Raw genomic sequence first — 55,461 nt, forward strand, 5'->3', positions numbered from 1 at the left:
CCACGGTCGCGACTTACGTCGCTCCTACGGGGAAGGAACGCCTTGATTGAAAGATGGATCACTTGCCAGCCATCGCCTTTGTCCGCTCCACTCAAGCCAACCTGCCATTGTGGGAGCGACGTCAGTCGCGAGCTTTTCCGCAGATGCCACGAGTCCCGCTTTCGCAACCAGCGTCGTTCCCGCAAGCGGGCGCGATCACGGTTGTAGGAGCGACGTAAGTCGCGACCGCTTCCCGGGCGGCATTGAACCCCACGGTCGCGACTTACGTCGCTCCCACAAGGAAGTGTCGGGCGTGCCGGTCAATGCGCGGACGCTTCCATCCACCATGCCGGCGACCAGCTGTAGTCGTACAGCGGGCGCGCCTCGCGCGGCTGGTAGCCGGCCTGTTCGAACTCCCGCTGCCAGTCCACAACCGGCTGTTCCCAGTTCGAGGGCGCGACGCCACGGCGCAACTGGCCAGCCAGCATCGGCGCGAGGAAGCCATGTGCGATCAGCGCCGCATCCTCGCCATATTGCGCCAGGCAACGTTCGTAGCGGCCGGCGACCGAATGGAAGTACGCGGGCGTGCCGTGCGCCAGCGCGGGTACGTCGAATTCCACCACCACCAGCGTGTCCAGGTGCGGCCGCAACGCGCGCAGCGCGTCCACCCGTTCGGGGGGCGGCAGCGATTGCAGCGCGAAACTGGACTGCGCCAGATCCCAATGGTCGCCCTGCGACAGCCCCTGTACGAAGGCCTGCAAGGTGACGCCGTGCAGCTGCAGCCGTCCTTGCGCGTGGGCGCCGGCGAACTGTTCGGCGAACAGCGCCGCCAGCGCATCGCGCAGGCCGTCCTGCGGCTCTATCACGTCGATGCGGTCAGGCAGCCGCGCGCCGGCACGCAGCGCCGGCAATAGCGCCATGCCATCACCGGCGCCGATATCGAGCAGCCGATGCACCACCGGCCGCGCATGGCGTTCGGCCATCGCCTGGCTGACCGCCGCGTACAACGGCACGTTGTCGCCACCCCGGATGAAGGCCTGGAACGCGGCGTGCGTCGCGTAGGCGTGGTCCGGGCCTTCGCCGGCCAGATGCCGCAGCAGCGCGGCGGCCATGCGCGATCCCCGCGCGTCCGCTTGTCGAAGCAAGGGCAGGGCGGTGGCGGGACGCTCGTCGGCGATGGCGGCAAAGGCATCGGCCAGTCGCGTAACGGCTTCGTCATCGACATCGGACTTCAGCGCGCCGGAGAGGTCGTGGCGTGGTTCGGCGGGGTTCGACATGCGTGCGAAGAAGGCGGAAGGCCACGCGATTATGCCGAGCCACGCGTGGTTGGTCAGTCTTCCTCCAACGCCAGGAAACGCTGCGCGAGATGGTCGATCAAGTGGCGCACCGACGGTACCAGCCCACGCCGCGACGGGAATACCGCGTGGATGATGCCCTGCTTGGGCTGCCAGTCCGGCAGCAGCCGGATCAGGCGTCCGTCGGCGAGTTCGTCGCACATCACCATGGTCGGCAGCAGCATGATGCCGACCCCGGCGACCGCCGCCATGCGAATCGCGGTCATGTCGTCGGTGACCAGGCGGGGTTCGTGATGGACGGTGGCGAGGGTGCCTTCGCGATCGCTGAATTGCCAACTGTGATCGCGGTGGAACGGCCCGAGATCCAGGGTGGGATACCGCGCCAGGTCCGCCGGCGTGGCCGGTATCGGGCTGTTCTCGAAAAGACGCGGATTGGCGGCCACGTTCCAGCAGCGCTGCGCCAGCACGCGGATCACCAGATCGCTGTCCTCCAGCGGCGGCGGGCGCACGCGGATCGCCACGTCCACGCCTTCACCGACCACATCGACGCGACGGTTGGTCGCGTCCAGCAACACCGTGATCTTGGGATTCTCCGCCATGAAGTCGGCCAGCATCGTCCCGACCCGCGCATGCAGCAACGCCACCGGACAGGCGACCCGCACCACGCCGCGCGGCTCGGAGCGGGTGAGTTCGATCGCCTCCTGCGCGGCCTCGGCCTCCACGATCATCGCCTTGCAGTGGCGGTAGTAGTCCTGGCCAATCTCGGTCACCGAAAAACGGCGGGTGGAGCGCTGGATCAGGCGCACACCGAGGCGCTCCTCCAGCAGCGCGATGCGCCGGCTGAGCTTGGACTTGGGCACGCCGAGTGCGCGCCCGGCGGGGGCGAACCCGCCGTGGTCCACCACCTGGGCGAAGTAGAACAGGTCGTTGAGGTCGGTCGGAACCATGCCAGTCATCGTTCACCTGATAGGACTCTGAGGATAAATCCTGCCGACTACCGGGTCCATCGTTCCGGGACTAACGTGGCACCCATCGCAAATCAAGCCCGGTCCGCCCGGGCGGGAGCCCACCAATGAAGAAAGTCCTCGGCGTCTACGGCGCCCCGCGTCCCCACTGGGTCGGGGACGGTTTTCCGGCCCGTTCGCTGTTCTCCTACCAGACCCACGGCAGCCACCTGAGCCCGTTCCTGCTGCTGGACTATGCCGGCCCGTACCGGTTCGAACCGACCGAGCATCGGCGCGGCGTCGGCCAGCATCCGCATCGCGGTTTCGAGACGGTGACCATCGTCTACGAGGGCGAACTGGAGCACCGCGATTCCTCCGGCGCCGGCGGCCGCATCGGTCCGGGCGACGTGCAGTGGATGACCGCCGCTTCCGGGATCCTCCACGAGGAATACCACTCGCCGGATTTCGCCCGTACTGGCGGCACCCTGGACATGGTGCAGCTGTGGGTGAACCTGCCGGCCGGCGCCAAGATGTCCGCGCCGGGTTACCAGACCCTGCTGGATCGCGACATTCCGTCGATTGCGTTGCCGGAAGACGCGGGGCGGTTGCGGGTGATCGCCGGACACCATGGCGATCACCATGGCCCGGCGCGCACTTTCACGCCGATGGATGTGTGGGATGTACGCCTGCAGCAGGGCCACGGCACCACCTTTGAAGTCGCCGAGGGGCGCACGCTCGCGCTGGTCGTCCTGAAGGGCGCGTTGCGCGTGAACGGCAAGCAGGCCGCGCACGACGCCCAACTGGTCGTGCTGGATCGCGATGGCGCCGACGTTTTTGTCGAGGCCGAGGCCGATACGACCTTCCTGCTGCTCAGCGGCGAACCCATCGAAGAACCGATCGTCGGCTATGGCCCGTTCGTGATGAACACCCAGGACGAGATCGTCCAGGCCATCGACGACTTCAATCGCGGCCGTTTCGGCCGGATCGCGCAGTAGTCCCGAGGGGCGCCCGCAGCGCGGGCGCCTCTTCCTTCCCGAGGGCGGCGACGCTCGTCCTCCCCCAACCGGAGTGTTTCCCATGAGCCTTCCCGCCAACTTCAACGGCAGCAAGCCGATTCTCGATCCCGCCAATACCGCGATGCTGCTGATCGACCACCAGAGCGGCTTGTTCCAGACCATCGGCGACATGCCGTTCACCCGCGTGCGGGCGCACGCCACCGCGCTGGCGCGGATGGCCACCCTGGCCGGTCTGCCGGTGATCACCACCGCCTCGGTGCCGCAGGGCCCGAACGGCCCGCTGATTCCGGAAATCCATGCCGCCGCGCCGCACGCGCAGTACGTGGCCCGTCGTGGCGAGATCAATGCCTGGGACAACCCCGACTTCGTCGCGGCGGTGAAGGCGACCGGCCGCAAGCAGCTGATCATCGCCGGCACCATCACCAGCGTGTGCATGGCGTTCCCGTCGATCGCCGCGGTGGCAGACGGCTATCAGGTTTTCGCCGTGATCGACGCTTCCGGCACCTATTCGAAGATGGCCGAGGAAATCACCCTCGCGCGCGTGGTCCAGGCCGGCGTGGTACCGATGGACACCGCCGCGGTCGCCTCCGAACTGCAGAAGACCTGGCACCGCGACGACGCGCAGCAATGGGCCGAGATCTATACCCAGATCTTTCCGAACTACCAGTTGCTGATCGAAAGCTACATGAAGGCCCAGGACGTGCAGAAGAACCACGAAGCCCTGGATTCGCAGCGCGCCTGAGCGCCTGCGACCCGGCCGATCCGGCGATGGCCGGTTCCGCGCTTCCGCATCGCGATGCCGTCCTCCTCCCCGCGGCGTCGCGGTGCATCCCACGGCGGTGCCGGACCCTCCACAGGAGCCACCAGCCGGTGCAGGTAAATTCCATCGCTTCGATGGATCGCCAGTTGCTGGTCAACAACATCGTCGGTGCGTCCCCGGCATCCAATTCTCCTACGACCGCAGCGAGTAGGCGGTTCCGGGGTGGGCGGGACGGGCGGGTGGCCCGTTCCGCTCATTCACGGTCCAGGCCCTCGACGTAGGCCTTGAGCACGTGCAGGGTGCCAGCCCAGTAGAACGTGGTGTGGTGGAAGATGGCATCCGTGGGAAATCCGTGCGCGGCCAGGGTCAGGCGGGTGCCGCCGTTTTCTTCCGCCAGATCGAAATGCAGGTGCGTCTGGTTGGCCGGTTCGTCCGCCAGTCCCGACAGCGAGCTGAGATAGCGATAGCCCAGCGCGTGCGGTGGATCGAAAGCCAGCACCACGCCGCGATTCTCGAACGGCACGTGATGGAAGCCCCGGATGGTGATGGGAGCGCCGATCCGCCAGTCCGTCGCCACCGAAATCCGCAGTTCGGGTTCGCCCATCCAGCGCGGCAGGTGCGCGGGGTCGGTGAGCGCGAGCCAGACCCGCGCATTGGAGGCGTTGACGTAGACGTGATCGGTCCATTCACCGGGCACCGCGTCGTCGGACCGTGCCGTGTCATCCATGTGCGAGGCTCGCGGCAATCAGCGCCACCGACACGATCGCCAGCCCGATGCCCAGCCAGTTGATCCGGCTGAGCCTTTCGCCGAAGGCGAACGTGCCGACCAGCGTGCCCAGCACGACCACGCCCAGGTTCATCGTCGCGAAAACCACCGCCGGATGGCCGGGCAATGCCTGGTGGGCCTTGATGTAGAACAGGATGTTGGCGAAGTTGCAGGCACCGACCAGCAGGCCGGCGAGCAGCGCGCCGGCTTCCATCCGCGCCTGTCCGCGCAGCACGCGCGCGCTGTGCACCGCGATCATCAGCAACAGCGCACCGGCAAAGGCCACCGCGAGCGAAGCGGCGAACGGGGTTCCGGCCATCGCGATGCGCTTGAGCAGGATGTCGACCGCGGCGTAGCCCAGCAACACGGTCAGCGGCAGCAGCCAGCGCGCCCGCGCCACGGCGGTGCCGCCATCATCGCCCGCGCGGGGGCGCGAGACGATGCCGGCGATCGCGATCAGGCCCAGCAACAGCCCGGCCAGCTTGCCGGCATCGGCGGTTTCGCCGAAGAACAGGAAGGCCGCACCCAGTGAGACCACCAGCGACAGCCGCTGGGCCACGTCGGTGCGGGCGATGCCGGCCACGCGCACCGACGCGGCCATCGCGAGGAAGATGCCCGGCAGCAGGATCACCAGCAATCCCAGCGCCAGCCAGGGCGTGCCCGGCTCCCGCAGGCGGGCTAGAGGCGGGTCCAGGGTGGCCAGGCACAGCGCCAACGCCGCCACGTAGTTGCCCAGGATCACCGGCACCATGCCCAGTCCGCGCCGTTGGGCCAGTTTCAGCAGCACCCCGACCAGTACGCTGAACAGGACGCTGACGATCAAGAAGGACATGCGCGGGCCGATAGGGAGGGGCGGCGATTATCTCCCGGTGGCCGGGCGTGCGCCGGATTCGCGTTTCAGGACCATGATCCCGGTACCAATGGGTCATGGAAGAAGGTCTGCATTCGCTTATCATCGCGGCTTCCGCGAGCTGCCATTCGGATGGTTGCGGCGGAACTCAGGGGAGGGGCCCGACGGCCCCGCAATGTTTCAACCAAACAGGGATTGATTTTTCATGTTGAAGATTTCTTTGAAGCAGGCCGCGCTGGCGGCCTCCATGCTGCTGATCGCCGTGCCCGCCTTCGCCGCCAAGAGCGCCCAGGACACGCGCAAGGAAAAAGTCGCGCAGATTCCGACCTGCACCAAGCCGCTGGGCACCATCTCGGTGATCGAGCCGGAAGACGTGGTGAACTGGTGGACCGGCCAGCAGCTGCCGGCGCCGTCGCGCCTGATCAAGGTCTTCGTCAACAAGTCGCGCTGCTTCACCCTGGTGGATCGCGGCGTCGGCCTGAATGCCGCGATGAGCGAGCGCGCGCTGGCCGCCGACGGTGAGCTGCGCAACCGCTCCAACATCGGCAAGGGCCAGATCAAGGCGGCCGACTACGTGCTGGTGCCCGACCTGATCTCGCAGAACTCCAACGCCAGCGGCAACGCCATCACCGGCCTGCTGGGCGGCCTGATCGGCGGCACCGCCGGTGCCGTGGTCGGCGGCCTGAACTTCAAGAGCAAGACCGCCGACGTGGTCCTGACCCTGACCGACGTGCGTTCGTCCGAGCAGGTCGCGATGGCCGAAGGCAACGCCAAGAAGACCGACATGGGTTGGGGCGCCGGCGGCGGCCTGTTCGGCGGCAGCGGCGTGGGCGCGGCCGGCGTGGGCGGTTACGCCAACACCGAGATCGGCCAGGTCATCACCCTGGCCTACCTGCAGGCCTACACCGATCTGGTCACCCAACTGGGTGGCGTGGCCGAGAACGCTTCGGCCGCCAGCGCCCAGCAGGCGGTCGAAATGACCAAGCCGGGCCGCCTGTTCGCCAACGCCAAGGGCACCGGCAAGGCCGTGCGCGATCTGGAGCCGGGCATGATGCTGTACCCCACCGGCACCAAGGAAGGCGTGATGTGGGAAGTCGAGGACGAACTCGGCAACAAGGGCTGGGTCTCCTCCACCCTGGTGCAGCTGGCCCGCTGAGGCCCGCGCCGCACCTGACGCACCGGAGGCCGCGGGAAACCGCGGCCTTCGCGTTTTCCGGGGCCGGCGGGGCCCGCGCTTGGTTTTCACCCGGACCGGCCCAATAATTCCCGCCATGGAAATCAAGTCCGACAACCCCGAACACGGCTTCCAGTTCCCCGGCACCTTCGAACTGAGCGCCATGGGCACCGCCAACGCGGGCCTGGAAACCGAACTCCCGAAACTGCTGACCCAGGCCGGCGTGGAAGTGATCCACGAGGACATCACCTGGAAGCACTCCGCCAACGGCAAGTACGTGTCCGTGCGCATCGCCTTCCAGGCCGCCAGCCGCGAACAGTTCGACGCCGCGCACGAAGCCCTGCGTTCGCATCCGGAAGTGAAGTGGACGCTGTGAGCCGTCCGTGCGTGGTGCGTGAACTGGGACGCCAGCCCTACGAGCCGGTGTGGCGGGCGATGCAGCGCTTCACCGACGCGCGCGACGAACAGACTCCCGACGAGCTGTGGCTGGTCGAGCACGATCCGGTATTCACCCTGGGCCAGGCCGGCAAGCCGGAGCACGTGCTGGCGCCCGGCGACATCCCGGTGGTGCAGGTGGATCGCGGCGGCCAGGTGACCTATCATGGTCCGGGCCAGATCGTGGCCTATCCGCTGTTCGACCTGCCACGGATGAAGGTCGGCGTACGCGATTACGTCTGCAAGATCGAGCAGGCGATGATCGACACCGCCGGAGAATGGAACATCCACGCCGAACGCAAGTCCGGCGCGCCTGGGGTGTACGTGGCAGGCGCCAAGATCGGCGCCCTCGGCATCCGCGTGCGCCACGGCCGCACCTTCCACGGCCTGGCCTTCAACGTCGCCATGGACCTGTCGCCCTGGCACCGCATCAATCCCTGCGGCTACGAAGGCCTGCAGGTCGCGACCCTGTCCGATCTCGGCGGCCCCTCGGGGCTGGAGCAGGTCAAGCCCGTCCTGCTGGAAAAACTGGCCGCGCAGTTCGGCCTGGACCTGCAACCCGAAACCACCCTGCCGGATCTCTCGCTGGCCGCCTGACAAAGCGAAGGCTCCCTGTAGGAGCGACGTCAGTCGCGACCGCTAACCGTGCCTTCCCGCTTCTTCCCATGACGCGCATGCCCTTGGGGGAAAGCACGGGTTTGCTTGCGCATCAGTTTTCCGGTCGCGACTGACGTCGCTCCTGCAAACAAAGCCGGGACGGCATGCCACAATCCGGCGATATGGATGACAACGCCCCGGTTTCCGACACCGATCTCGAAGCGCTGATCGAACGCGGCCTGGCCCGCCTGCGCGAATCCTCGCCCGCCTCGGCCGAACTGCTGGCCGATGCCGTCCGCGCCGCGCGCGTCGGCAGGGTGATCCTGGCCAGCGACTTCGCCCTGGAAACCCTGCGCCGCCAGCCGGATCGGCTGGAAGCCCTGTTGCGCGACGATGGCGCCGCGCCGACCCCCGCGCCGATCCTGGCCGCCGATGAATCCGGACGCTGGCAGGAACAACTGCGGCGCTACCGCGCCGCCGAATCGACCCGCCTGATCTGGCGCGACGTGCTGGGCCTGGACGACGTCGACGCCATCCTCGCCGGCAGCACGCGGCTGGCGGAGAACTGCCTGCGCATCGGCCTGGAAGCGCTGGAAGCCGAATTCGCCCAGCGCCATGGTGTCGTGCGTGCCGCCGATGGCAGCGTGCAGCGGCTGGTGGTGTTCGGTCTCGGCAAGCTGGGCGGCGGCGAGCTGAATTTTTCCTCCGACGTGGATCTGGTCTACGCGTTCCCGCACAACGGCGAATCCGACGGCGCGCGTTCGCTGGCGGCGGAAGACTACTTCGCCCGGCTCGGCCAGCGCCTGGCCAAGCTGCTGGACGAACCCACGGTCGATGGTTTCTGCCATCGGGTGGATTTGCGCCTGCGCCCGTTCGGCAATGCCGGACGGGTGGCGCTGTCGTTCGCCGGCATGGACCAGTATTTCCAGCGCGAGGGCCGCGACTGGGAACGCTACGCCTGGCTGAAGGCGCGCGCGGTGGCCGGCGACATCGAAGCCGGCGAGCGCTGGCTGGAGAGCCTGCGCCCGTTCGTCTACCGCCGATATCTGGACTACACCGCGCTGGACGGCCTGCGCGAGATGAAGGCCGCGATCGCCGCGGAGGTGGCGCGCCGCGAACTGGCCGACGACATCAAGCGCGGCCCGGGCGGCATCCGCGAAATCGAATTCCTGGTGCAGGCGCTGCAGTTGATCCGGGGTGGCCGCGAACCGTCGCTGCGCGAGCGCCGGCTGATGCCGGCGTTGCGCGCGCTGGTCGCGACCCGCCAGGTGGTCGAAGGCGATGGCGCCGCGCTGGGCCAGGCCTACCGCTACCTGCGCCGGCTGGAAAACCGCCTGCAGATGCTGCGCGACGCGCAGACCCACGCCTTGCCGGACAACCCGCTGGATCGCGAACGCATCGCGCGCGGGCTGGACTACCCGGACTGGCCGGCGCTGCAGGCCGCCCTGCAGCGCCAGCGTGATCGGGTGGCGCAGGAATTCGCCGAACTGCTCGCGCCGCGCCGCGGCCAGGCCGAGCCGGGCGCGCTGGAACACTATTGGCGCGCATTGCCGGAAGGCGGTGACGAATCCGCGCTGGCCGACGCCGGCTTCGCAGACGCCGCCACCGCGGACGGCGCGCTGCGCGATTTCGCCCGTTTCTCCGGGGTGCGGGCACTGTCGGACACTTCGCGCGCGCGACTGGATCGGGTGGTGCCCGCATTGCTCGGCGCGGCGGCGCGATCGGCGCAGCCGGATGCCGCGCTCAAGCGGGCGCTGGCGCTGCTGCAGGCGATCCTGCGTCGGGCCAGCTATCTGGCACTGCTGGACGAACAGCCCAGCGCGCTGGCGCGCCTGGTCGACGTGCTGGCGCGCAGCGCGCTGCTGGCCGAACGGCTGGCGCTGTACCCGCTGCTGCTGGACGAACTGCTGGACGCACGCGTGTCCGGACCGCTGCCGGACAAGCAGGGCCTGCACGTCGAATGCAACCGCGCGCTGGAGGGCGGCGATGCCGAGTCGACCCTGCGCGAATTGAACGAACGCCGGCTGGCGCTGAGCTTCCGCATCGCCATGGCCGCGCTGGACCGTCGCCAACCCGCCCGCGAAAGCACCCGCCAGCTGGCCTGGCTGGCCGACGAAGTCGTGCGGGTGGTGCTGCGCACCGCCGAGGACGAGGTCGCGGCCGCGCACGGCCGCGTTCCGCAGGGACGCTTCGCGGTGATCGGCTATGGCAGCCTGGGTGGCGAGGAACTGGGCTTCGGCTCGGATCTGGATCTGGTGTTCCTCTACGACGCGCCCGCCGACGCGCAGTCCGACGGTGCGCGTCCCCTGGAAGCCGGACGCTGGTACGCGCGGCTGGCGCAGAAGATCGTCGCCCTGCTGGGTGCGGAGACCGGCGCCGGCCGGCTCTACGACGTGGACGTGCGCCTGCGGCCGGACGGCGCCAAGGGCCTGCTGGTGTCGTCACTGGCCAGCTACCGCGAATACCAGCGCGAACGTGCCTGGACCTGGGAACACCAGGCGCTGGTGCGCGCGCGCGGCGTTGCCGGCGACGAGGTGCTGCAGCAGGATTTCGAGGACATCCGCGACACCACCCTGTCGCGGATGCGCGATCCGGCGCAGTTGCGCGACGACGTGGTGAAGATGCGCCAGCGCATGCGTGCGGAACTGGACCGCAGCGACGCCGCCCGCTTCGATCTCAAGCAGGGCGAAGGCGGCCTGGTCGATCTGGAGTTCCTGCTGCAGTACCGGGTGCTGCGTGAATCCGACGCCGCCCCCGCGCTGCTGACGCCGCGCAACACCGCCTCGCTGATCGCCGCGCTGCTGGCAACCGGCCGCATCGACGAACCGACCGCGCAGGCACTGACCCAGGCGCATACCGTGTTCCTCGCCGAAGGCCTGGCCTGCACGCTGGACCGGCGCCCGCGGCTGGTGCCGGAGACCGCCGCCATCGCCACCGCCCGCGCCGCCGTGCGCCACGTGCTGGCGGCCCACGATCTCGATTTCGGCGGGTAACCCTGTGGTGTGGTGNACCGCCGGTATCTCCGGTCGCGACTGACGTCGCTCCTACAAAAACAGCTCATTCCCCCGCATAAAACCCCGACCGTTCCAGGAACGCCTCCACTTTCGCGCCATCGCGGTAGTCGAGCTCGATGATCTCGGCCAGCGCGCGTGACTGGTCGGGTGCGCGCCGGTAGTAATCGCGCATGATCGCGTAGCCGATGTAGTAACCCAGATCGCCCGTGCCGTAGGCATTGCCCGGGCCGTTGTAGAGCCAGCCGCTCCAGTCCGTGGCATGCATCTGCGCCCTGAAATCACGCTTCAGCGTGGCTTCGTTGCGTGGTCCGTAACGCATGTACGGCTGCGCGGGTACCTGGCCGGTATAGCGCTCCGCGACGAAGTCCGCCGCGCCTTCGTACATCGCCTGCGCCAGCAGGTTGGCGCCGGGTCCCTTCTGCTGGGTGTGCACGTACTCGTGCACGTTGAGCAGCACCAGCTGCGTGCCCGGCTCGCTGCGGAAATAGACGCCCAGCGCCCTGGACATGCGCTCCGGCAGTTCGGACACATCGGTCCGCGGATCGCCGCCGGCGATTTCCGCGCCAATCAGCACCTTGTCGCCGAGCGTGGTGCCGCTGGATCGCAGGCAGCCGATGGCGAAATAGATCCGGGCTGGCCGCAATGCCGGATACAGCTCGCGGAAGCGGGCGATACCGGGCGCGAACTCGCCGCCGCGCGCCGCCAGCGCCAGCGATCCGGCGCGCACCGAGCCCCAGAACTTCGGATAGCGCCGGATCGCATCCAGATAGCAATCCGCGTCATAGCCCTTGGCCTGCATGAATGCCTTCAGGCCCGCGCTGCCGGGATCGAGGAAATCCCGCTGCAGGATCCGGCGCCGGTCCGCGTCGTCCGGTGTGGCGACGATGCGGTCATAGGCGGTCCAGAAGCGCTCGACATCGGCCGATTCGACTGCGTCGTCCCCGCCGTCGCTCCGCCCCAGCCCCGGCAGGGCCAGGATCATCAGGCCCAGCAGCAGGGCGCCCAAGACGTGTACGTAGCGCATGCCGTCACCCTCGCCGCTGGAAAACAGGAACCGGTTGGATGCGTCGGGCGGGCAGGGCGTTTAAAGCGGCCGTCGATGGCAATCCTGGCCATCGGTGGAGGCACTCAACTGAAATCGGCCAGATGATTGATGCGATCACCGGCGAAGCCGAACTCCGACCGTCCCTGCAACGCCAGTTCTGTGCCCGCGGACGGACCGTCGGGAATGTTCTGGGCGAGGGTGCCGCGATAGTCGATCTCCACGATCGTCCGCTCGGGATCGAAACGCCATGATGTCACCCGCTGCTCGCGGACGGAGAACAACCACCGCGATTGCTCGGCGAGCGCGCGAAAGGCGTCGCTCCCGTCGGTGGCCGTGGTGAGCGCGCCGCCGGCATGGTTCTCGAAGCGCACGTCGTCGGACAGCAATGCGACCATGCCATCGATATCGAAGGCGTTGTAGGCGGTGATGTAACGTTGGATCAGGGCCTGCTTGTCGGCATCGTTCATGGAAACACCGCGCGGGGGAGGAAGGCCCACCTTATCCGCCACCGCCGTGATCGCGCTGTTTCCTTGATGCGGGCCGTTTCCCGTCAGCCGACGGAACCGCCCAGCCGTTCCCGCAGCAGGCCGGCCACGCGCGCGGTTTCGCGCAACGGCTCGACCGCAAACGGCGCCAGCTTCCCGTCCATGGCGCGGATCCGGCCGCTGGCCAGCAGCGCGTCGAGGAACCGGCGCGGCCGTCCGCTCACGCGCGGCGGATCGAACACGAATACCGGCACGCGGGTGGCGCAGGCTTCGGAGATCATGTTGACCGAATCCGGCGAGCACACGATGCGGTCGGCCCAGGCGAGCAGTCCCGGATAGGGATTGGCGCCGTCGGCGTCGTCGATCCAGGTCAGTCCAGGCGTCTCGACGAAGCGGTGGCGCAGCGCGTCGCGGACCTGCGCGTCGGTCCGCCGCGAAGCGGTGATCAGCAGGCTGCCGCCGTCGCGGGCGAGCATCGCCTCCAGCCGGCCGGCCAGCACTTCGAAGGCATTGCGGTCGAAGCGGGCATGCGCGCTTCGACCGCCCAGCAATACGGCGGTGCGCGGTCCGGGCAGATCCGCGAACGCGGCGAATCCGTTGCGCGCCCGCGCCAGCCAGGCGTCGTCGATGGGATTCAGGCTGCCCTGCACGGTGAGAACGTTGGCGCCAGACAGGCCGTCATGCGCCGGCGCGACGACCCAGTTCCACAGCGAGGGATCCAGCCGGGGATCCAGGATCTGCACGACCTGGCTGCCCACCGAGCGCAGCAAGCGGGTGGCGAGCGCGGCCTGCCGGCCGCAGCCGATGGCCAGTCGCGGCGGGGCGGCCAGCGCGGTCCGGAACGCGGACCCGAACGCCCCCGTGTCCCCGGGCAGCCGGCGGGGCGCCCACCAGCGCCAGGGCGCGCTCGGTCGCAGGACCAGTGCCTCGCGCGGTGCCGCCTCCAACGCGTCGGCCAGGGCCGACGCCTGGCGGACGTTGCCCGCATGGCCGTCAGTGAGGGTCCAGAGGCGGTCGGAAAGCAGGGTGGGGCGGTCTGTTTGTTCCACCTGTCAAAACAATCCGTTCCGGAGCAGCCGGATGATCGCCAAAGTCGGGACACTCTACACTGGCCGGGTTGTGATTCGCGCGGTCGGGCGAATCCGACGTGCCCGATCCCGCCTCCTTTCGGATGAACCTTTTTCCCGGGTCTTCCGCCGGCCGTCGGTCATGTCGCCCGCCTCGACCCCGCCTTGACGAAGCCTGACGTATTCGACTGACCACCACCCCCGGAGATTCCACCATGCGCAAGACCCTGTTGATTGCCGCCCTGTTCGCGTTCGCCGGTTCAGCGTTCGCCGCCCCGGTCACCTACAAGATCGATCCCAACCACACCGACGTGATCGCCCAGTGGAGCCACTTCGGCTTCTCCAACCCGAGCGCGCACTTCGGCAAGGCCGACGGCACCATCGTTTATGACGCCGAGAACGTGTCCGCGTCCAAGGTCGAGGTGACCCTGCCGCTGTCGGGCCTGAACAGCTTCGTCGCCGATTTCGACGAGCACCTGCGCAGCGCCGATTTCTTCGATGCCGCCAAGTTCCCGGCCGCCACCTTCAAGAGCACCAAGGTGGAAGCCGCCGGTGAAGGCAAGCTCAAGGTCACCGGCAACCTGACCATCAAGGACATCACCAAGCCGGTGGTGCTGGACGTGACCCTGAACAAGGCCGGCGAGCACGCCATGGCCAAGCGCGCGGCGATCGGCTTCGATGCCACCACCACCGTCAGCCGCACCGAATTCGGCGTGGGCAAGTACGCGCCGGCGGTCAGCGATGAAGTGAAGCTGCGCATCACCACCGAAGCGATGGTGCCGAAGGAGTAAGTCTCCCCGGGGCCGGTGCCCCTCCCTCCCCCGACCGGCCTACCCGCGCCGCCCGGTTTCCGCCGGGCGGCGTTTCTTTTTTCGCCGGTCTTGTCCGCGGCGCGCGCATGGGCCCGGTTTCCCCACCGGTGGTAAACTTCCCCGGTTCCCCCGAATCGCATCGCCGCCATGAGCCAGACCGCCACCGCGCCCGCCAACGCCGAGAAGCGCTACACCGTGCATCGCGCCGACCTGCCGTTGAGCTGCCCGCTGCCGTCGATGGCGCTGTGGAACTCGCATCCACGCGTGTACCTGCCGATCGAGGATGCGCCGGGCGGCGAAGTCCAGTGCCCGTACTGCGGTTCCCACTTCGTCCTCGCCGACTGATTCCGGCCGGGCCGCGATGCCCCGCCTGACCGTGGTGCAACTGCTGCCGGCGCTGGAGTCCGGCGGCGTGGAGCGATCCACCCTGGAGATCGCCGAAGCGCTGGTCCGGGCCGGCCATCGTGCCATCGTCGTCTCCGCCGGCGGCCGGCTGGTACCCGCGCTGGAAAAGTCCGGCGCCGAACACATCACCCTCGACATCGGCCGCAAGTCGTTGCTGACCCTGCGGCACGTCCGCACCCTGCGCGATCTGTTCCTGCGCGAGCGCCCGGATCTGGTGCACGCCCGTTCGCGCCTGCCGGCGTGGCTGGGATGGAAGGCGCTGGGCGCGGTGCCCGCCGCGCGGCGCCCGCGCTTCGTCACCACCGTGCACGGCCTCAACTCGCCCGGTCGCTACAGCGCGATCATGACCCGTGGCGAACGGGTGATCTGCGTATCGGAAACCGTGCGCGACTACGTGCTGGCGCACTACCCGCGCACCGATCCCGGCAAGCTGCGGGTCATCCCGCGCGGGATCGATCCGACACGCTTCCCACATCGGGCATGGCCTGATCGGGCGATGCGCGCCGAGTTCGCCAGCGAATACCCGGGCCTGGAGGGCGACGGCCCGCTGCTGTTGCTGCCCGGCCGCGGGACGCGGCTGAAGGGGCATGGCGATGCGGTTTCGCTGCTTGGCCGGCTGCGCGCGCAGGGACTGGACGCGCGATTGTGGATGCCCGGCGCGCGCGAAGCCGGTCGCGAGCAGTACATCGGCGAACTGGAACGGCAGGCCGGGCAGGGCGGCTTCGGCGACGCGCTCGTGATCACGCCACCGACCGCACGCATCGCCGATGCCTATGCGGCGTCGGATCTGGTGCTGCAACTGTCGCGCAAGCCCGAGGCGTTCGGCCGCACCGTCATCGAAGCGCTGTCGGTGGGACGTCCGGTGGCGGGCTGGGCCCATGGCGGCGTGGGCGAACTGCTGGCGGAACTGCAACCGCAGGGCGCGGTGCCGCCGTTCGACGAAGCCGCGCTGCTGCGGACGGCACAATCCCTGCTGGCGTCGCATCTGCCGCCTTCAGCGGCTACGATGCCGGCCTACACCCTGCGTGCGATGCAGGACGCCACGCTCGCCACCTATCTTGAACTCGCCCATGACCGCCAGCTCGCCGATCACTGAGAACGCGCAGCACGCGCCACACGGCTGGCGCTGGGCGCCGGCGTGGGTGCTGACGTTCGTCGCGTTGTGGCCGATGCCCGGATTCGCCGAGGGCGTGATGGTGCTCGGCGCATTGGCGGCCATCGTCCGCTTGCTGCTGGCGCGCTTCCGCGGCAGTGCCAGCCTGCTCAGCAACCCGGCCTGGGCGCTGACCAGCGTGATGTTCCTGGCCTACTGGCTGCCCGAATTGATTTCGGCCGTCGAGGCGGTCGACTCCGCGCGCGCGCTGCGCGAGGCGGTGGTGGATCTGCGCTACCTGCCTTTCCTGTGGCTGGTCGCCGCCGCGGTGGCCAACGAACGCGGCCGGCGGACCACGTTCGGCGGCCTCGCCGTCATCGTGGCGGTATGGACCTGCGATGCGCTGCTGCAGGCGGTATCGGGCACCAGCCCCTTGTTCTGGAGCCTGGATCAGCTCAAGCAGCTGACCAGTGGCCATTCCATGTGCACGGCCGAGGATGTCGCGGTGCTGGATCGCCTCAGCGGCTTCCTGGGGCCCTGCAATCTCAAGCTGGGCGTGGTGCTGGCCAGCCTGTCCCCGTTCGTGCTGTTCGGCGCGGGCAGGAAGCTGGGAACCTTCGGGTGGGTCGNCTGGCCGGCGCGCGCGCCGCCTGGATCACCTATGCGCTGGTGCTGGTGTTCTCCGGCCTGCCGCTGCTGGGCTGGAAGCGCCTGTTGGCGGTATTCGCCTTCGGCGCGCTGGCGCTGGTCGCACTCGGCGTGTCCTCGCCGCAGCTGCGCGAACGCCTGGACCGCACCAGCCAGGCCCTGGCCGCCGACGAGGACGGCGTCGACATGGCGCTGTCCGGACGTACCCAGATCTGGGGCGCGGCCTGGTGCATGGTCAAGGAACAACCGATCAACGGCGTCGGCGTGAGGGGATTCCGCAAGGCGTTCCCCGACTGCGATCCGTTGCACGGCGGCCGCCCGGCGTGGGGCCACGGTCCCGCGCTGCATGCCCACCAACTGGTGCTGGAAGTGCTGAGCGAAACCGGCGGCATCGGCCTGCTGCTCTGGCTGGCCGGCGCCGCGCTGGCCTGGCGCGCCTGGCGCTATGCAACCCCGCAGGCCAAGGAGCGCGCGCGCCCGGCGATGCTGGCGCTGGCGGTGACGGTGTTCCCGTTCAATACCCACCTGGCGTTCTATTCGACATTCTGGGGCGGGCTGACCCTGATGCTGGCCGCGCTCTACACCGGTAGCCTGCTGGCCCGCGAGGCCGCGCCGGAATCCGGGCCGGCGGCGTGATCCGGTTGGCGGACCCGGCGGCCTGAGCCGAAGCGCGCCCGGTCCGGAGGATGCGGATTACGGGTCGTACCGCTTACTGCGGCCTTCGGGCTGGCGCTTGAAGCGGCGGTGGATCCACAGGTACTGCGCGGGCGCTTCCCGCACCATCGCTTCTATCTGCGCGTTGACGCGCGCGCTGTCGGCGACCGCGTCCTGCGACGGGAAATCCTCCAGCGGCGGCGCCACCCGCAGGATGTAGCGGCCGCCTTCCCGGCGATGGAAGAACGGCACCACCGCGCATCCGGTCAGGCGCGCGAGCTGGTGGGTGGCGGTGATGGTGGCGGCCGGCACGCCGAAAAACGGTGCGAACACCGTGTCCTTGCCGCGCATGTCCTGGTCGGGCGCGTACCAGAGGAAACCACCCTGCTTGAGATGACGGACCGCGCCGCGGATCTCGTCGTTGGTGAACATGTGGGTGGCATAGCGCAGGCGGCCGCGCTTGACCGCCCATTCGAACACCGGATTGCGGTGGCGCCGGTACATGCCGGCCAGTTCGATGTGGTCGCAGATGAGCCGGCCGCACATCTCCAGGGTCATGAAATGCCCGGACACCATCAGCACGCCGCGTCCCTGCGCACGCAGCGCCTGCAGGTGTTCCAGTCCTTCGACGACCACGTCGCGCCGCATCGGCGTGATCGAACCCCACCAGGCGCGCGCGAACTCGAACAGGCCGACGCCCAACGCCTGGAAGCTGTCCTTCAGCAGTGCCTGCCGCTCCGTCTCGTCCATGCCCGGGAAGCACAGCGCGAGGTTGACCTCCGCCGCGCGCCGGCGCGAAGGCGCCAGGTATGGCGCCAGCCAGCCGATGCACGCACCCAGCGCGCGCTGCACCGGCCAGGGCAACTGCGCCCCGGCGACCATGACACCCAGGCCAAGCCACTTCAGCCACAGGCGTGGGGAAAACGGGGGGCGTGCGGGCATCTGCGGGGCGGCCATGGCTTAATTCTAGCGTCTTACCTATCCTTTCCCGATGCGGAAGGACTTCACCGAGCGTTTGTTGCGTGGCCTGTACTCGGGCGCGCTGTACCTGTTGACGCCCGTCACCGTGTACCACCTGATCTGGCGCGGTTTCCGCTTCGCCGAGTACTTCCAGCGCTGGAACGAGCGCTTTGGCAGTTATGAGCGCAAGCCGGAGCCGGCGGACATCTGGCTGCATGCGGTGTCGGTGGGCGAAGTCAACGCCGCCGCGCCGGTGGTGGAAGCCTTGCGCCGCGCGCGTCCGGACCTGCGTTGGGTGGTCACCACCATCACCCCGACCGGCTCGGAGCGGGTCGCCGCCCTATGGGGCGACAGCGTCGAACACGTCTACGCGCCCTACGACCTGCCCGGCGCCGTCGGGCGCTTCCTGGACCACTACCGCCCGGCGATCGGCCTGGTGATGGAAACCGAGCTCTGGCCCAACCTGCTGTTCGGTTGCCAGGACCGCCACATACCGACCTACATCCTCAACGGTCGCCTGTCGGCGCGTTCACTGCGTGGCTACAGCGTGTTGCGGCCGTTGATCGCGCGCACCCTGCGCACCCTGCGCCGGGTCGCCGCGCAATCCGATGCGGATGCGCGCCGGTTCGTGGTGCTCGGTGCGGATCCGGAACAGGTGCGCGATATCGGCAACCTCAAGTTCGATGTGCGTGTTCCCGAGGGACTGGATGCGTTCGTGGCGGGATTCCGCGAGAACGCCGGCCGCCGTCCGGTCTGGATCGCGGCCAGCACCCACGAGGACGAGGAATCGGCGGTGCTGGCGATCCATCGCCATCTGCGCGCGCGCTGGCCGGATCTGCTGTTGTTGTGGGCGCCACGCCATCCCGAGCGCTTCCCGCGCGTGCAGGAAGCGGCCGAAGCCGCGCATCTGCGCACGGCCTCCCGTCGCGGGAAGCGTTGGCCGGCCGCGGATACCGACGTGTTCGTCATCGATACGCTGGGCGAACTGGCCTCGTTCTACGCCTGCGCGGACGTGGCTTTCGTCGGCGGCAGCCTGCAGCCGATCGGCGGCCACAACCTGCTGGAGCCGGCCGCGGTGGGTACCCCGGCGGTGACCGGTCCGCATCTGCACAACTTCGTCGAGATCGCCAAGCGGCTGAGGGAAGCCGATGCGCTGATCGTCGGCCAGGACGCGCAGGCGGTGGCGACCGGCGTGCAGCGGCTACTCGAGGATCCGGTCGAATGCCAGCGCATGGCCGACAACGGACGCGCGCTGGTCGAGCACGGACGTGGCGCGCTGGCGCGCACACTGGCGATGATCCAGCCGGATCTGCCGCCCTCGGTGGACTGATTGCGCCGATGAGCATGCCCGTCATTCCTCCGCAGGCGCTGTCCGGCGTGCGGGTGCTGGATCTGTCGCGCGTGCTGGCGGGACCGTGGTGCACGCAGACGCTGGCGGACCTGGGCGCCGACGTGATCAAGATCGAGCGACCCGGCAGCGGTGACGACACCCGTGGCTGGGGGCCGCCGTTCCTGCGCGATCGCGACGGCCAGGAGACCGGCGAATCGGCGTACTACCTGTGCGCCAACCGCAACAAGCGCTCGCTGGCGGTGGATATCGCGACCGCCGACGGGCAGGCGCTGATCCGCCGGCTGGCGCGGGGTTGCGACGTGGTGGTGGAGAATTTCAAGGTCGGCGACATGGCGCGCTACGGACTGGATGCCGCCCGCCTGCGCGCCGATGACCCGCGCCTGATCTATTGCTCGATCACCGGTTACGGACAGACCGGGCCCTATGCGCGCCGCCCCGGTTACGACTTCGCCGTGCAGGGATTGGGCGGACTGATGAGCGTGACCGGCGAACGCGACGGTTTGCCCGGTGCGGGGCCGCAGAAGGTGGGCGTCGCCGTCGCCGACCTGTTCACCGGTATGTACGCCACGGTCGCCATCCTGGCGGCGTTGCGGCATCGCGATATGACTGGAGAAGGACAGGTCATCGACATGGCGCTGCTCGATGCGCAGGTGGCGATGCTGGCCAATCTCGGCAGCCAGTATCTGGTAGGCGGCGTCGTGCCGCACAGGATGGGCAACGGCCATCCGAGCATCGTGCCATACCAGGCGTTCGAGGCCGCCGATGGCCACGTCATTCTCGCGGTCGGCAACGATGCGCAGTTCGCGCGCTTCTGCGCCATCGCCGGACATCCGGAATGGGCCGGTGATCCGCGTTTCGTCCGCAACGCCGATCGCGTGCGCAACCGCGACGCGCTGGTTCCGTTGATCACGGACGCGATGCGCATGCGCAGCCGCGAGGATTGGCTGGCCGTGCTGGAAGCCGGCGGCATTCCCTGCAGCCCGGTCAACGACATCGACGAAGTGTTCGCGGACCCGCAGGTGCGTGCCCGTGGTCTGCGGGTGAGCGTGGACCATCCCGCGCGGGATGCGCTGCCGTTGGTGGCCAGCCCGCTGAGACTGTCGGCCACGCCGGTGCGCTATCGAAGCGCGCCGCCCACGCTAGGGCAACATACGGAGGAAATCTTGCGCGAATTCGGCTTCAGTGGAGAAGAGATTGCGGCTTTATGGGCGGCCGAAGCTATATCCTCTTAGTTCAAACGGAGCAACAGTCTCCATTGCTGTTGCTCCGTACCTCGGACGACTCAAGGGACGGTACAGGCCATCGTTACCCTCACAATCCAAGGTCCGAACTTTCCGACCTGTTGTTGGCTTATCACGTTAACTCTGGTGAACCTTGAGTCACCACCCATGAATGCACATTGTCGTTTGACTTCCATTGTGGCGAAGTTCATGGCGCTGGCCTGTGTTGAACCGGAACCGCTTCCATAAACCGTTCTTGTCCAAGCGGCTTGAGCCCCTTGCGTTGCCAGGCACAGGATCGCAGCAGTGCCAAATGCAACTACACACTTTTTCATTGCTAGCTCCTTCTTAGCGGATGGGAGCGTTGAAGCTATGAACGTTTCTACATGTAGTTGTTATCTATCGGTTAGTTCGAAGAGAAAATCCTTCAAAATTAGATTAGTCATATTCTTGGAGCAACTAAAAAAGGCGGGCCGAAGCCCGCCTTTTTGGTTGTTGCCCGGAAGATAGTTTTAGTTCGTACCGGTGGCCGCCGGCGCCAGACGCGCCTCGGCGTTGACCGTCAGCAGGCGGTTCACGTCCTCGACATCGGCGCGCTCCAACGTGCCGGCGGCCTGCTCCAGCAACAGCCGGTTCTGCAGGTACTGGTACTTGGAGCGGGCGTACTCGACCTGCGCCTGGAACAGCGTGCGCTGGTTCTGCAGCACGTCCAGCACGGTGCGGGTACCGACTTCCAGGCCAACCTCGGAAGCGTCATAGGCGCTCTGCGCCGAGACCACCGCCAGGCGACGGGCCTCGACTTCGCTCACGCCCGCGACCAGCGCCTGGTAGACGTTGCTGGTGTTGCGGACCAGGGCGCGCTTGGTCTGCTCGACGGTGTCGTCGGCGATATCGCGTTGGGCCAGGGCCTGGCGCACGCGCGACTGGGTGGCGCCACCGGCGAACAGCGGCACGTTCAGGGTGATACCCCACCGGTGGCCTTCGGAATCGCTCGAAATGCCGGGGCTGCCGGGGCCGTGCACGGAGTCCCAATTGGCACCGTTGCTGTAGCTGCCCTGGAAGCTGAGAGTCGGGTAGTGGCCGGCGCGCGCACTGGACACGCCGAAGTCGGCGGCCTGCTTCTGGAACTCGGCGGCTTTCAGCGCCGGATTCTGCTCGACCGCGCGATCCACCCAGCCCTGCGCCGATTGGTCGGCCGGCAGTTCGGGACGGAAATCGTCCGGCAGGCCCTGCAGGTTGCTGATCGGCTGGCCGGTCAGTTCGGTCAGGGCGCGGTAGGTGTCGTCCAGGGTGTTGCGGCTCAGGATGGTGCTGGCGCGGGCGCTGTCGTACTGCGCACGGGCTTCATGCACGTCGGTGATCGGCGCCAGGCCGACTTCGAGGCGCTTCTGGGTGTAGTCGAACTGCTTCTTGGCGGCGGCTTCGTTGGTCTGGGCCGCGGCCAGCGACTCGATCGCGATCAGCACGTCGAAGTAGGCCGCCGACGTGCGGGTGATCAGCTCCTGGTTCGACGAATTGAGGTTGTAGTCGGCCGCGGTGCTGTTGGCGCGCTCGGCACGCAGGTTGGCGATGCGGCTCCAGTCGAAGATCGACTGGCTCAGCGTCGCACCGTAGGTGCGGCCCTTGGTGTCGCCGACCGCGACGACGTTGCCGAATTCATCCTGCTGGAAATTGCCGGGTCGGCTGCTGTGCGAACGCTCATAGCCCACCGAGCCACTGAGCTGCGGCAGCAGCGCGGCTCGCGCCTGCACCTTGCCTTCCTTGGTGCTCAGCGTGTTGGACTCGGCGATCGACAGCTGGGTATCACCGGTCCGCGCCAGATCGAAGGTCTGGAGCAGGTCGGTGGCGCTGGCGCCGACGGGCAGGGCAAGGGCGAGCGCGAGTACGAGGGGGCGACGGCTCATGCGGTTTCCTTATTGATCCTTTAGAAGACGAACTTCGGCGCCGGGGCGGCGCCGACAAGGTAGGCGAGATCAGTCTCGAACAACGATTCGATGCGGCCGCCGTTGACATCGGCGTGGTGCAGGACCGCTTCCATCACCGGCGACTGTCCGCGCACGACGAACAGGCGGCCGCCGGGGCGCAGCCATTCCAGGAAACGCGCCGGGATGCTGTCCACCGCCGCGGTCACGCAGATCGCATCGAAGCGGCGCTCGGTCGTGTAGTGCAGCGCATCCGCGGTTTCGATGCGTACGTTGTTGCCCAGGCCGGTGCGATCCAGGCGCTCGCGCGCGGCGGCGGCCAGCTCGGGCTGGATTTCCAGGCTCACCACGTCGCGCGCCAGCGCGCCCAGGCAGGCCGCCATATAGCCGCTGCCGGTGCCGATCTCCAGCACTTCCTCATCGGACTGGATGTTGAGGGCCTGCAGGGCACGACCCTCGAGCACCGGCTTCATCATCTTCTGGCCGTGGCCCAGCGGAATCTCCAGATCCGCGTACGCCAGCGCGCGGTGAATCTCCGGTACGAACGCCTCGCGCGGCAGCGTGGCCAGCACGTCCAGCACGCGGACTTCCAGCACGTCCCAGGGACGTACCTGCTGTTCGACCATGTTTTCGCGGGCGAGGGAGTAATCGATCGTCATGGGGGAAATCATCCGGCGCGTGGGACTGGGTCGAGCATTTTACCGGGACGGCCCCGGTCGCGCTCGGGAAGGATCGCGGCTGGCCCCCGCAGGGCGCAGTGCCGGAAGTCACCGCGACCTCCGTCGGGCATCCTCGGCGGCATGAGCCTAGCGCTTTCCGTAGGCCCGCAGGAACAGGTCCACGCTGGCATCCAGGTGGCTGTCCACGTCGCCCCGGCCGGGCCGCTCGCACAAGCCGCACATCATGCGTCCATGGAGATCGCCCTTGATCAGGGTGAAGAACTGCTCGGCGGCCCGGGGCACGTCGGGGATCTCCAACTCGCCGGCATCCACGCGCGCCTGCAGCAGGGCGGCGAAGGCGTCGTGGGTGCGCTGTGGCCCGGCCTGCCAGAACACCTGCTTCAGGTTGTCGTCGATATTGCCGGGGACCAGCATCATCCGGTGGGTGCTGATGGCCTCGTCGCTGCTGATCAGGGCGAAAAACGCCTGGGCGATGACCCGCAACTGGTCGCGTAGCGGTCCCTTGAGTTCGATCTGGAACAGGTCGTCGGGCAGCATTTCCTCGCATTTGGCCCGCACGGCCTCGGTGAACAAGGCTTCCTTGTCACCGAAATGGCTGTATACGGTCAGCTTGGAGACGCCGGCCTCGGCGGCGATCTGATCCATCGAGGTTCCTCCGAAGCCCTCGCGGGCGAACAGCCGCTTGGCGGCGTCGAGGATGGCGGCGCGCTTGCCGAGATCCTTGGGACGCCCGGGCCCGGTGGCGGGCTTGGCGGCAGGACGGCGGCTGGCGGGGGGAACGGGGCTGGCCATTCGGCAATACTAGACTACTCGGTTCGATATTTATACTATACCGGCAAGTCCATTAATTACTGAATGACAACGGAGTCGCCATGCACAGGCAGGGCTTGCGCGGGATCGGAATGGGTCTGTTCCTCGGATTGGCGCTGTCGGCCTGCGGAGGAAGCGATGAAACCGCGGAAACCCCGCGGCCGGCCATGGTGGTGCATCCTGTCGGCGGGGTCGAGGCGGCGCTGACGGCTTATGCCGGCGAGGTGCGGGCCCGCGAGGAGAGCCCGTTGTCGTTCCGGGTCGGCGGCAATCTGACCCGTCGAAACGTCGATGCCGGTGCGCGGGTGCGGCGCGGAGAAATCCTGGCGCTGCTGGATCCGGGCGATTTCAGCCTGCAGGAGCAGGCCGCACGCGCCGAACTGGCCGCCGCCGAGGCCGAACTGGCCCGCACCCGCGGCGACCGGGATCGTTACGCCAAGCTGGTCGAGCAGTCGGTGGTCAGCCGCTCCGCCTACGACGCGCAGGTCGCGGCCTGGAAGGCCGCCGACGGCCGCGTCCGCGCCGCCCGCGCGCAGATGGAAGTGATGCGCAACCAGGCGGGCTATTCGCAGCTGCGCGCGCCGCGCGACGGCGTGATTGCCAGCCGCCAGGCCGAAGCGGGCCAGGTGGTCGCCGCCGGGCAGACCATCTATACGCTGGCTGCCGATGGCGGACGCGAGGTCGCCATCGGCCTGCCGGAAAACCGCATCCGCGAGTTCAGCGTCGACCAGCCGGTGCTGGTGGAACTGTGGAATGCGCCGGGCGAGCGGTTGCCGGGCGCCATCCGCGAAATCGCACCCGCGGCCGATCCGCAGACCCGCACCTACGCCGCGCGGGTCAGCTTGGTCGGGGAAGCGGTCAACGCGGTCGAACTGGGCCAGAGCGCGCGCGTCTACGTGCAGGAACACGGCGCCAAGGCGGCGCTGAAGCTGCCGCTGTCGGCGGTGCAGCGTGGCGCCAAGGGTGGCACCGCGGTCTGGGTGGTGGACCCGAAGACCGCCAAGGTGTCGCTGCGTCCGGTCCGGCTCGGCGCCTACGGCGATACTGAAGTACCCGTGCTGTCCGGTGTCGCCGCAACCGACTGGGTCGTGGCCGGCGGCGGCCATCTGCTGCGCGAAGGCGTGGCGGTGACGCCCGTGGATCGGGACAACCGCCCCGTGCTGGCGGTGCCCGCCAAGGAAGCACGCTGATGAAAGCGACGATCAGGATGGGGCTCGCGTCCGCTGAAGGGAGCCGCTGACCATGCGCCGCTTCAATGTTTCCGAGTGGGCGCTGACCAACCGCTCGCTGGTGCTGTTCGCGATGATCGTGCTTGCGCTGATCGGTACCTGGTCATACCGGCACCTGGGCCAATCCGAGGATCCGCCGTTCACCTTCAAGGCGATGGTCGTGCGCACGGTATGGCCCGGCGCGACCGCGGACGAAGTGTCCAAGCAGGTCACCGAGCGCATCGAGAAGGCGCTGATGACCACCGGCAAGTACGAGTTCATCCGCTCGTATTCGCGCGCCGGCGAGTCGCAGGTCATCTTCATGGCCCGGGATTCGCTCAAGTCCAAGGACATTCCCGAACTCTGGTACCAGATCCGCAAGAAGGTCGGCGACGTCCGCTACACCCTGCCCGAAGGCGTGGTGGGGCCGTTCTTCAACGACGAGTTCGGTGACACCTTCGGCAATATCTATGCGCTGACCGGACCGGGCTTCGACTATGCGGTGATGAAGGACTACGCGGACCGCATCCAGTTGGAACTGCAACGCGTATCCGACGTGGGCAAGGTGGAACTGGTCGGACTGCAGGACGAGAAGGTCTGGATTGAACTCTCCAACACCAAGCTGGCGACGCTGGGCATTCCGCTGACGGCGGTGCAACAGGCGGTGGATGAGCAGAACGCGATGACCTCGGCCGGTTTCTTCGAGACGCCAAGCGACCGGGTGCAACTGCGGGTCAGCGGGGAATTCAGCTCGGTCGAGGAGATCCGCGAATTCCCGATCCATGCCGGCGGCCGCACGGTCCGGCTGGGTGACATCGCCGAGGTGCGCCGCGGCTTCGCGGATCCGTCCGCGCCGAAGATGCGCTTCATGGGCGAGGACGCCATCGGCATCGCGGTGGCGATGAAGGACGGTGGCGACATCCTCAAGCTGGGCGACACCCTGGAGCACGAATTCCAGCGCCTGCAGAAATCCCTCCCGGTTGGCATGCAGTTGCGCAAGGTATCCGACCAGCCGCATGCGGTGGAGGAATCGGTCGGCGAGTTCGTGCGGGTGCTGACCGAGGCGGTGATCATCGTGCTGGTGGTCAGCTTCTTCTCGTTGGGCCTGCGTACCGGCCTGGTGGTGGCGGTCTCGATTCCGCTGGTGCTGGCGATGACCTTCGCGGTGATGCATTACTTCGGCATCGGCCTGCACAAGATCTCGCTGGGCGCGCTGGTGCTGGCGCTGGGCCTGCTGGTGGACGACGCGATCATCGCGGTGGAGATGATGGCCATCAAGATGGAGCAGGGTTACGACCGCTTGAAGGCCGCGAGTTTCGCCTACGAGTCGACCGCATTCCCGATGCTGACGGGTACGCTGGTCACCGCCGCCGGCTTCCTGCCGATTGCCACCGCCGCGTCGAGCACCGGCGAATACACACGCTCGCTGTTCCAGGTGGTGACGATCGCCCTGGTGGTGTCGTGGATCGCGGCGGTGCTGTTCATTCCCTATCTTGGCGACAAGATGCTGCCGGACCTGGATCAGCCGCGGCCGCCGAAGCCGGGGTCGCTGGCCGCGCGCTGGCATGGCCTGCGCGCGCGCCTGGCCGATCGCCATCCGGCACTGGCCGGCTGGCTGGAACCCGCGCCGCATGACGCCCACGATCACGATCCCTACCAGCGGCCGTTCTACCAGAAGTTCCGCAAGCTGCTGGATGCCTGCCTGCGCCATCGCTGGCTGGTGATTGGCGTGACCGTGCTGGCATTCGTACTGTCGATCGTGATGTTCCGTTTCATTCCGCAACAGTTCTTCCCCGATTCGGTGCGTCCGGAACTGATGGTGGATCTGGAGCTGGCTGAAGGCAGCTCGCTCAAGTCCACCGACGCGCAGGCGCGCCAGCTGGAGAAGCTGCTGGCCAGGCGCGAAGGCATCCAGAACTACGTGGCCTACATCGGCACCGGCTCGCCGCGTTTCTACCTGCCGCTGGACCAGCAACTGCCGCAGGCCAATTTCTCGCAGTTCGTGGTACTGGCCGACGACACCGAGGCGCGCGAGTCCACCCGCAAGTGGCTGATCGAGGAGGTCGCGCCGAAGTTCCCGCAATTGCAGTTCCGGGTGACCCGGCTGGAGAACGGACCGCCGGTGGGCTATCCGATCCAGTTCCGCGTGTCGGGCGAGCACATCGACCGGGTGCAGGCGCTCGCGCGCCAGGTGGCCGAAAAGGTGCGCGCGAATCCCAATGTCGCCAACGTCAACCTCGACTGGGATGAACCCAGCAAGATCGTGCGCCTGGTGATCGACCAGGATCGCGCCCGCGCGCTCGGCGTCAGTACCGCGCAGGTATCGCATTTCCTGACCAGTTCGCTGTCGGGCCTGCACGTGAGCACCTATCGCGAGGGCAACGAGCTGATCGAGATCCTGCTGCGCGGGCCGGAGCAGGAACGCGCGCGCATGGATCTCGTGGGCAGCCTGGCGGTGCCGACCAGCAACGGCGGCAGCGTGCCGCTTTCGCAGATCGCCAACCTGGAATACGCGTTCGAGGACGGCATCATCTGGCATCGTAATCGGTTGCCGACGGTGACCGTGCGTGCGGATCTCAATACCGACGACCTGACGCCGCCGACCGTGGTGGGGCAGATCCAGCCGACCCTGGAAGACATCCGCAAGGCATTGCCGGAAGGCTACCTGCTGGAAACCGGCGGCACCGTCGAGGATTCCGCGCGCGGGCAGAACTCGATCAACGCCGGCATGCCGCTGTTCCTGCTGGTGGTGGCGACCTTGCTGATGCTGCAACTACGCAGCTTCCCGCGGATGGCATTGGTGGCGCTGACCGCGCCGCTGGGACTGATCGGCGTGACCCTCGCGCTGCTGATCTTCCGGGTGCCGTTCGGTTTCGTCGCCATGCTCGGCACGATTGCCCTGGCTGGCATGATCATGCGCAACTCGGTGATCCTGGTGGATCAGATCCAGCAGGACATCGATGCCGGACACGATCGCTGGCACGCGATCATCGATGCCACCGTGCGCCGGTTCCGGCCCATCGTGCTGACCGCGCTGGCGGCGGTGCTGGCGATGATCCCGCTGTCGCGCAGTGCGTTCTTCGGGCCGATGGCGGTGGCGATCATGGGTGGCCTGACCGTGGCGACCCTATTGACCTTGCTGTTCCTGCCGGCGCTGTATGCGGCGTGGTTCAAGGTGAAGCCGGAGGAAGGCAACGCGGGCTGACACGTGACGGGCCCGGCCCATCCCGCACTGGCGTGACCGGAGCGCGCATCGCGGAGGCCAGTCGAAGCCCCACCTTATGGAAGGTGGGGCGGGACCTTCATGCGCAGCAGGCGGATCAGCATTGGATCCATGTAGTCGTACTCATCCGGGATGTCGAGGCAGACGATACGTTGCCGGCTCAGGTGGGCGCGGAAGCGTGACGACAGCTTGTTGCGGTGCGCACGCTCCATGACGAACACCAGGTCGGCCCACTTCAGAAGCTCGGGTGTAAGTGGATTTTCCGCATCGTTGTTCAGCCCGGCGGAAGCGGCCTCCACACCGGGCCAATCCGCAAAGACCTGTTCCGCCGTGGGGCTGCGCAGCCGGTTCTGGCTGCAGATGAAGAGCACCTTGCGCATCACTGACCCCAGCCTTCGAGCGCGTGGTCGGCCGCGGCACGGGCATGCAGCGTGGTGGTGTCGAACAGTGGCACCCGTGAATCCCCTGGCCCCACCAGCAGCGAGATTTCCGTGCAACCCAGGATCACCGCTTCCGCGCCACGGGTGATCAGGCGATCGATAACGCCGCGATAGATCCCGCGTGATCCTTCGTCGACGATGCCCTGGCAGAGTTCCTCGTAGATGATGCGATGGACCTCGAGGCGGTCTCCGGCGTCGGGGATAAGCACGTCCAGGCCATGATCGCCTTGCAGGCGTTCGCGATAGAAATCCTCTTCCATGGTGAACCGCGTGCCCAGCAGGCCGACGCGCCTGAATCCCGCCGCCGTGACGGCGATCGCGGTGGGATCGGCGATGTGCAGCAGCGGCAGCCCGGTCGCGGCTTCCATCACCAGCGCGACTTTGTGCATCGTGTTGGTGCAGATCACGAGGAAATCGGCGCCGGCCAATTGCAGGCGCCGTGCGGCATCGGCCAGCAACGCGCCCGCGCGATCCCACTCGCCGGCGTGCTGGAGCCGTTCGATGTCGTGGAAGTCCACGCTGTAAAGCAGGATGCGCGCCGAATGCAGGCCGCCGAGGCGTTCCTGCACGCGCTGGTTGATAAGGCGGTAATAGGGCACGGTGGATTCCCAGCTCATGCCGCCCAGCATTCCGATGGTCTTCATGTCGGCATTGTAGGAGCAAGGACAGGTGGATGAGGCGTGCGGGAGACAGGTGGGGACGGACGCCAGTCAGGCGTCCGATGGAGAAGTTTCGTCGCGAGCCCGTGCTTCGCCGGCCGGTTCCGGATCGGACTGTAGAACCAGTTGTGCCAGCAATGCCATCCAGACCGGGATTACGAACCAGCCCCGCCAGACATCTTCGAGCCCGCTCTTCGGGAATCCATGCTTTGCCACCAGGTAGAACCCGCCGAAGAACAGCAGGACGAAGATCGGAACCAGGCGCGGTTGCATGAGGCCCATGAGCCCGGACTCGTTGGGGTCGGCCGTTTCCGCGGACGAGTTGAGCAGGAAGACCAGGGCCAGCGGAAGGAAGCCCTCCAGCACCGGCCATCCCGCCAGCGAGCCGACGCCCCACAGCGTGATCAGCGAGGCGGAGATCACCAGTCTCAATCGATACTTCGTGCCGGGCGTCATGTCCCCCTCCTCTGCATGCCGAGGAGGACTATGGCCGGATCAGGTCTCAACGACAAGCAGTTGGGGACGGCTGGCAAGACAGACAAAAAAAAGGCGGGCCGAAGCCCGCCTGTCAGAGAGAGCAGACTCAGTCCCTGAGTTCGGCGACGTAGCAGTGCTCGTTCAACTGTTCGACCACCGCCTGGGCGGCGGCTTGGGTGGAGACACCGCGACCGCCCGCGGCCAGATCGTTGGTGAACACCTGCGCGTTGAGAGCGCCATCGACCGCACGCTCGATGCAATCGGCTTCTTCGTCCAGGCCCAATGAGTGGCGCAGCAGCATCGCGCAGCTCAGGATGGTGGCGTACGGGTTGGCGATGCCCTTGCCGGCGATGTCCGGTGCGGAACCGTGGATGGGCTCGTACAGGCCGACCCGGCCGTCGCCCAGCGAGGCCGACGGCAACAGGCCCAGCGATCCGGCCAGCATCGAGGCTTCGTCGGTCAGGATGTCGCCGAACATGTTCTCGGTGACAATTACGTCGTACTCGCGCGGCCGCGACAGCAGATGCATGGCCATGGCATCGACCAGCACGTGCTCCAGTTTCACGTCGGCGAATTCCTCGCGGCCGATGCGCGCGGTAACGTCGCGCCACAGGCGCGAGGTCTCCAGCACGTTGGCCTTGTCTACCGACACCAGGTAGCCGCGACGCTGGCGCGCCAGGCGGAACGCGCTGCGCACCACCCGCTCGATCTCGGTGACGCTGTAGCTGCACAGATCGCTGGCGCCGCGTTCGTCGCGGGTCTTGTCGCCGAAGTAGATGCCGCCGGTCAGTTCGCGCACCACCATGATGTCCACGCCGGTCAGCAGGTGCGGCTTGATCGGCGAGGCGTTCAGCGCAGCCGGGTGCGGACGGACGGGTCGCAGGTTGGCGAACAGGCCCAGTCCACGGCGCAGCGCCAGCAGGCCCTGCTCGGGACGGATCTTCGCGTTCGGGTCGGACCATTTCGGTCCGCCCACCGCGCCCAGCAGCACCGCGTCGGCCTGCTGGCAGGCGCGCAGCGTGGCGGCCGGCAGCGGATCGCCATGACGATCGATGGCGATGCCGCCGATGTCGTGTTCGGTGAAGGTGAAGTCGTGGCCGTGGCGACGGGCCACGGTACGCAGGACGGAGACGGCGGCGGCGGTGACTTCCGGACCGATGCCGTCGCCGGGCAGGACGGCGATTTCAGCGCGCATGGCGGGTTTCCTCGTAGTGTTCGATATCGGCCTGGCGGGCCAGCAGATAGCCCATTTCGTCGACGCCCTCCAGCAGGCAGGTCTGGGCAAAGGCATCCAGCGGGAAGGGATAGACCCGGCCGTCGGGCGTGCGCAGCTCGCGCGCGGCCACGTCGATGACCAGTTCGTCATCGGGGCGTTCCATCAGCGCCTGCACGTCGTCCTCGGCCAGCACCACCGGCAACAGGCCGTTCTTCAGGCTGTTGTTGCGGAAGATGTCGGCGATCTCGCTGCTGACGATCGCGCGCAGGCCCAGGTCGGTCAGCGCCCACGGCGCGTGTTCGCGCGAGGAGCCGCAGCCGAAGTTCCGGCCGGCCAGCAGTACGGCACGGCCGGCGTTTTCCGGCTGGTTGAACGGGAATTCCGGATTGGGCGTGCCGTCGGCCTGCCAGCGCCAGTCGTTGAACGCATTGCGGCCCAGACCGGCGCGTTCGGTGGTGGACAGGAACCGGGCCGGGATGATCTGGTCGGTGTCGATGTTGGTCTGGCGCAGCACGACGCTCTGCGAACGCAGTTCACGGAAACCGCTCATCACGCCACCTCCTTGCGCGCACCGAACAGTTCGCGGGGATCGCTGACCCTTCCGTTCACCGCCGCCCACGCAGCCGTCAGCGGCGAGGCCAGCAGGGTGCGCGAGCCGGGGCCCTGGCGTCCCTCGAAATTGCGGTTGCTGGTGCTGACGGCCAACTGGCCGGGGGCGACCAGATCACCGTTCATGGCGATGCACATCGAGCAGCCCGGTTCGCGCCATTCCGCGCCGGCGGCACGCACGACGGCGTCGATGCCCTCGGCCTCGGCCTGGCGCTTGACCTGCTCCGAGCCCGGCACCACCAGCATGCGCACGCGCGCATCGATCTGGCGGCCGCGCAGCACGGAAGCGACTTCGCGCATGTCGCTCAGGCGGCCATTGGTGCAGGAGCCGACGAACACCACGTCCACCGCGGTGCCGGCCAGCGCGTGGCCCGTCTCCAGCGCCATGTAGTCCAGTGCCTTGCGCGCGGCGGCGTCGTTGGCGGCGGGAATCGGGACATCCACGCCGATGGCGGTGCCCGGATGGGTGCCCCAGGTCAGGGTCGGGCGAATATCCGCGGCGTCGATGCGCACTTCCACGTCGTGGCGGGCACCCTCATCGCTGCGCAGCGCCGACCACTCGCGCCTGGCATGCTCGAAGTCGGCGCCCTTGGGCGCGCGCGGCGCCTGCGCCAGCCAGGCGAAGGTGGTCTCGTCCGGGGCGACCATGCCGGCGCGCGCACCGGCTTCGATCGACATGTTGCACAGGGTCATGCGCTGCTCCATGTCCATCGCGCGGATGGTGGAACCGCGATACTCGATGACGTGGCCGGTGCCGCCGTTGACGCCGATCACGCCGATGATGTGCAGGATGACGTCCTTGGCGCCGACGCCCGGCGCCAGTTCGCCCTCCACCGTGATCGCCATGGACTTCGGCTTGCGCTGCAGCAGGCACTGGGTCGCCAGCACGTGGCCGACCTCGCTGGTGCCGATGCCGAACGCCAGCGCGCCGAACGCGCCGTGGGTGGAGGTGTGGCTGTCGCCGCACACGATGGTCATGCCGGGCTGGGTGAAACCCAGTTCCGGCGCGATGACGTGGACGATGCCGCGCTGGTCCGAACCCATGTCGAACAACTCGATGCCATGCTCGGCGCAGTTGCGCGCCAGCGTCTGGACCTGGGTTTCGGCGGCGGCCGTGTAGTAGGGCAGCCTGCCGTCCGCGCCGGCGGGCAGGGTGGGGGTGGAGTGATCCATGGTCGCCTTGGTGCGATCCGGGCGGCGCGGCTTCAGGTCGCGCGATTTCAGCTCGGTGAAGGCCTGTGGCGAGGTGACTTCGTGGATCAGGTGCAGATCGATGTACAGCACGGCGGGCGCGGCGTCGCTTTCGGGGCTGACGACGTGCGCGTCCCAGAGTTTGTCGAACAGGGTGCGGGGTGGTGGGGTGGTCATGGTCTGAGTGTCGGGTGAATTCATGTCGCGATCGGCCTTATGCGGCTGCCACTTCCTGGTTGGCAACGCGGCGATGGCGCAGCAGGCGGTTGGCCACGTCCAGCCACGCCAGCGCGGAGGCCTCGATGATGTCCTTGCTGGTGCCGGTGCCTTCGTATTCCTCGCCTTCGCAGCGCACCGACAGGCTGGCCTCGCCGCGCGCGTCGGCGCCGATGCCGACGCTGTGCACCTGGTAGCTCTCCAGTTGCAGCTGCACGCCGGTGGCGGCCGACAGCGCGCCGAACAGGGCGTCCACCGGACCATTGCCCTGTGCGGTCTCGGCGACGCGGTTGCCGTCCGGATCCGACAGCTCGACCAGGGCGTTGGCGCGGCTGCCGACATCGCTGATGGTCATCGAGGCCAGGCGATAGCCATCGCTGACCGCGGCGTCCTGCATGAGCGCCTGCAGGTCGGCGTCGCCGACCACGCGCTGCTTTTCGCACAGCGCCTTGAACTGTTCGAACACCAGCTTCAGCTCGTCCTCGTCCAGCCAGTAGCCCAGTGCGCGCAGGCGCTGTTCGACCGCGGCGCGGCCGCTGTGGCGGCCCAGCACCATCTGCGAGGACGGCCAGCCCACATCCTGCGGTTGCATGATTTCGTAGGTGCCGCGATGGCGCAGCATGCCGTGCTGGTGGATGCCGGACTCGTGGGCGAAGGCGTTGGCGCCGACGATCGCCTTGTTGCGCTGGACCGGCATGCCGACCAGTCGCGACAGCAGCTGCGAGGTCGGCACGATGCGGCGGGTGTCCACGCCGGTGTCCAGGTTGTAGAAAGCATTGCGGACCTTCAGCGCCATCACGATTTCCTCGATGGCGCAGTTGCCGGCACGCTCGCCGATGCCATTGATGGAACCCTCCACCTGGCGCGCGCCGCCCTCGATGGCGGCCAGCGAGTTGGCCACGGCCAGGCCCAGGTCGTTGTGGCAGTGGGTGCTGAACACCACCTTGTCCGCGCCGGGCACCTGCGCGATCACGCGCTGGAACATGCCGCGGATTTCCTCCGGGGTGGTGAAGCCGACCGTATCGGGCAGGTTGATGGTGCGGGCGCCGGCGGCAATCGCGGCGGCGACTACCTCGTGGAGGAAATCCTCCTCGGTGCGGGTGGCATCCTCGGCGGAGAACTCGACGTCGTCGATATGCGCGCGCGCCATGCTGACGTGCTTGTGGACCGACTCCAGGACCTGCTCGCGGCTCATGCGCAGCTTGTGCTCGCGGTGCAGCGGGCTGGTCGACAGGAACAGGTGCAGGCGCGGCCGGGCGGCGGCGGTGACCGTGCGCAGCGAGGTTTCGATGTCGGCGGGCAGGCAGCGCGACAGCACCGCCAGGGTGGTGTCGCGCAGTTCGCGCGCGATCAGCGCGTGCGCCTCGCGATCCGATTGCGAGCTGGCGGGGAAGCCGGTTTCGATGATGTCCACGCCCAGATCGGCCAGTCCGCGCGCCATCACCAGCTTCTGCTGCGGGGTCATGCTGCAGCCGGGCGACTGCTCGCCGTCGCGCAGGGTGGTATCGAAGATGCGGACGTGGTCGGACGGATTGGATTCGGAAGTGTTCGTGTTCACCAGCTGGATTCCTCTGCGACGGCGGCAGTGCGGCGCGAACGGGATGCGGGCGGCACTGCGATGGAACGGGGTATGGTCGGGTTGCGGGGCGGGGTGCCGGCAAGCGAAGGGTCGCCTTCACGGTTGCGCCGGCGCGGTTTGCGTGGCGGGCGCGGACGTACCTCGGAGAGCAGCCGGGCCAGGACCGTGGCATCGATGTTCCCGCCGGACACCACCGCGCATTTGCGCTTGCCGGCCACGCGCCGGCCGGCGGCCAGCGCCAGCGCGCCGGCGCCTTCGGCGATGACGTGTTCCTCCAGTGCCAGCCGGACCAGGGTTTCGCGCAGTTCGGCCTCGCGCACGATGACCACGTCGTCCAGCAGGTTCGCGCACAGGCGACGGGTGATGAAACCGGGAATCTTGACCCGTACGCCGTCGGCCAGCGAAGCGGCCGGATCGCGCGCGGCGGTGTCGCCGCGGATGGCACGCGCCATCGAGTCCACGCCTTCCACCTGCGCGCCGATCACGCGGATGCCCTGGGACTTCAGCGCCAGGGCGACGCCCGAGGCCAGACCGCCGCCGCCGATCGGGACAATGACCACGTCCGGCGTGTGCGGTGCGATCTCTATGCCGACCGTGCCCTGGCCGGCGATCACGTCCGGATCGTCGAACGCGGACAGGAATCGGTAGCCGTTCTGTTCGGCCAGTTCGCGGGCGAAGGCAAAGGCTTCGTCGTAGCTGGCGCCGTGCTGGCGCACGGTCGCGCCCCAGTGGGCGACACCGGCGATCTTGGTTTCCGGCGCACCATGCGGCATCACCGTGATGGCCTGTACGCCCAGCCGGTAGGCGGCCCAGGCCACGCCCTGCGCGTGGTTGCCGGCGGAAGCGCAGATGACCGGGCGGCCGTCGCCGCGCTCGCGCGCGGCCAGCAGGGCGTTCAATGCGCCACGCACCTTGTAGGAACCGGTGCGCTGCAGGTTCTCCAGTTTCAGCATCACGCCGAAGCGTTCGGCATGGTGCAACGGCGTCGGCGGCAGATAGCGGCGCAGGCGCGCCTGCGCGGCCAGCACGTCGGCCACGCTGACCCGGACGTCGCCGACGTCCGGGTCTTCGCTGCTGGCGGCGCGGCCGGCATCAGGCATCGCGGCACGCGAACGGCTGATGTTGAAGAAGACGCCTCCGGACGTGGGTGCCGACGGCGTGGACGGACAACGTGTTCATCACGCGGCCTCCCCGGAATCGACGACGGTGATCTCGACCGATTCGCAGTCGTAGATCTTCTGCATCTGCAGGCGCAGGGTTTCGGGCGGGCGCTGGCCGTCGACCACCAGCTGCACGCGCCAGCGCCCGTCGGAGGGCGCGGGTTCGCCGCTGATGGCGCGCGGCGCGAAGCCGCGCCGCTCGGCCATGCCGATCACGCGCGTCAGCGCGCCCTCGGCGGGTTTCAGCACCAGGTCAAGCCGGTATCGCATGGGAGGAGGGCTCCGGGCTCTGCTTGGCGGGATTGCCGTCCAGCATCGAGCTGTTGGCATGGTTGGGCGGCACCAGCGGCCATACGTTGGCCTTGATGTCGATGGCGACGTGCAGCAGCGCGGGACCGGGCTGGGCCAGCAGTTCGGCCAGCGCGTCATCGACCTGGTTGCGCAATTCGATGCGGCGGGCGGGAATGCCGAACACCTGCGCCAGCGCGGCGAAGTCCGGGTTGTCGGACAGATCGATTTCGCTGTAGCGCTCGGCGAAGAAAAGTTCCTGCCATTGCCGGACCATGCCCAGCGCGCTGTTGTCCAGCAGCACGATCTTCACCGGCAGTCTGCAGCGGGCGATGGTGGCCAGCTCCTGCACGTTCATCATGAAGCTGCCGTCGCCGCTGACCAGCACCACCGTGCGATCCGGGCAGGCGAACTGCGCGCCCATCGCCGCCGGCAGGCCGAAACCCATCGTGCCCAGCGCCCCGCTGGTCAGGTGGTTGCGGGGATGCCCGAACTTGCAGTGCTGTGCCACCCACATCTGGTGCTGGCCAACATCGCAGGCGACGATCGTGTCGGCGGGCGCCACTTCGGTCAGCCGCTTCAGCAGGCCCGGCGCATAGATGTCGCTGCCTGGCGCGTCGTAGCGGAAGCCGTGCCGTTCGCGGTTGCCGGCGCAGCGCTTGCGCCATTCCTCGCAGGTGCTGCGCGCCGCGCTCAGGGTCCGCAGGCCGGCGGCGACGTCCCCCGGAATCGCGATGTCGGCGCCGCGCAGCTTGGAAATCTCGTAGGCGTCGGCATCCAGGTGCACGACCCGCGCGAACGGCGCGAACTCGGCCAGCTTGCCGGTGGCCCGATCGTCGAAGCGCGCGCCGACGACCACCAGCAGATCCGCTTCCTGCACCGCCATGTTGGCGGCGCGGGTCCCGTGCATGCCCAACATGCCCAGGAACTGCGGGTGGTTGCCGGGCAGTGCGCCCAATGCGCGCAGGGTCAGCACGGTCGGGATGCGGGTGGCCTCGACGAACTGGCGGAACGCATCCACGGCGTCCGCCAGGGCGATGCCGCCGCCGCCGTAGATCACCGGCTTCTCGGCGCCGGCGATCGCCGCCAGCGCCTCGGCCAGCCGCGCGTCCTCCGGCGCCGGCACCGGATCGACCGCGGCCGGCACGTGGTCCGGCAGATGCGAGGCATCGGCCATCTGCACGTCCTTGGGCAGATCGATCAGCACCGGTCCCGGACGGCCTTCGCGCGCGATGCGGAACGCTTCGCGCACCATCTTCGGCAGATCCTCGACGCGCCGCGCCAGGAAGCTGTGCTTGACGATCGGCATGGTCAGGCCGAACACGTCCAGTTCCTGGAACGCGTCCGTACCCATCAGCGGCGTGGCGACCTGTCCGGTCAGGCAGACCATCGGCACCGAATCCAGCATCGCGTCGGCGATGCCGGTGACCAGGTTGGACGCACCGGGACCTGACGTGGCCACGCATACGCCGACCTTGCCGCTGGCGCGGGCGTAGCCGTTGGCGGCCAGCGCCGCGCCCTGCTCATGGCGCACCAGGATGTGCTTCAGCGACGAATCCACCAGCGCGTCGTAGAACGGCATGATGGTGCCGCCCGGATAGCCGAACAGCGTATCCACGCCTTCGGCTTCCAGGGCCTGGGTCAACCAGCGGGCGCCATTGCGGGAAGCAGCGGCAGCGTCGGCGTTCATGCGGCGGCGGCCTGTTCTGTATCGGGTTGGGAGGCGTTGGCCTGCAGCCACACCATCTTGGCGCGCAGTTGCTTGCCGACGACTTCGATCGGATGTTCCAGGTCGGCCTGCTTGTACTTCTTGTAGTTCGGCAGGCCGGCTTCGTACTCGGCGATCCAGTTCTTGGTGAAGGTGCCGTCCTGGATGTCCTTCAGGACTTCCTTCATGCGTGCCTTGGTGCCGGCGTCGATCACGCGCGGGCCGCTGACGTAGTCGCCGTACTGGGCGGTCTCGGACACGAATTCCAGCATGCGGGTGATGCCGCCCTCGTAGAACAGGTCGACGATCAGCTTCAGCTCGTGCAGGACTTCGTAATAGGCGATTTCCGGCTGGTAACCGGCTTCCACCAGGGTCTCGAAGCCGGCCTGCACAAGCGAGGAAGCACCGCCGCACAGCACGGCCTGCTCGCCGAACAGATCGGTTTCGGTCTCTTCCTTGAAGCTGGTCTTGATGATGTTGGCGCGGGCGCCGCCCAGGCCGGCGGCATAGGCCAGCGCCAGCGCCTCGGCCTGGCCGCTCTTGTCCTGGTAGACCGCATAGATGCAGGGCACGCCGCGGCCGATTTCGTACTCGCGGCGGACCAGCGCGCCCGGGCCCTTGGGCGCGACCAGCACCACGTCCAGATCCTCGCGCGGGCTGATCAGGCCGTAGTGGACGTTGAGGCCGTGGGCGAACAGCAGGCAGGCGCCTTGCTTCATGTTTGGCGCCAGCACGTCGTTGTAGAGCTGTTTCTGGACCATGTCCGGGGTCAGCACGGCGACCAGGTCGGCATCCTTCACGGCTTCGGCCGGCGACTTGACCAGGAAACCGTCGGCCTGGGCCTTGGCCTCGGTGGGACCGCCCGGGCGCAGGCCCACGGTGACGTCGAAACCGGATTCGCGCAGGTTCAGCGCGTGCGCGCGGCCCTGGCTGCCGTAGCCGACGACGGCGATCTTGGGTTGCGGGGCGGAGGAGGCGGCGGTGGTCATTTGCGGAATTCCTGAGTTGGGAAGGGCGGGTGGGTCGGAAAAAATCGGCGGCAATAAAAAACCCCGCACTTCTCAGTGCGGGGTTTTGCGAATCTGGCGTTGTTTTCTGCTTACACGCCCGTTCGTCCCGCACCTGTTGGCGAGGTAATAAGGACGACGACGAGAATGGAGGCCGCGCTGGGCGCGGTCCGCAGGTCGTGGGTCAGGGGCGTGTGGCGATGCAACATGAGGCCAAGGGAAACATGCCCGTTCGAGCCTTGTCAAGCGCGCCGGGGAAATTTTCGGTAATGTCCCGATGAGAGGCCGGTTTGCGTGGCGATGGTTGCAACTGCAACCATGAAAAGCCCGCAGAATCGCCGCCTTCCGCGCAATACGACTCCCCCGCAGACCATGCCTGAATACCGATCCAAGACCTCCACCCATGGGCGCAACATGGCCGGTGCCCGTGCGCTCTGGCGCGCCACCGGCATGAAGGACGGCGACTTCAAGAAGCCGATCATCGCCATCGCCAACTCCTTCACCCAGTTCGTGCCGGGACACGTCCACCTGAAGGATCTCGGCCAACTGGTCGCCCGCGAGATCGAACGCGTCGGCGGTGTCGCCAAGGAATTCGACACCATCGCGGTCGACGACGGCATCGCGATGGGTCATGACGGCATGCTGTATTCGCTGCCCAGCCGCGAAGTCATCGCCGACTCGGTGGAGTACATGGTCAACGCGCACTGCGCCGACGCGCTGGTGTGCATTTCCAACTGCGACAAGATCACTCCGGGCATGCTGATGGCCGCGCTGCGGCTGAACATCCCGACCGTGTTCGTTTCCGGTGGTCCGATGGAGGCGGGCAAGACGCGGCTGGCCGATCACAAGCTGGATCTGATCGACGCGATGGTGATGGCGGCGGATCCGAACGCCAGCGACGAAGCGGTGGCGGCGGTCGAGCGCAGCGCGTGTCCGACCTGCGGTTCCTGCTCGGGCATGTTCACCGCCAACTCGATGAACTGCCTGACCGAGGCATTGGGCCTGTCGTTGCCGGGCAACGGCACGGTGGTCGCCACCCATGCCGACCGCGAGCAGTTGTTCCTGCGCGCCGGCCGCCTGGCCGTCGAGCTGTGCCATCGCTGGTACGGCGCGGAGGATCCGACCGCATTGCCGCGCGGCATCGCCACCTTCGAGGCCTTCGAGAACGCGATGACCCTGGACATCGCGATGGGCGGTTCGACCAACACCATCCTGCACCTGCTGGCGGCCGCGCAGGAGGGCGAGGTGGCGTTCGACATGCGCGACATCGACCGGCTGTCGCGACGCGTGCCGCAGTTGTGCAAGGTCGCGCCCAACACCCAGAAGTACCACATCGAGGATGTGCACCGCGCCGGCGGCATCATGGCGATCCTGGGGGAACTGGCGCGCGGCGGGCTGCTGCACACGCAGGTGGCGACCGTGCACGCGAAGACGCTGGGCGACGCGATCGCGCAATGGGACGTGGGCGTGGTGGAGGACGAGAAGGTCCAAACCTTCTACAAGGCCGGGCCGGCGGGCATTCCGACCCAGGTCGCCTTCAGCCAGGACACCCGCTGGCCGTCGCTGGATACCGATCGCGCCGAGGGTTGCATCCGCGATGTCGAGCACGCCTTCTCGCAGGAAGGGGGCCTGGCGGTGCTGTACGGCAACATCGCCCGCGATGGCTGCGTGGTGAAGACCGCCGGTGTCGACGAATCCATCCACGTGTTCGAAGGCAACGCACGCGTCTACGAAAGCCAGGACGCGGCGGTGAAGGGCATCCTGGGCGACGAGGTGAAGGCCGGCGACGTGGTCGTAATCCGCTACGAGGGACCGAAGGGCGGGCCGGGCATGCAGGAAATGCTGTATCCGACCAGCTATCTGAAATCCAAGGGCCTGGGCAAGCAGTGCGCGCTGCTGACCGATGGGCGCTTCTCGGGCGGCACCTCCGGATTGTCGATTGGCCATGCCTCGCCGGAAGCGGCGGCGGGCGGCGCGATCGGCCTGGTCCGCGACGGCGATCGCATCCGCATCGACATTCCCGCCCGCGGCATCAACCTGCTGGTGGACGAGGCGGAACTGGCCGCGCGCCGCGCCGAACAGGATGCGCGCGGATGGAAACCCGCGCAGCCGCGCGCGCGCCGGGTGACCACCGCGCTCAAGGCATACGCGCTCCTCGCCACCAGCGCCGACAAGGGCGCGGTGCGCGACAAGGCATTGCTGGACAACGCATGAGGCTGCGCCGGTTGCGTTTGGGCGCGTTTCTCGCGGGCGGTATCGCGCTCGTGTCACTGGTTGCGCCCGCCCTGGCAGCGGATCCCGAGCCACTGGTGGTGGCCACCTACGCCTATCCGCAGCGGGATCGGGCGGCGGCGATCCGGCCGCTGGCCGACTATCTCGGCCGCCGGCTGCAGCGCCCCGTCGAAGTGCGCGTGCTGCTGTCGCCCAGCGCGTTGATCGCGGGCATGGCGGCGGGAGAAGTCGATCTCGCGGTGCCCAACCTGCACGGTTACCTGCAGGCGCTGCGATTGCCGCCAGGCAGCGTGGCCACGTTGCCGGTGCCGGACGTGCCCGCCGCGCAGGCGCAGCGCTACCGCGCGGTGATCGTCGCGAAACGGCCGTTGTCACGCATCGCGCTCGCCGCCGGGGCGGCCACGCTGAGGCTGGCGCTGGTCGGCCGCGATTCGGCGTCGGGCGGATTCGTGCCGCGTGGCGGACTGGCGGAAATGGGCATCGCGAATCCTGAAGCCGCATTCGCGCGGGTCGACTATGCCGGTTCGCATGCCGCGTCGCTGGCCTGGCTGAAGGACGGCCGCGCCGACGTGGCCGCACTGGCGGCCGATGTCTACGACGCGGAACCGCAGCCGGACCTGCATGAACTCTGGCGCTCGCCGGTCATTCCGCCCGGGCCGCTGCTGTGCCGGCCGGCAGCCGATCGGGATTGCGCCGCGATCGGTGGTGAACTGCTGGTTGCCGACCAGCAGGATCCCGCGGTGATGGCGGGACTGCGCGCCGGCTGGCCGGAGTTCGGCGACGCGGTGCGGCTGGTGCCCGCCGACGAGGCGATGCTGGCGGAAATGGCCGGCCGGATCGACTGACGCGAGGCCGTCAGCGTTCCTCCGACTGCGCGGCGTCCTCGCGCGCGATCCAGTCCATGATCAGCCGGCGCGCGCGCTGCTCGCGCCGGCGCCCGAGCCGATATTCCTGGTTCAGCGCGCGGTACAGGCCCAGCATCACCAGCAACAGCAGCAGCGCGAATGGCAGCGCGGTGATGGTGATGACGCCTTGCAGGGCATCCAGGCCGCCTGCCAGCAGCAGGGTCGCCGCGACCAGCGCCACGCCCACGCCCCAGACCAGGCGTCGGCGCAGCGGCGGATCGCCGGCTGTGTCGGTGGACATGCTCGCCAGTACCAATACCGCCGAATCGGCCGAGGTCACGAAGAAGATCATCAACAGCAGCACCGCGATGCCGGCCAGCAGCGTCGACAGCGGCAGATGATCGAACAGGGTGAACAGCACGGTTTCATAGCCGCGCGCCAGTGGCGCGCCCATGTCCACGCCGCCGAGAATCTGCATCCACAACGCCGTACCGCCGAACACCGAGAACCACACGAAGCCCAGCAGGCTGGGGATGACCACCACGCCGAACACGAACTCGCGGATGGTCCGGCCGCACGAGATGCGGGCGATGAACGATCCGACGAACGGTGCCCACGCGATCCACCAGGCCCAATAGAAGATCGTCCAGTCGGCCACCCACGTGCTGCCGGAGAACGGCGACATCCGCAGGCTCATGTTGACCAACTGGTTGAGATAGGTGCCCAGCGTGGTGGTGAAGGTGTCGAAGATGAAACCGGTGGGACCCAGGACCAGCACCATCGCCAGCAACAGCGCGGCCAATCCGAGATTGAAGTTCGACAACCATTTGATGCCGCGATCCACGCCGCTGATGGTGGAAGCCATGTACAGCACGAACGCCACGCCGATGATCGCCAGCTCGGTGCCGATGGAATCGGGAATGCCGGTGACCCGCGCCACGCCGGCGGCGATCTGGATGGTGCCGAACCCCAGCGTGGTGGCCACGCCGACCGCGGTGGCCACCACCGCGGCGATGTTCACCGCATGGCCGATCCAGCCGCGATGATGATGGCCGATGACCGGTTGCAGCAGATCGCTGATCAGGCCGCGCCCGCCACGATTGAACTGGAACCAGGCCATCGCCAGTCCGATCAGCGCGTAGATCGCCCAGGGGTGCAGGCCCCAGTGGAAGAACACGTAGCGCATCGATGCGCGCGCGGCATCCAGGCTGCCCGGCACCAGCCCTTCCGGCGGCTTGAAGTAGTGCGACACCGGCTCGGCGGCGCCCCAGAACACCAGGCCGATGCCCATGCCGGTGGCGAACAGCATCGCCAGCCAGCTGGCATTGGAGAATTCCGGCTCGGCATCCTCGCCACCGATGCGCAGGTTGGCGAAGCGCCCCACCGCCAGATACAGCAGGAAGACCAGCGCGGCGAACACGATCAGCAGGTACAGCCAACCGGCGCTGGAAATGATCCCGGCCAGCTGCTGCTGGATCCAGGCGTTGAAAGGACCGGGCGCAAGACCGGCGGCGGCGACCAGGAGGGCCACCAACAGGATGGAGATACGGAAAACCACGCAGGCCTCCTTGTCTGAACGGGAGGGGCCGGGCAGGGCGCGAATCGTCGGGCGGAAAAATGCGGACGGGCGGTACCCCGGCGGGCACGCATCATAGCAAGCTCCGCCTGAAGCGCTCCCACGCCGCCGATATGGTGTAATAGCGCCCGAAGCGGGGGTATCGCCGGCCCGGTGGGCGGCGGTTGAGACAGACCCTTCGAACCTGATCCGGTTAAGACCGGCGTAGGGAAGCTTCGCAGGACGCGACCGATCGCCAGCGATCCGCCCGCGTTCCATGCGCCGCCGCTTCGTCCCGCTTTCCAACCAGGACGATGCCGATGAACGCCGTGCCCTCCCGCCTGCTGCAGGATACCCAGCAGCTCTCCGAATCCGTCACCCGTCCGATTCCCGGTTCGCGCAAGGTCTTCGTGACCGGTTCGCGTCCGGACCTGCGCGTGCCGATGCGCGAGATCGCGCTGACCCGCACGCCCACCCTGTTCGGCGGCGAGGAGAATGCGCCGGTCACGGTCTACGACACTTCCGGCCCGTACACCGATCCGGACGCGCGCATCGATCTGGCGGCGGGCCTGCCGGCATTGCGCGCACGCTGGATCGAGGAGCGCGGTGATACCGAGGCGCTGTCCGCGCTGAGCTCGGAATTCGGCCGTTCGCGCGAGACCAATCCGAAACTGGATGCGGTCCGTTTCCCCGGACGCATGCTGCCGCGCCGCGCCAAGGCAGGCGCCAACGTCAGCCAGATGCACTATGCGCGCAAGGGCATCGTGACGCCGGAGATGGAGTACGTCGCCATCCGCGAGAACCAGAGGCTGGAGGCGGTGCGCGAAGCGCTGCTGCTGGCACAGCATCCGGGCGAGAGCTTCGGCGCGAGCATCCAGAAGATCATCACGCCGGAGTTCGTGCGCGACGAGATCGCCCGCGGCCGCGCGATCCTGCCGAACAACATCAACCACCCGGAGAGCGAGCCGATGATCATCGGCCGCAACTTCCTGACCAAGATCAACGCCAACATCGGCAACAGCGCGGTCTCCTCCGGCATCGCCGAGGAAGTGGAGAAGCTGGTCTGGTCGATCCGCTGGGGCGGCGACACGGTGATGGATCTGTCCACCGGCAAGCACATCCACGAGACCCGCGAGTGGATCATCCGCAATTCGCCGGTGCCGATCGGCACCGTGCCGATCTACCAGGCGCTGGAGAAGGTCGACGGCCGCGCCGAGGAACTGACCTGGGAGATCTTCCGCGACACCCTGATCGAACAGGCCGAGCAGGGCGTGGACTACTTCACCATCCATGCCGGCGTGCTGCTGCGCTACGTGCCGCTGACCGCCAAGCGGGTCACCGGCATCGTCTCGCGCGGTGGTTCGATCCTGGCCAAGTGGTGCCTGGCGCACCACAAGGAGAATTTCCTCTACACCCACTTCGAGGAAATCTGCGAGATCATGAAGGCCTACGACGTGGCCTTCAGCCTGGGCGACGGCCTGCGCCCGGGTTGCATCGCCGACGCCAACGACGCCGCCCAGTTCGGCGAGCTGGAAACGCTGGGCGAGCTGACCAAGATCGCCTGGAAGCATGACGTCCAGACCATGATCGAAGGCCCCGGCCACGTGCCGATGCAGCTGATCAAGGAGAACATGGACAAGCAGCTGCGCGAGTGCGGCGAGGCGCCGTTCTACACGCTCGGACCGCTGACCACCGATATCGCGCCGGGCTACGACCACATCACCAGCGCCATCGGCGCGGCGATGATCGGCTGGTACGGGACCGCCATGCTCTGCTACGTGACGCCCAAGGAGCATCTGGGCCTGCCCAACCGCCAGGACGTGCGCGACGGCATCATGGCCTACAAGATCGCCGCCCATGCCGCGGATCTGGCCAAGGGCCATCCGGGCGCGCAGGTGCGTGACAACGCGCTGAGCAAGGCGCGCTTCGAGTTCCGCTGGGAGGATCAGTTCCACCTCGGCCTGGATCCGGAGAAGGCCAAGGAATTCCACGACGAGACCCTGCCCAAGGACGCGCACAAGCTGGCCCACTTCTGTTCGATGTGCGGCCCGCACTTCTGCTCGATGAAGATCACCCAGGACGTGCGCGATTACGCGGCCGAGCATGGCGTGGATGAACAGCAGGCGATCGAGGCCGGCATGGCCGAGAAATCGGCCGAGTTCCTCGCCCAGGGCGCGAAGGTCTATCACCAGGGCTGAACCATGCGGCGGGCGGATGCGTCCGTTCGCCGCCTTTCCGGGCCGGCGGGGCTTGTGCCGCCGCCGCGCCCGCGCGACGCTTGGCGTCCCGGACAGGAGAATGCCGAACATGCGCAATGCCATCCCATTCCTCACCCGCGGCCTGCTGCTGGCCGGGGTCCTGCTGCTGGCGGCCTGCGCCACCGGCCCGCGCATCAGCAGCGAGGCCGACCCGTCGGCCGATTTCGCGCGCTACCGGAGCTTCGCGTTCTACTCGCCGCTGGCGGTGGAGAGCGAAGGCTACGCCACCATCACCAGCGCCCGGCTCAAGGCCGCCGCCCGCGCGCAGATGGAATCGCGGGGTTACGCCTACGACGAGAAGTCTCCGGACCTGTGGTTGAACATCAACGCCTACATGCAGGAAAAGACCGACGTGGTCAGCATGCCGGACGTGGACTACAACTATTACTACAGCTACCGCGCCCGCCGGTATGTCGCCGTTCCCTACTGGTATGACCGCACCAACGTCTACCAGTACACCGAGGGCACGCTGAACTTCGATCTGGTCGACGCCAAGCGCAACCAGCTGGTATGGGAGGGCATCGCGGTCGGCCGCGTCGCCAACGCCAAGCCGGCCGAACGCGCCGCGCGCCTGGACCAGGCGGTTGCCGACATCTTTGCGCGTTATCCCTACCGGGCCGGCAGCGGTACCCCGGTCGTTCCCGCGGCGCCGCGCAAATGAGCGGCGCGGCGAGTGCGGCCCGGGCGGGCATCGGCTTCGGCACGGCGTTGGCGATCACCATTTCCTGGAGCGCCAACAAGTCGCTGCTGTGGGCCATCATCCACGGCCTGCTGTCGTGGATCTACGTGATCTATTACGCGCTGGTCTACCACTTCAAGGGTTGAGATGGGCATGACCTGGCTCCGCTGGCTGGTTACCGCGCGCCGGCACCCGTCGGCGTGGTTGCTGCTGGTGCAGCTCGGCGGGGTGCTGCTGTACCCGGTGATGGAAAGCACCGCCGGCGGCCGCGCGCTGTTCGGGGCTTTCGGGATCCTGGTGCTCGCGCTGGCGCTGTGGGTGGTCAACCGCAGCCCGCTGCGGCTGTGGTTCGCGCTGGCGCTGGGCGTGCCGTCGGTCGTGCTGTCGCTGCTGGCCGCGATCACCGACAACAACGTGCTGTACACCCTCGCGCACCTGCTGGAGAGCGCGCTGTACTTCTATACGGCAGGCAGCCTGATGGCCTACATGCTGCAGGACCATGAGGTCTCCAGCGACGAACTGTTCGCCGCCGGCGCGACCTTCACCCTGCTGGCGTGGGCGTTCGCGTTCGCCTTCTCGGTCTGCCAGCAGTGGTATCCGGGCAGCTTCATCGCGGCGGTGAATCCGGAGCAGCCGCGCACCTGGATGGAACTGCTGTTCCTCAGTTTCAGCCTGCTCTCGGGCGTGGGCCTGAGCGACATCGTGCCGGTGCAGGCGCAGGCGCGCGCGCTGGTGATGCTGGAGCAGTTCGCGGGGGTCATGTACATCGCCCTGGTGGTGTCGCGGCTGATCGGCCTGACCACGCTGAAGATGGGGATACGCAAGAGCGGTTGAACCGGCGTCGTAACCGCCGCCTCATGCGAACAACCATGCAAACAAAAAGCCCGCCGATGGCGGGCTTTCTGCTGTGCGATGCGGGGCCGGCTTACTTCTTCAGTTCGGCGTAGCGCTGCATCGCGTCGACCAGCACCTGCTTGGCGTCGGCGGCGTTGCCCCAGCCGTCCAGCTTCACCCACTTGCCCTTCTCCAGATCCTTGTAATGCTCGAAGAAGTGGCCGATGCGCTCCAGCCAGTGCGGGCTGACCTGGTCGATGTCGGTGATGTGCTTGTAGCCGGAGAACACCTTCTCCACCGGCACTGCGAGCAGCTTCTCGTCGCTGCCGGCCTCGTCGCTCATGCGCAGCACGCCGACCGGGCGGCAGCGGATGACCGAGCCGGGGATCAGCGGCAGCGGCAGCACCACCAGCACGTCGGCCGGATCACCGTCGCCGCACTGGGTGTTGGGCACGTAGCCGTAGTTGCAGGGATAGCGCATCGGGGTGGAGAGGATGCGATCGACGAAGATCGCCCCGCTTTCCTTGTCCACTTCGTACTTCACCGGTTCCGAATCCTTCGGGATTTCGATGATGACGTTGATTTCTTCCGGCGGGTTCTTGCCGGTGGAAACGTGGTCCAGACCCATGATGCGTGTGCTCCAGAGCGTGCGGAATGACAGGGCCGGCAATTCTACGCGCTTGCCTGCTGCGGCGCAGCAGGGGCGGGCCGGAGGACTTCCCGGGAGGGGGCCGGAATCCCGGCGTGGCCGGACTGCCGGGCCAGCCGTCGCCGGTTCGCCATGGGGGTTGCGGCTCAGCTTGCCGGCCCTAGAATCCGCCCCGTATGCGCGGCCCCTCCGTCCTGCTGGTCTGTCTGCTGGCCTTCCTGGCCGGCTCCGGCGTGCCCGACGCCCAGGCGCGGACGGTCTACCGCTGCGTGCGCGACGGCACCGTCAGCCTGGCCACCGCGCCGGAGCCGGGCTCGCGCTGCCAGGCCAGGGAAATCGACGACAATGCCGTGCAGACCCCGAACCTGTGGGGACGGATGGGCATCTTCAGCGGTACCCTGTACGAGCGCGAGCAGGACGGCCAGCTGGTGTACAGCACCCGCAACCTGCCCGGGTCGCGGGTCTACCTGAAGTTCACCGTGGCCACCCCGCCGGGCGAGCCGGCCCATCCGGGTCTGGGCAAGGTCGGCAAGCCGCGCCTGAACATGTATCCCGTGGATTTCCGCACGGCGGCGAAGAAGACCGGCGTGGACGATGCCTGGCTGCGCGCGATTGCCCATGCGGAAAGCGATTTCGACGCCAAGGCGGTGTCCTCCAAGGGTGCCAAGGGCGTGATGCAACTGATGCCGGAGGTGGCGACCGAGTACGGGGTGACCGATCCGTTCTCCTCCACCCAGTCCATCGATGCCGGCGCGCGCCATCTCAGGCAATTGATGCGGCGCTACAAGGGTGACCTGACCCTGGTGGCGGCGGCCTACAACGCCGGCATCGGCACCGTCGCCCGGTACGGCGGGGTGCCGCCCTATGCGGAAACCCAGGAATACGTGGCCAAGGTCACCGCCCTGTACGACCTGTACCTGCGCGCGCTCGGCCGCAAGAGCGCCCCCGAACGCCCGGCGCAGTGACCGGCCGATGATGCGCATCCGCGCGTCGTTCCGGCCCGCGCGGCATTTCTTCACTTCCACATCTCCTGCGCGGGCCTATGGTCTTCACAGGCTGGAAGACAGCCGCCCACGGGAGAACGCCATGAAACGACGTGTTTTCAGCGCTCCGGACCTGGGCACCGCGGAACAGGCCATGGGTGCCGCGCTCCGACTCGGCATCCGTCCCGGCCACGCCGCGGTCCTGGCCCAGTCCGACATCGAGATGACCCAGGTCCCCGATGCCGAGAAGGAAGCCTCGCCGACCGATTTCATCCCCGCCGCCTGGCGCGGAATCGTCGGCGGTGGCGTCATCGGCCTGGTCGGTGGCCTGATCGGCATGTGGCTGCCGCAGGCCGGGTTCCATGCGCTTGGGGTGATCATCACCACGCTGGTGGGCGCGACGGTCGGTGGCTGGTCCGCCGCGCTGGCCGGATCCACCGTGCCCAGCGAGGTCCGCCGGGACTACGAGCGCGAAATCGAAGCTGGCCGCCTGCTGGTGGTCATCGATGGCGAGGACGATGCGTTGCTGGACCGCGCCAGCCAGGCGATTGCCGCCACCGACGGCATGCAGCCGCTGCGGCAGGTGCCGCACGGACTGCTGCGCTGAGTTTCCCCCGCAACTGATGACAACCGTCACTGGTCCCGGCGCCCTGCCGGGACCTAAGGTGGGCGCCAACCAATCCCTGGACGCCCGCCATGCCTGCCGCCGCCCTGCCAGCCCTGACTCCCTATCTCGTCACCGCGGGGATCGGCTGGATCATGTATCGCCGCATCCGCCGCAGCTTCGGCCGCCAGCCCTGGCAGCCCAAGCGCACCGTGTTCCGCCTGGTCCTGATGGTGTTGCTGCTGGGCATGCTGCTGTTCGGCGCCGCGTTCCTGCCGGGGGTGGCGGCGGGTGTGGCCACCGGGCTGGCGGGTGGCTTGCTGCTGGGCGGATTCGCGCTGCGGCACACGCGGGTCGAATGGCACGAAGGACTGCCGACCTACGTGCCGAACCCCTGGTTCGGCGGCATCCTGACCCTGCTGCTGGTCGGCCGCCTGGCGTGGCGCTGGTCGCAGGGCGCGTTCGCCGACGGTGCGGCGGCCTCCGCGCAACAGGCCAGTCCGCTGACGATGGGATTCGCGGCGGCGCTGGTCGGCTATTTCCTGCTGCTCAACGCCGGCCTGTGGTGGCGCATGCGACGCCTGCACGCCACGGTTGGCTAACCGGATATCGGCCGAGAATCAGCGGGCAATCGCTTCGGACTCGATGATCCGCGTGCCGGGCGTCGCCGCATGGGCAGCCTCCAGCAGCGCGGCGGNCCCGGTAGCGTGCGGGCACCAGCGGTGCGAGCGTGGTCAGCAGGCGCAGCGCGAGGTGTTCGCCGGCGCGCCGGCGCGGGCGTTCGCCGCCCAGCAGGGAAGGGCGGATGAAGGTGAGCGAATCGAAGCCGCAGGCGGACAGGGCCTGTTCCAGTTCTCCCTTCGTGCGCGAGTAGAAGATCCGCGAATCCGCGCGAGCGCCGGCGGCCGAGGTGACCGCCAGCGTGCGTGCGCCATGCTGGTGCAGCAGGCGGGCGAGCGCGAGCGGATAGTCGAAGTCGACCCGGCGAAAGGCATCGCGCGAGCCGGCGTCGCGCAGGGTGGTGCCCAGGGCGCAGATCATGGCGTCCGCGCGCCAATGGTCGGCCGTCGGATCCAGGCGCTCGAAATCGATGATCGGGTTCGACAATCGCGGATGCGGGGCCAAGGGCCGACGGGTCGGTGCGATGACCCTGCCGATGCGGGTATCGGCCATCGCGAGTGCCAGCACTGCCTGGCCCACCAGCCCCGTGCTCCCCGCCACCAACAGACGTTCCATCCCGTTCCTCCCGTGGCCGTTTTCCGCCGTGGCACGAGCCGACATCCCGCCACGCCTCCGGCCACGGCCCGGCGCGCGCATCACGTATCCTATGCCATCGCCGTCGAACGCCGCCGGCACCTGCACGATCCGCGTTGCCGGATCCCTCGCGTGACGGGAGCACGCAAGAACGCATGAACCTGCCCCTGCACTTCGGATTCCTCGGCGCGCTGGAAGCCTGCCTGATCGCTTTCGCCATCGGCCTGCTGGTCTACGCCGGCTGGCAGGCGATCTGCCGGGCACTGGGCTGGTCGATCGGGCATGCGATCGGATGGTCGTGCGTGATTGCGGTAATCATTGGCGCCGGCATCGATATCTGGAACCTGTTCTACCTGGGCATGGTGAAGCTGGAGTCGCCGCTGTACGCGCGCATTGCGCTGAAAGCCATCCACGATCCGGACGCGCTGGGCACCCGCGTGGTCCTGGAGATCATCGGCGCATTGACCGGCGTGGTGATGGGTTGGCAATGGTTCAGCCGAGCCTGGCGTGAAGGGTCCGTTCGCCGGGAAGAAAAAAACACGCGGATTGAACACTGATCTGACGTGTGCATCACGCTGCGATACGCCTTGCACATAGCCATCACGTATCGCTAACGAACGATGTAATCGAAAAAAAATCGTGGGTGGTTAAGCCTGCGTGCACATTCATTTCGCGCCGCAGGATTGATTCAGAAGCACAACGGCATCGTCGGCATCGTGCGCTACAGGACGCACTTCCTAATTCCATAACGGAGCAAACGACGATGACCAAGAACAACACCCGCAAGCCGCTGATTGCCCTGATCGCCCTGGGTGCCGCCGTCGCCATGCCGATGGCGTTCGCGCAGGATACGCAGGCCCAGCAGCAGCCGCAGCAGACCCAGCAGGCCGAGCCGACGCAGCAGGCGCAGCCGACCACGGATCAGGCGGCGGGCGGTGCGGAGCAGTCCGCCCAGCAGTCGACCCAGTCGGGCAGCCAGCAGGGTTGGGCCGATATCGACAAGGACGGCGACGGCAACATCACCAAGGAAGAGGCCGCCGCCAACGCCGGCCTGTCCCAGGTGTTCGACAAGGCCGATGGTGATGCCGATGGCAAGCTGACCGCCGACGAGTACAAGGCGTTCGTCGAAAAGAACTACAGCGAGCCGCAGAAGTAAGTCGCGCAACGCGGTCGTCATGACCGCAGGGTGACGGCGCAGCGCACCGTCATCGCGCCCGCGGAGGGCGGCACCGCCGCCCTCCGTCTCCAGGCGAGCCGTTGTTCCCCGTGTCCGGATGCACGCATCGGCGGGAGTACGAACGCAGCAACAGGAGGAGCGCATGAAATCATCATCTCCCCGGTTCCATCTTCCGCTGGCCCTGCTGGTCACCGCATTGGCGGCATCCGCGCCGGGCATGGCACAGGACCGCGACGCCCAGGAGCAACGCCAGGAGACGCCTCCGCGGCAGACCGACGCACCGCCGGCCAATGACGCGGCCACGCCCGCGCCCCGGCCGTTCGAAGAGCTTGACGCCAATGGCGATGGCAGCATCGCCAAGGACGAAGCCGCGGTCGATCCCGCATTGACCCAGGCTTTTGGAACCCTCGACCAGGACGCCGACGGCAAACTCGCACCCGCCGAGTACGCCGCCTACAAGCCGGCCGGCAACGGCCGCTGATCTTTTCACCCGCCGCGGCACGATCCGCGATCGGCGCGGCCAGAGGAGGACATGAATGAATTCCTTTTTCCACAGCAACACGCAGGACCGCCCGCGTCCCACCTGGTGGTTGGTGGCGATGCTCGGTGGCGCGCTTGCGTTGACGGCATGCAGCAAGACGCAGGACGAAACGACGATGCCGCCGTCCGACACCGCACCGCCGGCGGAAACCACGCCGCCACCGTCGGAACCGGCGACCACGCCGCCACCCGCCGATCCGAGCGCACCGCCGACCACGGATCCGAATGCACCGCCGACGACCACGCCGCCGCCGGCAGACGGCACCACGCCGCCGGCCAGCGATCAGACGCCGCCGCCTCCGGGTGATTCCGGCAGCGGCAGCAGCACGCCGCCGGCAAAGTAACGGCGCGCGGCGCGCTTCCCGTTCCAGTGGCACCGGAACGGAAGTTCGCGCGACACGGTTCACGACCAAGGAAGAGGGCGGCCTTCGGGCCGCCCTCGGCATGTCCGGCGGCTGCTATGCTGCGCGCCCCCACGGTCAGGAGGCGGCACGCATGGGCATACGCTGGGTCGGTTTCGACGGCGACGACACCCTCTGGAAGAGCGAGGACTATTACCGGCAGGCCGAGCAGGATTTCGAGGCGATCCTGGCCGGTTACATCGATCTGGCCGATCGCCGCATGCAGCAGCACCTGCTGGATACTGAGCGACGCAACCTCAAGGTATTCGGCTATGGGGTGAAGGGCATGACCCTGTCGATGCTGGAAACCGCGATCCAGCTGACCGACGAGCGCATCAGCGCGCGCGATCTGCATCGCGTTCTGGAGATTGGCCGCGCCACCCTGCAGCATCCGGTCGATCTGTTGCCGGGCATCCGCGAGGCGGTCGAAGCGATCGCGCGCGATCACGAAATCGTCCTGATCACCAAGGGCGACCTGTTCCACCAGGAAGCCAAGATCGCGCAATCCGGACTGGCCGATCTGTTCCACCGCATCGAAGTGGTGTCGGAAAAGGATGTGTCCACCTACACGCGCGTGCTGCAGGAACTGGAAGTGGCGCCCGCGCAGTTCGCGATGATCGGCAACTCGCTGCGCTCGGACATCGAGCCGGTGATCCAGCTCGGCGGCTGGGGCATCCACATGCCTTACCACGTCACCTGGGCGCTGGAGGCCGAGCATGGCCTGGGCGCGGAGGTGCCGAACCTGGTGACGGTGGCCGCCGCGGTCGAACTGCCGGCCGCGCTGGCGGGCATCGAGGCCCGTACCGGCTGAGGGCGTCCCGGCGTTCTCCCGGGAATCGGGGCCGGAAAGGTGCCTGGTTGAACGGAAGGTATCCGCCTCCAGCGGGCGCCGGGGAAGGCCCGCCGGGTTAAATCCGGGTTCACGCGTCAGGCGACATCTTTCACACACAGGTCCGCAGGACAGGACCTTTCACCTATGGGCCCGGCGAGACGGGCCACCGGAGGATGTCATGGCAAGCTTCTCACTCACGCGTCTGCTGGCTCCCACCGTCCTGGCCGCCGGCCTCGGACTGGCGGCGCTGGCGCCTTCGCCGGCCCGCGCGGACGACGATCTGGTCCGGGTCATCGTGGACGTGGCCGATGTCATCTACCACGGCGGACAGCCCTACTACCGTCACGGGTACGGGGATCGCTACGGCTACGGCAATCGCGTGATCGTGGTGCGCGATCGCTACCACCGTCCGACCTACTACCGCTACGTGCCGCGGCAGTATTACCGCACCCCGCCGCGCGGCAACGCCTACGGCTACTACCGCAACAACCCGCATTACGTGCGTTACGTCGATCGCGACCGCTATGACCGCTACGACCGTTACGATCGCCGTGACCGGTATGACCGGCGTGATCGGGATCGCTGGGACGACGACGATCGCCGCTGGCGCCGCCACGATGGACGTGGCCGCCATCACGACGACGATTGATCCGACACCCATCGCATGATCTGCGGGCGGCCGGTGCACACCGGCCGCCTGCAATGACACCGGCGCTGCGGCACAATGCGCGCATGCCTGCGACCCGTTTCCTCCGCACCATCCTTTTCCCCTGCCTGATCGCGCTCGTCGTGGCGGCGGGCGCCGCGCAGGGCACCACGTCCGCACCAGCCAGGACCGAAGCGGCTGAATGGCCCGGGAGCGGGGACGCATCGGTGGATCGCCACCTCAAGGACATCAACGACTACGCGGCGCGCTATCCGGCGGCCTTCGCCGACGAGATGGCGCGTTACTACAGCGTGCCGCGCGCGTATGTGGAAGCGATGATGAAACAGCCGGACTGGTCCGCCGGCGACATTTACATGGCCTGCGCAGTGGCGCAGGTGGCCGGCCAGCCGTGCCGCGCGGTGGTCCGCGAATGGTCGCGCGATCACGCCGGCGGTTGGCGCGCGGTGGCCGAACGCCTGGACGTGCGCCCCGGTACCGCCGGCTACCGCCGCCTGCGCAAGGGCCTGGACGACACTTATCGACGTTGGGAGCGTCCCGAGCCCTGAGCGGAGCGGTGGCGAGCGGGCGACCTTGGCTCCGTTTCAATGCGATGCGCGCGCCAGCGCCTGCGGCGCCGTACACTCCGGGACCGTTACATGCATGGACAGGGAGGCGGAGTGGGGAAGGTTGTCTGTTTTGGCGAACTGCTGCTGCGGCTGGGCGCGCCCGGTCGCGGCACCCTGCTGCAAACGCCTTCGCTGGAGGTGCATGTCGGTGGCGCCGAGGCGAACGTCGCGGTGTCGCTGGCCCGCTTTGGCCACGCCGCGCACATGGTCGGCGTGGTGGCCGACAATGCGCTGGGCCAGGCCGCGACCGGAGAATTGCGCCGGCATGGCGTCGATACCTCGGCGGTGCAGCGGCTGCCTGGACGGATGGGCCTCTATTTCCTCACCACCGGCGCGATCCATCGGCCCTCGCAGGTGCTCTACGACCGTGCCGGTTCGGCCTT

Annotated in this window: 54 protein-coding genes, 1 pseudogene and 1 riboswitch (1 of these 56 only partly in view); of the genes and pseudogenes, 31 read left to right on the plus strand and 24 right to left on the minus strand. The window is 67.8% G+C overall.

The features are described from left to right. Positions 1–299: 299 nt before the first annotated feature. Complete coding sequence (locus tag ACTJI2_RS11535; RefSeq protein WP_440842158.1) at positions 300–1,256, minus strand: hypothetical protein; 957 nt, start codon at positions 1,254–1,256, stop codon at positions 300–302. A 53-nt stretch (positions 1,257–1,309) separates the two neighbouring features. Next, the gene (locus ACTJI2_RS11540; RefSeq protein ID WP_183639352.1) at positions 1,310–2,221 is read right to left on the minus strand and encodes a LysR family transcriptional regulator; all 912 of its coding nucleotides are present in this window, start codon (positions 2,219–2,221) and stop codon (positions 1,310–1,312) included. A 125-nt stretch (positions 2,222–2,346) separates the two neighbouring features. Between ACTJI2_RS11540 and ACTJI2_RS11545 the strand changes: the two genes are divergently transcribed. Both ACTJI2_RS11545 and ACTJI2_RS11550 read left to right on the plus strand, forming a co-directional pair. Further along, entirely contained in the window at positions 2,347–3,213 is an 867-nt protein-coding gene (locus tag ACTJI2_RS11545; protein ID WP_440842159.1) for a pirin family protein, read from the plus strand. An 82-nt stretch (positions 3,214–3,295) separates the two neighbouring features. Further along, positions 3,296–3,976: a hydrolase gene (locus ACTJI2_RS11550; protein WP_440842161.1), complete on the plus strand. Its 681-nt coding sequence runs from the start codon at positions 3,296–3,298 to the stop codon at positions 3,974–3,976. Positions 3,977–4,247: 271 nt separating this feature from the next. Here the strand turns inward: ACTJI2_RS11550 and ACTJI2_RS11555 are convergent, their stop codons facing one another. Further along, positions 4,248–4,721, minus strand: coding sequence for an SRPBCC family protein (locus tag ACTJI2_RS11555; RefSeq protein WP_318287809.1), 474 nt, complete (start codon positions 4,719–4,721; stop codon positions 4,248–4,250). Next, positions 4,714–5,592 (minus strand): EamA family transporter, encoded by an 879-nt coding sequence (locus ACTJI2_RS11560; protein ID WP_440842162.1) that lies wholly within the window; start codon positions 5,590–5,592, stop codon positions 4,714–4,716. The genes ACTJI2_RS11555 and ACTJI2_RS11560 overlap by 8 nt, the downstream gene beginning before the upstream one ends. A 223-nt stretch (positions 5,593–5,815) precedes the next feature. Between ACTJI2_RS11560 and ACTJI2_RS11565 the strand changes: the two genes are divergently transcribed. The 4 genes from ACTJI2_RS11565 to glnE all read left to right on the plus strand — a co-directional run bounded on the left by ACTJI2_RS11565 (position 5,816) and on the right by glnE (position 10,809). After that, positions 5,816–6,766, plus strand: a complete 951-nt coding sequence (locus ACTJI2_RS11565; protein WP_183639347.1) for a CsgG/HfaB family protein — start codon at positions 5,816–5,818, stop codon at positions 6,764–6,766. A gap of 115 nt (positions 6,767–6,881) precedes the next feature. Then, on the plus strand, positions 6,882–7,160 hold the full coding sequence (locus ACTJI2_RS11570) for a DUF493 family protein (RefSeq protein ID WP_183639346.1): 279 nt from the start codon (positions 6,882–6,884) through the stop codon (positions 7,158–7,160). Next, entirely contained in the window at positions 7,148–7,816 is a 669-nt protein-coding gene (gene lipB, locus ACTJI2_RS11575) for a lipoyl(octanoyl) transferase LipB (protein WP_328805223.1), read from the plus strand. The genes ACTJI2_RS11570 and lipB overlap by 13 nt, the downstream gene beginning before the upstream one ends. Before the next feature lie 182 nt (positions 7,817–7,998). After that, the gene (glnE, locus tag ACTJI2_RS11580) at positions 7,999–10,809 is read left to right on the plus strand and encodes a bifunctional [glutamate--ammonia ligase]-adenylyl-L-tyrosine phosphorylase/[glutamate--ammonia-ligase] adenylyltransferase (protein WP_440842165.1); all 2,811 of its coding nucleotides are present in this window, start codon (positions 7,999–8,001) and stop codon (positions 10,807–10,809) included. 64 nt (positions 10,810–10,873) lie between these two features. Here glnE and ACTJI2_RS11585 read toward each other — a convergent pair whose 3' ends face one another. The 3 genes from ACTJI2_RS11585 to ACTJI2_RS11595 form a co-directional block, all read right to left on the minus strand. Beyond that, on the minus strand, positions 10,874–11,854 hold the full coding sequence (locus ACTJI2_RS11585; RefSeq protein ID WP_440842166.1) for a hypothetical protein: 981 nt from the start codon (positions 11,852–11,854) through the stop codon (positions 10,874–10,876). A 104-nt stretch (positions 11,855–11,958) separates the two neighbouring features. Continuing rightward, positions 11,959–12,342 (minus strand): nuclear transport factor 2 family protein, encoded by a 384-nt coding sequence (locus ACTJI2_RS11590; RefSeq protein ID WP_440842167.1) that lies wholly within the window; start codon positions 12,340–12,342, stop codon positions 11,959–11,961. Between the two features lie 83 nt (positions 12,343–12,425). Further along, positions 12,426–13,409 (minus strand): mitochondrial fission ELM1 family protein, encoded by a 984-nt coding sequence (locus tag ACTJI2_RS11595; RefSeq protein ID WP_440842168.1) that lies wholly within the window; start codon positions 13,407–13,409, stop codon positions 12,426–12,428. A gap of 233 nt (positions 13,410–13,642) precedes the next feature. Between ACTJI2_RS11595 and ACTJI2_RS11600 the strand changes: the two genes are divergently transcribed. The 4 genes and pseudogenes from ACTJI2_RS11600 (at position 13,643) to ACTJI2_RS11615 (ending at position 17,021) form a co-directional block, all read left to right on the plus strand. Next, on the plus strand, positions 13,643–14,218 hold the full coding sequence (locus ACTJI2_RS11600; protein WP_141455456.1) for a YceI family protein: 576 nt from the start codon (positions 13,643–13,645) through the stop codon (positions 14,216–14,218). A gap of 168 nt (positions 14,219–14,386) precedes the next feature. Further along, entirely contained in the window at positions 14,387–14,584 is a 198-nt protein-coding gene (locus tag ACTJI2_RS11605; protein WP_141455457.1) for a zinc-finger domain-containing protein, read from the plus strand. 16 nt (positions 14,585–14,600) lie between these two features. Beyond that, on the plus strand, positions 14,601–15,740 hold the full coding sequence (locus ACTJI2_RS11610) for a glycosyltransferase family 4 protein (RefSeq protein WP_440842170.1): 1,140 nt from the start codon (positions 14,601–14,603) through the stop codon (positions 15,738–15,740). Beyond that, positions 15,715–17,021, plus strand: a pseudogene (locus ACTJI2_RS11615) (O-antigen ligase family protein). The gene ACTJI2_RS11610 and the pseudogene ACTJI2_RS11615 overlap by 26 nt, the downstream one beginning before the upstream one ends. A gap of 57 nt (positions 17,022–17,078) precedes the next feature. Here ACTJI2_RS11615 and ACTJI2_RS11620 read toward each other — a convergent pair. Beyond that, positions 17,079–17,996 carry an LpxL/LpxP family Kdo(2)-lipid IV(A) lauroyl/palmitoleoyl acyltransferase gene (locus ACTJI2_RS11620; RefSeq protein WP_440842171.1) on the minus strand — a complete coding sequence of 306 codons (918 nt, stop codon included), beginning with the start codon at positions 17,994–17,996 and terminating at the stop codon, positions 17,079–17,081. Positions 17,997–18,030: 34 nt separating this feature from the next. Between ACTJI2_RS11620 and waaA the strand changes: the two genes are divergently transcribed. Together waaA and ACTJI2_RS11630 are read left to right on the plus strand one after the other, a co-directional pair. Continuing rightward, entirely contained in the window at positions 18,031–19,329 is a 1,299-nt protein-coding gene (gene waaA / locus ACTJI2_RS11625; protein ID WP_440842172.1) for a lipid IV(A) 3-deoxy-D-manno-octulosonic acid transferase, read from the plus strand. Between the two features lie 8 nt (positions 19,330–19,337). Further along, complete coding sequence (locus ACTJI2_RS11630; RefSeq protein ID WP_440842173.1) at positions 19,338–20,582, plus strand: CaiB/BaiF CoA transferase family protein; 1,245 nt, start codon at positions 19,338–19,340, stop codon at positions 20,580–20,582. 500 nt (positions 20,583–21,082) lie between these two features. On the opposite strand, the gene ACTJI2_RS11635 is transcribed toward ACTJI2_RS11630, so the two are convergent. The 3 genes from ACTJI2_RS11635 to ACTJI2_RS11645 all read right to left on the minus strand — a co-directional run bounded on the left by ACTJI2_RS11635 (position 21,083) and on the right by ACTJI2_RS11645 (position 23,964). After that, a complete protein-coding gene (locus ACTJI2_RS11635) occupies positions 21,083–22,474 on the minus strand; it encodes a TolC family outer membrane protein (protein ID WP_440842174.1) in 1,392 nt (463 codons plus the stop codon). Positions 22,475–22,494: 20 nt separating this feature from the next. Continuing rightward, positions 22,495–23,151, minus strand: a complete 657-nt coding sequence (locus ACTJI2_RS11640; protein WP_141455463.1) for a protein-L-isoaspartate O-methyltransferase family protein — start codon at positions 23,149–23,151, stop codon at positions 22,495–22,497. Positions 23,152–23,298: 147 nt separating this feature from the next. Then, positions 23,299–23,964: a TetR/AcrR family transcriptional regulator gene (locus tag ACTJI2_RS11645; protein WP_141455464.1), complete on the minus strand. Its 666-nt coding sequence runs from the start codon at positions 23,962–23,964 to the stop codon at positions 23,299–23,301. Between the two features lie 110 nt (positions 23,965–24,074). Between ACTJI2_RS11645 and ACTJI2_RS11650 the strand changes: the two genes are divergently transcribed. Together ACTJI2_RS11650 and ACTJI2_RS11655 are read left to right on the plus strand one after the other, a co-directional pair. Continuing rightward, entirely contained in the window at positions 24,075–25,172 is a 1,098-nt protein-coding gene (locus ACTJI2_RS11650; RefSeq protein WP_440842177.1) for an efflux RND transporter periplasmic adaptor subunit, read from the plus strand. Positions 25,173–25,224: 52 nt separating this feature from the next. Continuing rightward, entirely contained in the window at positions 25,225–28,395 is a 3,171-nt protein-coding gene (locus tag ACTJI2_RS11655) for an efflux RND transporter permease subunit (RefSeq protein ID WP_141455466.1), read from the plus strand. Between the two features lie 74 nt (positions 28,396–28,469). Here the strand turns inward: ACTJI2_RS11655 and ACTJI2_RS11660 are convergent, their stop codons facing one another. The 11 genes from ACTJI2_RS11660 to ilvC form a co-directional block, all read right to left on the minus strand. Then, on the minus strand, positions 28,470–28,796 hold the full coding sequence (locus ACTJI2_RS11660; protein ID WP_440842178.1) for a low molecular weight protein tyrosine phosphatase family protein: 327 nt from the start codon (positions 28,794–28,796) through the stop codon (positions 28,470–28,472). Further along, positions 28,793–29,497 (minus strand): aspartate/glutamate racemase family protein, encoded by a 705-nt coding sequence (locus ACTJI2_RS11665; RefSeq protein ID WP_440842180.1) that lies wholly within the window; start codon positions 29,495–29,497, stop codon positions 28,793–28,795. Before ACTJI2_RS11665 ends, ACTJI2_RS11660 begins: the two co-directional genes overlap by 4 nt. Positions 29,498–29,563: 66 nt before the next feature. Next, on the minus strand, positions 29,564–29,968 hold the full coding sequence (locus ACTJI2_RS11670; protein ID WP_440842181.1) for a hypothetical protein: 405 nt from the start codon (positions 29,966–29,968) through the stop codon (positions 29,564–29,566). A 127-nt stretch (positions 29,969–30,095) separates the two neighbouring features. After that, positions 30,096–31,184, minus strand: a complete 1,089-nt coding sequence (leuB, locus tag ACTJI2_RS11675) for a 3-isopropylmalate dehydrogenase (RefSeq protein WP_192198025.1) — start codon at positions 31,182–31,184, stop codon at positions 30,096–30,098. Beyond that, positions 31,174–31,755, minus strand: a complete 582-nt coding sequence (leuD, locus tag ACTJI2_RS11680) for a 3-isopropylmalate dehydratase small subunit (RefSeq protein ID WP_141455471.1) — start codon at positions 31,753–31,755, stop codon at positions 31,174–31,176. Before leuD ends, leuB begins: the two co-directional genes overlap by 11 nt. Beyond that, positions 31,755–33,206 (minus strand): 3-isopropylmalate dehydratase large subunit, encoded by a 1,452-nt coding sequence (gene leuC / locus ACTJI2_RS11685; RefSeq protein WP_440842182.1) that lies wholly within the window; start codon positions 33,204–33,206, stop codon positions 31,755–31,757. Before leuC ends, leuD begins: the two co-directional genes overlap by 1 nt. Before the next feature lie 13 nt (positions 33,207–33,219). Continuing rightward, positions 33,220–34,779: a 2-isopropylmalate synthase gene (locus tag ACTJI2_RS11690; protein WP_141455472.1), complete on the minus strand. Its 1,560-nt coding sequence runs from the start codon at positions 34,777–34,779 to the stop codon at positions 33,220–33,222. Beyond that, on the minus strand, positions 34,776–35,900 hold the full coding sequence (locus tag ACTJI2_RS11695; RefSeq protein WP_440842183.1) for a threonine dehydratase: 1,125 nt from the start codon (positions 35,898–35,900) through the stop codon (positions 34,776–34,778). Before ACTJI2_RS11695 ends, ACTJI2_RS11690 begins: the two co-directional genes overlap by 4 nt. A gap of 78 nt (positions 35,901–35,978) precedes the next feature. Beyond that, positions 35,979–36,230 (minus strand): ACT domain-containing protein, encoded by a 252-nt coding sequence (locus tag ACTJI2_RS11700; RefSeq protein WP_318287794.1) that lies wholly within the window; start codon positions 36,228–36,230, stop codon positions 35,979–35,981. Continuing rightward, positions 36,214–37,938, minus strand: coding sequence for an acetolactate synthase 2 catalytic subunit (gene ilvG, locus ACTJI2_RS11705; RefSeq protein ID WP_440842184.1), 1,725 nt, complete (start codon positions 37,936–37,938; stop codon positions 36,214–36,216). The genes ACTJI2_RS11700 and ilvG overlap by 17 nt, the downstream gene beginning before the upstream one ends. Continuing rightward, the gene (gene ilvC, locus ACTJI2_RS11710; RefSeq protein ID WP_203323153.1) at positions 37,935–38,945 is read right to left on the minus strand and encodes a ketol-acid reductoisomerase; all 1,011 of its coding nucleotides are present in this window, start codon (positions 38,943–38,945) and stop codon (positions 37,935–37,937) included. Before ilvC ends, ilvG begins: the two co-directional genes overlap by 4 nt. Positions 38,946–39,335: 390 nt before the next feature. Here ilvC and ilvD point away from each other — a divergent pair, with 390 nt between their 5' ends. Both ilvD and ACTJI2_RS11720 read left to right on the plus strand, forming a co-directional pair. Then, the gene (gene ilvD / locus ACTJI2_RS11715) at positions 39,336–41,177 is read left to right on the plus strand and encodes a dihydroxy-acid dehydratase (RefSeq protein ID WP_440842185.1); all 1,842 of its coding nucleotides are present in this window, start codon (positions 39,336–39,338) and stop codon (positions 41,175–41,177) included. A gap of 50 nt (positions 41,178–41,227) precedes the next feature. Then, positions 41,228–42,040: a phosphate/phosphite/phosphonate ABC transporter substrate-binding protein gene (locus tag ACTJI2_RS11720; RefSeq protein WP_440842186.1), complete on the plus strand. Its 813-nt coding sequence runs from the start codon at positions 41,228–41,230 to the stop codon at positions 42,038–42,040. A 10-nt stretch (positions 42,041–42,050) separates the two neighbouring features. On the opposite strand, the gene ACTJI2_RS11725 is transcribed toward ACTJI2_RS11720, so the two are convergent. Next, on the minus strand, positions 42,051–43,598 hold the full coding sequence (locus ACTJI2_RS11725) for a BCCT family transporter (RefSeq protein WP_203323151.1): 1,548 nt from the start codon (positions 43,596–43,598) through the stop codon (positions 42,051–42,053). Positions 43,599–43,741: 143 nt separating this feature from the next. Beyond that, positions 43,742–43,845, plus strand: a riboswitch (TPP riboswitch). Between the two features lie 70 nt (positions 43,846–43,915). On the opposite strand from ACTJI2_RS11725, the gene thiC reads away from it, so the two are divergent. The 4 genes from thiC to ACTJI2_RS11745 all read left to right on the plus strand — a co-directional run bounded on the left by thiC (position 43,916) and on the right by ACTJI2_RS11745 (position 47,366). Continuing rightward, on the plus strand, positions 43,916–45,793 hold the full coding sequence (gene thiC / locus ACTJI2_RS11730; RefSeq protein ID WP_203323150.1) for a phosphomethylpyrimidine synthase ThiC: 1,878 nt from the start codon (positions 43,916–43,918) through the stop codon (positions 45,791–45,793). Between the two features lie 109 nt (positions 45,794–45,902). Beyond that, a complete protein-coding gene (locus ACTJI2_RS11735; RefSeq protein WP_183639316.1) occupies positions 45,903–46,514 on the plus strand; it encodes a DUF4136 domain-containing protein in 612 nt (203 codons plus the stop codon). Beyond that, positions 46,511–46,678: a hypothetical protein gene (locus tag ACTJI2_RS11740; protein ID WP_181444250.1), complete on the plus strand. Its 168-nt coding sequence runs from the start codon at positions 46,511–46,513 to the stop codon at positions 46,676–46,678. Before ACTJI2_RS11735 ends, ACTJI2_RS11740 begins: the two co-directional genes overlap by 4 nt. A gap of 7 nt (positions 46,679–46,685) precedes the next feature. Then, a complete protein-coding gene (locus ACTJI2_RS11745; RefSeq protein WP_192198019.1) occupies positions 46,686–47,366 on the plus strand; it encodes an ion channel in 681 nt (226 codons plus the stop codon). 91 nt (positions 47,367–47,457) lie between these two features. Here ACTJI2_RS11745 and ppa read toward each other — a convergent pair whose 3' ends face one another. After that, a complete protein-coding gene (gene ppa / locus ACTJI2_RS11750) occupies positions 47,458–47,994 on the minus strand; it encodes an inorganic diphosphatase (RefSeq protein WP_183639312.1) in 537 nt (178 codons plus the stop codon). Positions 47,995–48,191: 197 nt separating this feature from the next. On the opposite strand from ppa, the gene ACTJI2_RS11755 reads away from it, so the two are divergent. The 11 genes from ACTJI2_RS11755 to ACTJI2_RS11805 form a co-directional block, all read left to right on the plus strand. Then, complete coding sequence (locus ACTJI2_RS11755; RefSeq protein WP_183639310.1) at positions 48,192–48,980, plus strand: lytic transglycosylase domain-containing protein; 789 nt, start codon at positions 48,192–48,194, stop codon at positions 48,978–48,980. 121 nt (positions 48,981–49,101) lie between these two features. Further along, on the plus strand, positions 49,102–49,605 hold the full coding sequence (locus ACTJI2_RS11760) for a hypothetical protein (protein WP_183639308.1): 504 nt from the start codon (positions 49,102–49,104) through the stop codon (positions 49,603–49,605). Between the two features lie 89 nt (positions 49,606–49,694). Next, positions 49,695–50,204, plus strand: a complete 510-nt coding sequence (locus ACTJI2_RS11765; RefSeq protein WP_183639306.1) for a hypothetical protein — start codon at positions 49,695–49,697, stop codon at positions 50,202–50,204. Positions 50,205–51,011: 807 nt separating this feature from the next. Further along, positions 51,012–51,413, plus strand: coding sequence for a hypothetical protein (locus ACTJI2_RS11770; RefSeq protein WP_183639302.1), 402 nt, complete (start codon positions 51,012–51,014; stop codon positions 51,411–51,413). A gap of 206 nt (positions 51,414–51,619) precedes the next feature. Then, positions 51,620–52,012 carry an EF-hand domain-containing protein gene (locus ACTJI2_RS11775; protein WP_141455490.1) on the plus strand — a complete coding sequence of 131 codons (393 nt, stop codon included), beginning with the start codon at positions 51,620–51,622 and terminating at the stop codon, positions 52,010–52,012. A 163-nt stretch (positions 52,013–52,175) separates the two neighbouring features. Continuing rightward, positions 52,176–52,514 carry a hypothetical protein gene (locus ACTJI2_RS11780; RefSeq protein WP_440842187.1) on the plus strand — a complete coding sequence of 113 codons (339 nt, stop codon included), beginning with the start codon at positions 52,176–52,178 and terminating at the stop codon, positions 52,512–52,514. Positions 52,515–52,569: 55 nt separating this feature from the next. Continuing rightward, positions 52,570–52,917 (plus strand): hypothetical protein, encoded by a 348-nt coding sequence (locus tag ACTJI2_RS11785; RefSeq protein ID WP_183639297.1) that lies wholly within the window; start codon positions 52,570–52,572, stop codon positions 52,915–52,917. A gap of 151 nt (positions 52,918–53,068) precedes the next feature. Further along, the gene (locus ACTJI2_RS11790; RefSeq protein WP_183639295.1) at positions 53,069–53,785 is read left to right on the plus strand and encodes an HAD family hydrolase; all 717 of its coding nucleotides are present in this window, start codon (positions 53,069–53,071) and stop codon (positions 53,783–53,785) included. Between the two features lie 199 nt (positions 53,786–53,984). After that, a complete protein-coding gene (locus ACTJI2_RS11795; protein WP_183639293.1) occupies positions 53,985–54,455 on the plus strand; it encodes a hypothetical protein in 471 nt (156 codons plus the stop codon). A gap of 83 nt (positions 54,456–54,538) precedes the next feature. Next, complete coding sequence (locus ACTJI2_RS11800; RefSeq protein WP_440842188.1) at positions 54,539–55,018, plus strand: hypothetical protein; 480 nt, start codon at positions 54,539–54,541, stop codon at positions 55,016–55,018. Positions 55,019–55,108: 90 nt separating this feature from the next. Then, positions 55,109–55,461 carry the beginning of a sugar kinase gene (locus tag ACTJI2_RS11805; RefSeq protein ID WP_440842190.1) on the plus strand. The gene runs 685 nt beyond the window's last position, so the window shows 353 of its 1,038 coding nt (coding positions 1–353); its start codon is at positions 55,109–55,111; the stop codon falls past the right edge of the window.

The sequence above is a fragment of the Pseudoxanthomonas sp. 22568 genome (genome assembly GCF_052044485.1).
GTDB classification, from domain to species: Bacteria; Pseudomonadota; Gammaproteobacteria; order Xanthomonadales; family Xanthomonadaceae; genus Pseudoxanthomonas_A; species Pseudoxanthomonas_A beigongshangi.

What these genes read in the sequence shown, in the direction of transcription:
- ilvC (WP_203323153.1), bottom strand. Translation starts at nt 38,945, where the DNA reads ATGACCACCGCCGCCTCCTCCGCCCCGCAACCCAAGATCGCCGTCGTC.
- ACTJI2_RS11620 (WP_440842171.1), bottom strand. Translation starts at nt 17,996, where the DNA reads ATGGCCGCCCCGCAGATGCCCGCACGCCCCCCGTTTTCCCCACGCCTG.
- ACTJI2_RS11555 (WP_318287809.1), bottom strand. Translation starts at nt 4,721, where the DNA reads ATGGATGACACGGCACGGTCCGACGACGCGGTGCCCGGTGAATGGACC.
- ACTJI2_RS11560 (WP_440842162.1), bottom strand. Translation starts at nt 5,592, where the DNA reads ATGTCCTTCTTGATCGTCAGCGTCCTGTTCAGCGTACTGGTCGGGGTG.
- ppa (WP_183639312.1), bottom strand. Translation starts at nt 47,994, where the DNA reads ATGGGTCTGGACCACGTTTCCACCGGCAAGAACCCGCCGGAAGAAATC.
- ACTJI2_RS11630 (WP_440842173.1), top strand. Translation starts at nt 19,338, where the DNA reads ATGAGCATGCCCGTCATTCCTCCGCAGGCGCTGTCCGGCGTGCGGGTG.
- ACTJI2_RS11645 (WP_141455464.1), bottom strand. Translation starts at nt 23,964, where the DNA reads ATGGCCAGCCCCGTTCCCCCCGCCAGCCGCCGTCCTGCCGCCAAGCCC.
- thiC (WP_203323150.1), top strand. Translation starts at nt 43,916, where the DNA reads ATGAACGCCGTGCCCTCCCGCCTGCTGCAGGATACCCAGCAGCTCTCC.
- glnE (WP_440842165.1), top strand. Translation starts at nt 7,999, where the DNA reads ATGGATGACAACGCCCCGGTTTCCGACACCGATCTCGAAGCGCTGATC.
- ACTJI2_RS11790 (WP_183639295.1), top strand. Translation starts at nt 53,069, where the DNA reads ATGGGCATACGCTGGGTCGGTTTCGACGGCGACGACACCCTCTGGAAG.
- leuC (WP_440842182.1), bottom strand. Translation starts at nt 33,206, where the DNA reads ATGAATTCACCCGACACTCAGACCATGACCACCCCACCACCCCGCACC.
- ACTJI2_RS11600 (WP_141455456.1), top strand. Translation starts at nt 13,643, where the DNA reads ATGCGCAAGACCCTGTTGATTGCCGCCCTGTTCGCGTTCGCCGGTTCA.
- ACTJI2_RS11745 (WP_192198019.1), top strand. Translation starts at nt 46,686, where the DNA reads ATGACCTGGCTCCGCTGGCTGGTTACCGCGCGCCGGCACCCGTCGGCG.
- ACTJI2_RS11640 (WP_141455463.1), bottom strand. Translation starts at nt 23,151, where the DNA reads ATGACGATCGATTACTCCCTCGCCCGCGAAAACATGGTCGAACAGCAG.
- ACTJI2_RS11695 (WP_440842183.1), bottom strand. Translation starts at nt 35,900, where the DNA reads ATGCCTGATGCCGGCCGCGCCGCCAGCAGCGAAGACCCGGACGTCGGC.
- ACTJI2_RS11735 (WP_183639316.1), top strand. Translation starts at nt 45,903, where the DNA reads ATGCGCAATGCCATCCCATTCCTCACCCGCGGCCTGCTGCTGGCCGGG.
- ACTJI2_RS11775 (WP_141455490.1), top strand. Translation starts at nt 51,620, where the DNA reads ATGACCAAGAACAACACCCGCAAGCCGCTGATTGCCCTGATCGCCCTG.
- ACTJI2_RS11785 (WP_183639297.1), top strand. Translation starts at nt 52,570, where the DNA reads ATGAATTCCTTTTTCCACAGCAACACGCAGGACCGCCCGCGTCCCACC.
- ACTJI2_RS11795 (WP_183639293.1), top strand. Translation starts at nt 53,985, where the DNA reads ATGGCAAGCTTCTCACTCACGCGTCTGCTGGCTCCCACCGTCCTGGCC.
- ACTJI2_RS11760 (WP_183639308.1), top strand. Translation starts at nt 49,102, where the DNA reads ATGAAACGACGTGTTTTCAGCGCTCCGGACCTGGGCACCGCGGAACAG.
- ACTJI2_RS11665 (WP_440842180.1), bottom strand. Translation starts at nt 29,497, where the DNA reads ATGAAGACCATCGGAATGCTGGGCGGCATGAGCTGGGAATCCACCGTG.
- ACTJI2_RS11565 (WP_183639347.1), top strand. Translation starts at nt 5,816, where the DNA reads ATGTTGAAGATTTCTTTGAAGCAGGCCGCGCTGGCGGCCTCCATGCTG.
- ACTJI2_RS11780 (WP_440842187.1), top strand. Translation starts at nt 52,176, where the DNA reads ATGAAATCATCATCTCCCCGGTTCCATCTTCCGCTGGCCCTGCTGGTC.
- ACTJI2_RS11655 (WP_141455466.1), top strand. Translation starts at nt 25,225, where the DNA reads ATGCGCCGCTTCAATGTTTCCGAGTGGGCGCTGACCAACCGCTCGCTG.
- ACTJI2_RS11700 (WP_318287794.1), bottom strand. Translation starts at nt 36,230, where the DNA reads ATGCGATACCGGCTTGACCTGGTGCTGAAACCCGCCGAGGGCGCGCTG.
- ACTJI2_RS11765 (WP_183639306.1), top strand. Translation starts at nt 49,695, where the DNA reads ATGCCTGCCGCCGCCCTGCCAGCCCTGACTCCCTATCTCGTCACCGCG.
- ACTJI2_RS11585 (WP_440842166.1), bottom strand. Translation starts at nt 11,854, where the DNA reads ATGCGCTACGTACACGTCTTGGGCGCCCTGCTGCTGGGCCTGATGATC.
- waaA (WP_440842172.1), top strand. Translation starts at nt 18,031, where the DNA reads ATGCGGAAGGACTTCACCGAGCGTTTGTTGCGTGGCCTGTACTCGGGC.
- ilvG (WP_440842184.1), bottom strand. Translation starts at nt 37,938, where the DNA reads ATGAACGCCGACGCTGCCGCTGCTTCCCGCAATGGCGCCCGCTGGTTG.
- ACTJI2_RS11740 (WP_181444250.1), top strand. Translation starts at nt 46,511, where the DNA reads ATGAGCGGCGCGGCGAGTGCGGCCCGGGCGGGCATCGGCTTCGGCACG.
- ACTJI2_RS11610 (WP_440842170.1), top strand. Translation starts at nt 14,601, where the DNA reads ATGCCCCGCCTGACCGTGGTGCAACTGCTGCCGGCGCTGGAGTCCGGC.
- ACTJI2_RS11635 (WP_440842174.1), bottom strand. Translation starts at nt 22,474, where the DNA reads ATGAGCCGTCGCCCCCTCGTACTCGCGCTCGCCCTTGCCCTGCCCGTC.
- ACTJI2_RS11770 (WP_183639302.1), top strand. Translation starts at nt 51,012, where the DNA reads ATGAACCTGCCCCTGCACTTCGGATTCCTCGGCGCGCTGGAAGCCTGC.
- ACTJI2_RS11670 (WP_440842181.1), bottom strand. Translation starts at nt 29,968, where the DNA reads ATGACGCCCGGCACGAAGTATCGATTGAGACTGGTGATCTCCGCCTCG.
- leuB (WP_192198025.1), bottom strand. Translation starts at nt 31,184, where the DNA reads ATGCGCGCTGAAATCGCCGTCCTGCCCGGCGACGGCATCGGTCCGGAA.
- ACTJI2_RS11590 (WP_440842167.1), bottom strand. Translation starts at nt 12,342, where the DNA reads ATGAACGATGCCGACAAGCAGGCCCTGATCCAACGTTACATCACCGCC.
- ACTJI2_RS11800 (WP_440842188.1), top strand. Translation starts at nt 54,539, where the DNA reads ATGCCTGCGACCCGTTTCCTCCGCACCATCCTTTTCCCCTGCCTGATC.
- leuD (WP_141455471.1), bottom strand. Translation starts at nt 31,755, where the DNA reads ATGAGCGGTTTCCGTGAACTGCGTTCGCAGAGCGTCGTGCTGCGCCAG.
- ACTJI2_RS11650 (WP_440842177.1), top strand. Translation starts at nt 24,075, where the DNA reads ATGGGTCTGTTCCTCGGATTGGCGCTGTCGGCCTGCGGAGGAAGCGAT.
- ACTJI2_RS11755 (WP_183639310.1), top strand. Translation starts at nt 48,192, where the DNA reads ATGCGCGGCCCCTCCGTCCTGCTGGTCTGTCTGCTGGCCTTCCTGGCC.
- ACTJI2_RS11550 (WP_440842161.1), top strand. Translation starts at nt 3,296, where the DNA reads ATGAGCCTTCCCGCCAACTTCAACGGCAGCAAGCCGATTCTCGATCCC.
- ACTJI2_RS11540 (WP_183639352.1), bottom strand. Translation starts at nt 2,221, where the DNA reads ATGGTTCCGACCGACCTCAACGACCTGTTCTACTTCGCCCAGGTGGTG.
- ACTJI2_RS11545 (WP_440842159.1), top strand. Translation starts at nt 2,347, where the DNA reads ATGAAGAAAGTCCTCGGCGTCTACGGCGCCCCGCGTCCCCACTGGGTC.
- ACTJI2_RS11570 (WP_183639346.1), top strand. Translation starts at nt 6,882, where the DNA reads ATGGAAATCAAGTCCGACAACCCCGAACACGGCTTCCAGTTCCCCGGC.
- ACTJI2_RS11605 (WP_141455457.1), top strand. Translation starts at nt 14,387, where the DNA reads ATGAGCCAGACCGCCACCGCGCCCGCCAACGCCGAGAAGCGCTACACC.
- ACTJI2_RS11535 (WP_440842158.1), bottom strand. Translation starts at nt 1,256, where the DNA reads ATGTCGAACCCCGCCGAACCACGCCACGACCTCTCCGGCGCGCTGAAG.
- ilvD (WP_440842185.1), top strand. Translation starts at nt 39,336, where the DNA reads ATGCCTGAATACCGATCCAAGACCTCCACCCATGGGCGCAACATGGCC.